This is a genomic window from Pedobacter sp. (genome assembly GCF_041662865.1).
GTDB lineage: Bacteria > Bacteroidota > Bacteroidia > Sphingobacteriales > Sphingobacteriaceae > Pedobacter.
On the sequence record NZ_JBAZRL010000004.1, the window covers coordinates 40,189 to 97,859 of the forward strand.

A 57,671-nucleotide genomic window follows, 5' to 3' on the forward strand; every position below is an offset into this window, starting at 1 on the left:
TTGAGTGTTAAATTTACTTTTTCACGTTGTTTATATGTTTTTTGATCTGTGCTGATGGATATTTTTTCTGAATCATCATAATGTGCAAAGAATATTCGTTCTGCTAAGGGCCTATTTAAACTATCTATAAGTGTAATTGTTGCTAAGCCTTTAGGAATATCATCTAGTGGGATTTTAGCAATCATATTGTTAGAAACCATATTAAATGGAGTGTTTAAGAAACTGGTTCTGAAATTGTGAATCAGAATAGTAAATTTTTTAAATCCATTACTTTTTAGATTTATTCTTAACGTATCTTTAACAATAGCATCCTTGATTGTTAATGTTAAACCCTGCTCAATAGAACTAGGCAAATGGTATACTGTGTCAATAAGACCTGAATGCACTAGTTTAACCATGTAATTATCACCTTTTTCTGGTGTTAAGGTAAATTTTCCAATGCCATACTACTGGTTTCAATGGTATCAATTATTTTTTGATTTTTATATAGAAGTGCTTTCAATGCTAATGGCATTTGCTGTTGATCTTTAACTTCCCAACCGATACTAGATGTTAAACCAGCAACCAAATTTCCGCCTTCTGGGTAAAATTTAACAATTGCTTTGTTTTTAATTTGAGGCAAAGCTAAATTAATAAAGCTGCTATCTTTTTCGGATTTTAACTTCACATAAATATTCGGATCTGCTAAATTAGCTTGTGGTGTTAAGGTAATTAAAGATTGTCCAGATGCATCTGTAAGCGTATTCTTCAGAACATTGCCATATTTATAACTTACCTGAAGTGGTTTAGGTAAAAAGCGATCGTCTTTTGTGGTGGCTGCAATTAAAACTTTATACGATTTACTTTCAGAATTAACTGCTTCTGCAAGTTTAATATTGGCTTTAAAAGCAGGATCAATGCTAGATTTAATTGTAATGTTTTGAAAGAATATTGCCTCTGGTAATCCATTTATTAATTTATCTGTGTATGCTAAAAATCGATAATTACCTGTTGGGATAGTATCGGGTAATGTTAAACTTCCAAATGATAATCCGTTATCAATCAAAAATTTATCTTCAAGTACTATTGCACTATCTGCATCTCTAATTAAAGCAACAGATAACATTTTATGTTTAATTGCTGCTGTTTTTGCTTCTTTGATTAAATAAGCAGTGAAGTAAGAGGTCTCATTATTTGAGTATACATTTTTATCAAAGTGCACAAAAAGATTACTAGTTGGATTTGCTAAAGCATACCATGACATTTTTTGTTCTAATGAATTTTGCGCAAATGTAGTTTGCAAACCAAAGCAAAAAAGAAAGACCAGAATATGGAAGCGCATTTGCTAAAGTTAACTTCTAACATTTAAATTTTCAAAAGTAAAAATTGGCGCATAAAAAAATCGGTTTCGTTTCCGAAAACCGATTTTCAATGAATTATAACGCTACTAGTATCCGAACAATTGTTCTAAAGTCAACGTAGTTACAGCTCCAAATTTCTGCATATCTTCCATTTTCACTTTTTTGTCTGAAGCAACAATTAAGTAAGTATATGGCTTGTTAGCTACTTTCTGAGTATGAAAATCTTTAATACTTGCAAAATTGATAGGTTTCAATTCTTTATATAAGTCCATTCTTGAATCATAATCGTAACCTAATTTTTTATCTGCAAAATAAGAATAGAAAATACCGTCTTTGGTAATGCGAGCAGTTTCTAATCCATTTAATACATTCGCTTTTGCTCCATCAAATGATTTATCACTTTGTGGTAAAATATTTAATAACTCATTCATTCCGTTAACTGCATCAGTCATTTTGTCTGCTTGACTACCAACATAAGCAATCATGCTATATTGTTTATCTGCTTTATCTGGCGAAACATATTGAGCAAAAGTTGAATAGGCTAAAGCTTTAGATTCTCTGATAGTTTGGAAAACGATTGAACCCATTCCTCCACCAAAATAACTATTAAATACTTCGATGTTTGCAGCATCAGTCTTATTATACAATCCAGTATTTCTTAACCAACGAATTTCCGATTGCACCATGTCATAATTTGCAAAGTATACTTGATTTGCATTTTGAGTAGCATAGGTATAAACTTTAGCTGGTGCTGCAGGAGTGAACTCTTTAGGCATTAAATGAACCTTTTTAATATCAGCTGTGAAAGCAGTTAAATCTTTAGGCCCATAATAGGTAATTACATGTTCGTAATTAGTTAAGTTATGAATAAGAGAAATCAAATCCTCAGCTTTAATATCATTAACCTCGGCATTAGTTAGTACATTATTAAATGGATTTAAACTGCCATATTGTGCATATGAAGTCAATGCATTCATAATTTGGCCTTTGTTCAACTTATTGTTTTCGCGACTTTTTAAGATGGTACTTTTAAGATTTGATAATGCTTTTTCATCAGCTTTTACATTTGCTAAAATGTGCTCAACCAAACTTACTGCTTTATCAAAATTTTCTTGCAAACCACTAATGTTTATTGTTGTAACTTCTGTCCCAACACTTACATTATAAGTACAAGCAATGTTATAAAATGCTTTACTCAATTCTTCAGATGTATATTTATCAGTGCCTAAAAAAGTTAAATAAGTAGAAGCATACGGCAACAATTTATAATTATTAGCGCCAATATTAATTCTATAACTCATTCTAAAAATAGCATTATCATTGTTTTTTGTCGTTAAAACTTCTGCTAAGCCAACTTTACCAAAAACGATATCCTTTTTGTAATCTAAAAATTTAGGTGCAATTGGTTTTACAGGTGCATCTAAAATACTTTTTACAAATGGCGATGTTAAATTTGCATTAGCATTAATAGGGGTAATTGCTGGTTTTTCTACTTTAATTACATTTTTATCTTCTCCTTTGTGTTTAAATCCAATTACGTAATTGTCTTTAAAGAAAGTATTAGCAAAGGCAACTAATTGTGCTTTAGTAATTTTAGCAGTCGCTTCTATCTCACCAAGGCTTTTATTCCATTCAGTGCCTCTGTTTAAAATAAATTCGTTCGATAAATTTTCTGCTCTATTGTTGTTGCTATCAAAAGCTTGTAGGAAACCTAATTTTTGATTTGCTACGATAGATTTTAATAATTCATCATCAAATTTACCTTGTTTTAAAAGTTCAACTTGCTCTAATAATAATTTAGAGGCCTGTTCTAAAGTTTGTCCTTGTCTTGGTGTTGCTGATAAATTGAACACGCCATAATCTTTCATTTGTTGATAGCTTGCGCTAGATCTCAACGTTTTTTGTTGCTTGTTTAAGTTAATGTCAATTAAACCAGCTTTACCATTAAATAAAACACTTTTGGCCAAATTTAAAAGTAAGCTCGATTGAGAATTTTCAGGGAAACCACGGTAATAAATTTCTACAGCTTCTGCACTAGGACCATAAACATCTACCTGTTGTATTTTTGTTAATGGCTTTTCTGGAGCAGGATTGTATAGTGTAATTGGTTTGGCAACCATATAACTAAAAGTCTTATCAATCTTTTTAATCATTTCATCAGGATTAAAATCTCCTGTAAAAATGGCTGCCATGTTGTTAGGCACGTAATATTTATTGTAGTAATTTCTTATTTCTATTAATGATGGATTTTTTAGATGTTCTATTGTACCAATGGTAGTTTGTTGACCATAGTTGTGAGTTGGGAATACCAATTCCATCATTGCCTCATCTAATTTATTACCATCGTTATCTAAACCACGGTTTTTCTCTTCATAAACAGCTTCTAATTCTGTATGGAAAATACGGAAAATAGGTTTACGGAAACGTTCACCTTGTAAAGCCAAAAATTTATCAACAGAATTAGAAGGGAAATCTTCATTGTAAACAGTTTCTTCGTACCAAGTATGTGCATTTGAAGAACTACCACCAATACCAGCAATCATTTTATCATACTCATTAGCAATAGAAAAATTAGAGGCTTCGCCTGAAGTTTTATCTATTTCCTTGTATATTTCTTTACGTTGAGCTGGATCAGTTGTCTTGTTGTATTTTTCATACAACGCATCAATTTTATCCAAATAAGGTTTTTCTTTTGCCCAATTTGCAGTTCCGAATTTATCAGTTCCTTTAAATAAAAGGTGCTCTAAATAATGCGCTAAACCTGTTGCATTTTTAGGATCGGTATTGCTACCCGCTCTCACACTCATTCTAAACTGAATGTTCGGCTCTTTTGTGTTTGGCGATAAAATTACAGTTAACCCATTTTTTAACGTGTAAAAACGCGTTTTAGATGGGTCGTTAGTTACATATTTGTAGGTGTAACCTCCAGATGCGGCTGTTTTCCATTGGTAAGTGGATTGCGCCATTAAGTTTTGACCTGTTATCAATAAACAGACAAGTAAGAGTAGTTTTATTTTCATAATGAATAAGTTATAATTCAAATATAAGCGGATAGCCTATACTTTTCATAAAAATAAACGAAAATTAATATTATCAGTTAGCTGATTTAAGCTTCCAATAATTTCTCGTATTTTTACAGTATGAAGAACGACACCAAAAAACCTACTATTTTAGTTGTTAACGATGATGGAATAACTGCTCCAGGCATTAAAAGCTTAATTGAAGTAATGCAAGAAATTGGGCATGTGGTAGTTGTAGCGCCTGATGGGCCTCAATCTGGAATGGGCCATGCCATCACCATTGGTAAACCTTTACGTTTCGATAAGGTAGATTTATACCCTGGAGTCGAGATGTACAAATGCTCTGGTACACCTGTAGATTGTGTTAAACTCGCTGTAAATAAAGTCTTTAAAGGTAAAAAGCCTGATTTATGTGTTTCGGGAATTAATCATGGACTGAACAATTCTATCAACGTTATTTATTCTGGAACAATGTCTGCTGCAGTGGAGGGGGCTATAGAAAAAATACCGTCTATTGGATTTTCTTTGGATGATTTCGCTCAAGAAGCCGACTTTAGTCACTGCAAAAAGTTCATTAAGACTATTGCCCTGAAAGTGCTAAATAATGGATTGCCAGAAGCGACTTTGCTTAATGTAAATTTCCCGAAAGGAGCAAATTTAAAAGGAATTAAAATATGCAGACAAGCAAATGCTAAATGGGCCGAAGATTTTGAAGAACGAACTGACCCTTATAAACGTCCTTACTATTGGTTAACTGGTGTTTTTGAAAACTACGATAAAGGCGAAGATACCGATGTTTGGGCTTTAGATCATGGTTTTGTGTCGGTTGTGCCTGTACAATTTGATTTAACCGCTCATCATGCTATTCCAATTTTAAATAGTTGGGGATTTACTGATACTAATGTCTCAAAATCTACAGTTAATAAACTGCTGGTCCAGACGGAAAAAGTTTAGGTTAATATCATGAATATAAGAATTAACGCTATAAAAAATACAGTTTGGAATGGCGTTGCAATTGGATTTATTACTCCAATAGTACCTGGTGTTTTAGTTTGGTTTTTAATGCAGCGTATTACAGTTTTACATCATGCCGACTTATTGCTAATTGGTTGCGTAGCGATTAATGCTTTTTTAATGAACTATTTTTTCAAGTTGAATAAAGATAACATTGGAAGAGGCATTTTAAGCATTACATTTTTATGGGCTTTTGCCTTCTTTTTCTATAAAGTTTAATACTGGATATTCAAAAATGAAATATTACCTCGTAGCTGGAGAAGCATCTGGAGATTTGCATGGTGCTAATTTAATGAAAGCACTAAAAAATGAAGATCAAAATGCAAGTTTTAGATTCTTTGGCGGCGATAAAATGCAAGCTGAAGGAGGTGAGTTAGTAAAACATTATGCTGAAATGGCATTTATGGGTTTTACGGAAGTAGTTCTCAATTTAAGAACCATTTTTAGAAATCTGAAAGTATGTAAAGAAGATATATTGGCTTATCAACCAGATGCCTTAATCCTGATAGATTTTCCAGGATTTAACCTTAAAATTGCTGAATTTGCTAAAGAACATGGCATTAAGGTTTGTTATTATATTTCTCCAAAAGTTTGGGCTTGGAATCAAAAGCGAGTATTGAAAATCAAAAAAGTAGTAGATCAATTATTTTGTATTTTACCATTTGAAGTAGATTTTTATCGAAAATGGGGGATGGAAGTTAATTATGTAGGTAACCCATTATTAGATGAAATTGCCCAATTTTCGCCAGACTTAGATTTTAGGAAAAATCAGAAGCTAAGCGATCAAAAGATTATTGCATTATTGCCAGGAAGTAGAAAACAAGAAATTGAACGCTTGCTTCCTGATATGTTAAATGTAACAGCTAATTTTCCTAACTACCAATTTGTTGTGGCTGCGGCTCCAACTTTTACATCAGCGTATTATCAACAATTTATAGGCGATAAAAATGTAAAACTTGTATTTTCACAAACCTATAATTTACTTCATTATGCAGAAGCTGCCTTGGTAGCATCAGGAACAGCTACTTTAGAAACTGCACTTTTTAAAGTGCCACAAGTTGTATTATATAGAGGGGGCGCTATTTCTGTGGGTATTGCCCGCTTAGTTATAAAAATTAGATTTATTTCATTGGTAAATTTAATTATGGATAAAAAAGTGATTACAGAACTCATACAGGAAGATTGTACAACAAAAAAAATCACTGCAGAACTAAGCTCAATTTTAAATGGCAGAGGAAGAGAAGTAATGATAAATGATTACGATTTACTATCCAAAAAAATGGGAACTGCTGGTGCATCTGAACGAACGGCAAAACTTATTGTTGGTTTTCTACGATAAAAATTATCGTTTTAAGAGAATTATTCTTCAATCAACTAAAATTTTAGGAATTTTTAAGAAAACACTTGTATAGTTTAATTGGAATAGATATTATTGCGTCCAAAAAAACATAGAAATGAAAAAAATCTTATTAATTCTCACAATCATTAGTTTAAGTTTTGCAGCGAAAGCTCAGTTTGAAGGTTCAAAACAAATTTTCGAAAGCCCCAAGTTAAAGTCAGAAATTGCTCAACACAAAATAGTCGCAATCTTACCATTCGACACCAAAATATCTTACAAAAAACAACCAAAAAACTTTAGTGCGGAAGCTAATAAAGAACAAGAAAAAACAATGTCTAAATCTATTCAATCTAGCATGTATACCTTCCTGTTAAGAAAAGGGAAAGATTATTCTGTAGAATTCCAAGATGTAGATAGAACAAATATTTTGTTAAAAAAAGCTGGTATGACAGATAAGTTAGATGAGTTTACTAAAGATGAGATCGCAAAGGCTTTAGGAGTTGATGCAATTTTAGGCGGCCGTTTTGAAACTGAGCAAACTAAATCAGAAGCTGGAGCAATTGCATCTGCTGTGTTGTTTGGAGGTCTTGGTGGTAAAACTGGAACGGGAACTTTAACTCTTACGCTAAATAATGGAGTTAGTGGAGATTTATTATGGCGCTTTTTTAAAACTATGGATGATGGTATCACTACATCGACTGATAATTTAGTAGAACGTATGATGCGTAAAGTTTCCAGAAATTTCCCTTACACAAAATAAGTTAGCTTAAAACGATATTGTATCAGAGAATTATAGTGAGATTGAAAATATTTAATTAGTAGTTTTACTAATTACTTAAGAAGGTAAATCAAATTATGAAAGCACTCTCTATAAAAGATATTGCACTAAAGGCCAATGTATCTATTACAACGGTTTCTTTTATTATTAATGGCAAGGCTAAAGAGAAATCAATTAGTGATGCAGTTATAAAAAAAGTTCAACAAATTATTATAGATAGTGGCTATAAACCAAATCAGATTGCCCGTAGTTTAAGAACGGGCAATTCTAACATTATAGGTTTAATTATTGAGGATATTTCTAATTCCTTTTTCTCTAGGATAGCTAGATTAATTGAAGATAAAGCTTACAAAAAGGGATATAAAATTATTTATTCAAGTACAGAGAATAATGTAGAAAAGGCGCAAGAGTTGATCAATCTGTTCAAATCTAGAAAGGTAGATGCCTATATTATTTCTCCAATAAAAGGTATTGAAGAAGATATTCAACTATTGTTAAATGAGCATAAGCCTGTTATTTTATTTGATAGAAATTTACCAGAATTGAATACCAATTATGTAGGTGCAAATCACTTTGTAGCATCTTACCAAGGCGTAGAAAGCTTTATTAAGCAAGGGAAAAAAAATATAGCGCTCGTTACAATTGATATTGATGTGCAACAAATTATTGAACGTTATGAGGGCTATAAAAAAGCATTAATTGATTACGCAATTCCTGTTGATGAAGAATTAGTACTTAAAATTCCTTTCAATCAACCTGAAATAGATACTATTAAACAGATTAAACATCTCTTCAAAGCAAAAAAAATAGACGCTGTATTATTTGCTACAAATTACCTCGCGATAAGCGGATTGAAGGTGCTGAAACAAATCAATAAGAAAATTGATGATCAATTTGCAGTAATTGGATATGACGATCATGAAGCTTTCGAATTACACACGCCGAGTGTATCTACTATTCAACAACCGTTGGAAGAAATTGCCGAAACAATTATTAAGTTAATTCTGAATCAACTCTCATCTAAGACTAAATTACCAGACCAACAAATCATTATTCCTGCAAAATTAATTTTAAGAAATTAAACCTTTTTCACGAATAAATTTGACTAAATATTTTGTGGCAAAAACATTTCTAGCGAATAAATAAGCTCATATTTTACCTTTTAGAATAGGCTATTTATAGCGTAAATCCACTGGTTTAAGTAACAAAAAAGTTACGTTAACAATTGTCGTACACAATTTTTAATCTTTATTATTGTGTTAATAAAACGTTTTAGTAATAGAAATTCCGATGAGGAATTATTTTTTAAACCCATTAGTAAAACGTTTTAGTTAAGAGTAACCAAAACTGTATGAAAAAATTTACCCTATTGGTAGTTAACTGCCTAATTTGTCTTGTACAATTAAAAGCGCAAGATAAAGCACCTGCTTATCCACTTATTAATCACGATACTTATTTCAGTATTTGGTCCTTTGGTAATAAACTAAATGAATCTGTAACTAAACACTGGACAGGAAAAGAGCAGTCTTTATTAGGAGTATTGAAAGTTGATGGTAAATTTTATCGATTCTTAGGTGCAGAAACTAAAAATTACAAAACTATTCTCGCGGCAGCGGATGAAGAGACTTATAGTGTAAACTATTCTTTTAACCCTTCAGTTACCGAAAACTGGATGAACGCTAATTACAATGATGAAAATTGGTCAAAGAGCGTTGCCCCGTTTGGTGATGATCAAACTGCAAAAACCAAATGGAATACTGATGAAATTTATTTTAGAAGGAAATTCTCAGTTCAAAATTTATCATCAGGTAAAAAATATTTAAAGCTTAACCACGATGATAATGTTATTGTTTATCTAAATGGTAAAACGATTTACCAAAAGCAAGCATGGGTACATGAATACATTTATATACCAATAGAAAATGGACTTTTAAGGTCCGGCGAAAACATTTTAGCCATCAATTGCAAAAATACAGCAGGTGGTAGACATTTAGATGCAGGTATAGTAGAAGAAATTCCAGAAAGCACGAAAATACTTTCGGCAGTTCAAACAAATGTTAAAATAGAAGCTACTACTACCAAGTATAATTTTACATGTGGTAAAGTTGATTTAGAAGTAACTTTTACTTCTCCACTTTTATTAAATGATATTAATTTAACGGCAAGACCAATTAGCTATATCAGCTATGCTGTAAAATCTAAAGATGCTAAAGCACATAAAGTTGATTTATATTTTAGTGCGTCGACAAATATTGCGGTAAATACAGCTAACCAACCTGTATCTGCATGGCAAAGTAAATCTTTAGGACTTGCTATACAAAAAGCAGGAACTGTTGAGCAACCAATGCTTAAAAAAAGTGGGGATGATGTTAGAATTGATTGGGGCTATATGTATGTAGCTGTTCCAGAAAATTTTAAAGCAACCCAATTTATTGCTGAGCAAAATGAAAGCTTAAGTGATTTTGTCGGTCAAAAATATCCTCAACCCAAAGAACGATTAAATACATCCAAACTTAGTTTAACAAGTGTAATTCCGTTTGGGAATATTATTTCCTCAGTCGAAAAATACATGTTATTAGGCTATGACGATGTTAAATCGGTAGAGTATTTCGGAACACAATTATTGCCAATTTGGAAAAAATCTGATAATCAAAATCTGGAATCACAACTTGCAAAGGCAAATCAGGAATATGTTAGTATAAAATTGAAATGCGATCAGTTTAATAAAAAACTATATGCCGATGCACTGAAAGCTGGAGGAAAATCATACGCAGATTTGTGCAAATTAGCTTATCGTCAAAGTGTTTCTGCTCATAAAATTGTGTATGCACCCAATGGGGATATTTTATTTCTATCCAAAGAAAATTTCAGCAATGGTTCTATAAACACAGTTGATATCACTTATCCATCAGCGCCACAATATTTATTATATAATCCAACATTACTTAAAGGAATGCTAAATGGGATTTTTTACTATTCGGAAAGTGGAAAATGGAAAAAACCTTTCCCAGCACATGATTTAGGAACTTACCCTTTAGCAAATGGACAAACTTACGGAGAGGATATGCCTGTAGAAGAGGCTGGAAATGTCATCATTTTAACTGCAGCAATTGCTAAAGTTGAAGGTAATGCGTCTTATGCTCAAAAACATTGGGATGTATTAACGACTTGGAGTGAGTATTTATTAAAAGAAGGCTTTGATCCAGCTAACCAATTATGCACAGACGATTTTGCTGGTCATTTAGCAAGAAATTCAAATTTATCAGTTAAAGCAATTGTTGCATTAGGCGCATATGCTCAATTAGCAAATGATCTTGGGAAAAAAGAAGAAGCTAAAAAAGTTAAAGATGCTGCTTTAGCAATGGCAAAAAAATGGATGCAATTAGCTGACGATGGTGATCACTACGCATTAACTTTTAACGACAAAAACACATGGAGCCAAAAATATAACCTGGTTTGGGATAAATTATTGAAACTGAATTTATTTCCCAAAGAAGTTTATAAAAAAGAGATCGACTATTATTTAACTAAGCAAAATGCATTTGGTCTACCATTAGATAGTCGTAAAACCTACACTAAATCTGACTGGATTATGTGGACTGCAACATTAGCAGATAATCAAACAGATTTTCAAAAATTCATTAATCCAATTTATCGATTTGCCACAGAAACTGAAAGTAGAGTTCCACTAAGTGACTGGCATGAAACGACCAACGGAAAAATGGTTGGTTTTCAAGCTAGGAGCGTGGTAGGTGGCTACTTTATAAAAGTATTAGCAGATCAATGGAATTCAAAAAAATAGCCTATGAAAAAACAGAAAATTAAGGACTAACCACCCAAAAATTAATTAAAAAGCAACCAACTATAAACTCTAAACTATGAACAAAAAATTTACTCGGCTCATTAAGCGCAAGCTTATGACAAAAAATAATGCGATTAAAATGAGCGCATTATCCATGGCAATTTGCTTATCATTAAATGCATCTGCAGATGCTATACATGTTAATTCATTTGTGCCAACAAAAAACAAAATTTCAAATCCAAAAGCAGATATCGTTGTAAGAGGTATCGTAAAGGATGAAAATGGGACTGGCATTCCAGGAGCAGGTGTAAAGGTGAAAGGCACTTTAACTACTGTAGCGACTGATATCAACGGCAGTTTTTCAATTACAGTTCCTTCTGAATCTTCTGTACTTATAATTACATATGTAGGTTATGAAACACAAGAAGTTACCGTCGGTACTCAAAAAACAATTTCAGTACAGCTTAAGCAAAGCAGTAGCAATTTAGAAGAAGTTGCAGTTGTTGGTTTTGGTACACAGCGTAAAGTATCCTTAATTGGAGCTCAATCTACTATTAGTGCGAAAGAATTGAAGCAACCAGTAGCGAGTATAACACAATCATTGGCAGGTAGAATTGCTGGTGTTGTTGGTGTGCAAAGAAGCGGTGAGCCTGGTAGAAGTGCAGCAGATATTTGGATTCGCGGTATTGCAACTTTTGGCGGTGGTACCAGTTCTCCACTAATTTTGGTTGATGGTGTCGCTAGAAGTATAAGTAATATTGACCCAGAAGATATAGAGTCTTTCACAGTGTTAAAAGATGCATCTGGAACAGCGGTGTATGGTGTTAGAGGTGCGAATGGTGTAGTAATTGTTAAAACCAAAACTGGTAAAGTAGGCAAACCAAGTATTTTCTTCGATTACAATGAAGGAGTAAGCACATTTACCAAAAAACCAGAAATGCTAGATGGTGTTACCTATATGAACTTAGCTAATGAAGCTTTAGTTGGTAGAGGTCAAGCGCCGAAATATGCACAAGATTATATTAACAATACAGCTGCTGGTACAGATCCATTAGTTTATCCAAATGTAAACTGGTTTGATGAATTATTTAATAAATACAGTCACAACAGAAGAGCAAATTTAAATGCAAGTGGCGGTGTAGATAATGCTCAATATTATGTTTCATTGGCATATTATAATGAAAGTGGTTTCTTAAAAACAGACGATTTAGCACAGTATAATTCTAAACTTGATTATAAGAGATACAACTTTACCAGTAATTTAAATTTAAAATTAACCAATACAACTAAACTAGATTTAGGTTTACAAGGGTTTGCATCTAATGGAAACTATCCAGGCGAAACTACAGAAAGTATTTTCGGATCAGCTTTAGATGTGTCTTCTGTAGAGTATCCAAAAATTTATCCTAATGGCTCTGTTCCTGGTAAAAGTTCTAATGGTGGTTTCCGTAACCCCTATGCAGATTTAACTAGAAGAGGTTACCGAACTGAATTTGCAACTCAATTATATTCAAATTTAAGGGTAACGCAAAGTTTAGAAGATTTGGTAAAAGGCTTAAATGCTACAGCAATGGTTGCATTTGATGCCAACAATTCAAATAGTATCAAAAGATCAAAAAGAGAGAGTACCTATTTTATTCAGAACGTATCTGGAACTACCTCTCCATATAAACCAGATGGATCTTTAAACTTAGTACAAACTTATACTAGTCCTGGTAATTACTTGAGTTTTGAACCAGCAAGAGGTGGTAATCGAAATTTTTATACTGAAGCTGCTTTAAATTACGATAGAGTTTTTGGTAAACACCGTGTTGGAGGATTAATACTTGGTTACACACAAGATTACACCAATCCATTTGCTGGTGATTTTACTTCATCAATTCCAGAAAGACAGGTTGGTTTAGCTGCTCGCGCTACCTATTCTTATGATGATCGTTATTTTGCTGAGGTAAACTTTGGTTACAACGGTTCTGAGTTATTTGCCCCATCAAATAGATATGGTTCATTCCCTGCTTTTGGTGTTGGATGGATTCCATCGAATGAAAAATTCTGGGAGCCTATTAAAAATACCATTTCGTTCTTGAAGTTTAGATATTCAGATGGTAAAACAGGTATCGGAAGTATTAACGGAAGAAGGTTTGCTTATTTAACATTGGTGGCAGATAATGCGACGGGTTATCAATTGGGTAAAAATTTCTCAAATACTGGTGGTATCAATGTTACTGATTATGGAATTGATATTATATGGGCGGAATCTAGAAAACAAGATTTGGGTGTAGAGATTAGAACCTTAAAAGATAATCTATATTTAATATTCGATTTATTTAAAGAGCAACGTACAGGTATTTTCTTACAACGTCAATCAATTCCAGGGTATGTAGGTTTAACAAATTCGCCTTACGGTAACTTAGGTGAGGTAGATAATCGTGGTTTTGATGCAACATTAGAATATAATTTTAAAGTTGGTAAAGTAGATATCGGTCTTCGAGGAACGTATACCTATAATAGAGATAAATTAATAAATGATGATCGCCCTGCGCAACCTTATCCTTGGATGAGTCATATTGGAGATAATATTCTTTCTCGTTACGGCTATGTAGCTCAAAAACTGTTCGATAGCCAAGCAGAAATTGATGCAAGTGCAACGCCTGGTTCAAAAGCAAGCATTAAACCTGGCGATATTAAATATGCCGATTTAAATGGGGATGGATTAATCAATGATTATGATAAAACTAGAATTGGTAGAGGAGATGTGCCTAATAATGTATACGGATTTGGCTTTACTGCATCTTACAAAGGTTTTGCTATTAGTACCTTATTTCAAGGCGTGGGCAATGCCGATATTATGCTAGGTGGTTCAGGTATATTTCCATTTAATGGGGGCGGTGGTTTAAGTAATGCATATGCTATTGCAACCGATAGATGGACACCAGAAAATCCTAGACAAGATGCATTTTATCCGCGTTTAGCTTATGGCGAAGCAGATAATACTAATAATACGTTAGAAAGCTCGTGGTGGGTTAAGGATGTAAATTTCTTGAGATTAAAAAGTGCTCAAATTAGCTACAACTTGCCAACAACATTTGCTAATAAATTATACCTGAAAAATGCAGCTATTTATTTAATTGGCTCAAATCTTTTAACATTTAGCAAATGGGATCTATGGGATCCAGAATTAAATACTGGTGGTAGAGCTAATGGATCAAGATATCCTTTGTCAGCTACTTTGTCTTTAGGCCTAAATGTTAAATTCTAATTCATACAATCATGAAAAAATATATTTATATCACACTTGTAGCTAGTTTAACACTAATTACATCTTGTAAAAAAGGTTTTCTTGATCAAGTACCTAACGATAGGTTAACACTTGAAGAGACTTTTACAAATAGAGCAACAGCAGAAAAATTTCTAAATAACGTGTATAGTCGTATTCCAGATGAATATGATCAAAGAAATCCGAATACAGGAAGAAATGCAGGTATTTGGACCAGTGCTTCTGATGAAGCAGAATACGTTTGGGGTTTTAACCAAGGTAACAATGTAAACATTGGAAGCTGGGACGCAAACACTGGATTTGTAAACGATTATTGGAATAATTTTTACAGAGGTATCCGCTCTGCTAGTTTCTTTATGGCAAATATTGATAAAGTTACGCAAGACATTACTCCTCAACTAGCTGTTCAATATAAAAATGAAGCAAGAGCGTTAAGAGCCATGTATTATTTTTATTTGGTACGTATGTATGGCCCAGTTGTACTACTAGGTGATAATGTAATTGAAGCAGATGCACCTTCTGAAAGTGTTCGTTTAGCTCGTAGTAGTTTTGATGAATGTATTACATATATCGCATCTGAATTGGAAGCGGCTGCAGCAAATTTGCCAACAACACCATCTAGTGATACCCAAGTAGGAAGAATTACAAAAGGAATGGCTTTAGCTTATCGTATGCAAGCTTATCTTTTAGCGGCAAGTCCTCTTTACAATGGAAATGCAGATTTAGCAACGCTAAAAAATAAAGATGGAAAACAATTAATTAGTCAAACTTACGATGCTTCTAAATGGAAAAGAGCATCAGATGCTTATAAAGCCTACATTGCTCAGTTTATTCCAGGAACTTATGATTTATATAGAAAAACAACTGGCGGAGCTTTAAACCCATATTTATCTTGTCGCGATGTATTTTTAGACAATTTCAATAACGAAATTATCATGTTTCGTGTAGAGTCTGCAATTGGTTCTAGGCAATATGAGTTAACTCCATATCACAGCGGTAAAAATTCAGAAACTAGAGGCTCTGGTGGTTTAGCTATAACACAAAATCAAGTAGATGCTTATTTCATGGCAAATGGCCGTAGTATCGATGATCCATTATCTGGATATGTAACTTCAGGTTTTACAAATTATCAGCCAGTTGGCGCACCAGCAGCAACAAGTACGTATAATCAATGGGTAAATCGTGAGCCACGTTTTTATGTTAATGTTACCTATCATAACAGTATTTGGTTAAATACAAATTTTGGAAACATCATTACCGAACTGAATAATAATGGTAATTCTGGTAAAGCAACTGGTGGTAATGACTACTCTGTTACTGGGTATATTGTTAGAAAATTCATGGGTCTTGGTAACTGGAATATTGGAAACCGACCAGTAATTTTATATCGCGTAGCTAATGTGTTTTTAGATTATGTAGAGGCGTTAAATGAATCTACTCCAGGTGATCCTGATATTGTAAAATATTTAAATCTAATTCGTGAAAGAGCGGGTATTCCTCTTTATGGACCAGGTGTGGATCAAATTCCTATACCTGCAGATCAAGCAGCAATGCGTATTGCCATTAGAAAAGAACGTCGTGTTGAGCTCTCTTTCGAAAACGTAAGGTATTTTGATACCAGAAGATGGAAAATTGCTGAAACCACAGACAATGGTCCAATCTACGGATTAAGTATAACCAAAAACTTACCAGATTTCTTAACCGTAATTCCTTTCGAAACGAGAGTATTTACTAAGAGACATTATTTATTCCCAATTCCATCAAAAGATGTAAATGCTGACGATTTAATGGTTCAAAATCCAGGCTGGTAATAAATTTATTTAAGGATAGTTTGTGTGTTACCTAGCACATAAACTATTCTTTATCCTACAAAAATCTATGAAAAACATATCTCTTTTTATATCAAAATCCAATCCTTATGAAATTCAGATTCTTCTATATTTTTTGTCTATTTAGCTTTTCCGAATTTTCAACTTTTGGACAAAAGAAAGATTTTGTAAATAAAGAAAAAACTTCTTTTCAGGCTTCAGCTCCTTGGAGTGCAAATTACGATGTACGTGCTGATATTGCAATGGTTTATGGGATTAATGATGATGGCGGAAAATTTGAAGAACGTGTAAAAAGCTATCGCGATAAAGGGTATGAAGTTCAATTTATGACTGGAATTGCATGGGGCCAATACAAAGATTACTTTTTAGGTGAATGGGATGGCAAAAATCATTTAGATGAAGGTCAAGTAATGCGCAATGGCGAAACCATTTGGCATGGACAAAATGTACCTTATATTGTTCCTTCGGCAAATTTTTTAACCTACATGAAAACTCATGTAAAACGAGCAATTGATGCCGGAGTAACAGCAATTTATTTAGAAGAGCCAGAGTTTTGGGCTAGGGCAGGATATAGTGAAGCATTTAAAAAAGAATGGCAAAATTACTATGGTTTTCCATGGATGGCTCAACACGAATCGCCTGAAGCAACTTATTTATCCTCAAAATTAAAATACCAACTTTATTTTAATGCCTTGAAAGATGTTTTTACCTACATCAAAACCTATAGCGAAAGCAGAGGAAAACGAGTTAGATGCTATGTGCCAACGCATTCATTAATCAATTATTCTTCTTGGCAAATTGTTAGTCCAGAAGCGAGTTTGGCAAACTTAGAAGGCATGGATGGTTACATCGCACAGGTGTGGACAGGTACTTCGAGAGAGCCTATTTTTTACAATGGCGTAAAGAAAGAACGTGTTTTTGAGAATGCATTTTTAGAATATGGTTCTATGGTTTCTATGACTGCGCCTACAGGTAGAAAACTATTCTTTTTAACAGATCCAATAGAAGATAGGGCAAGATCATGGGATGATTATAAAATTAATTATCAGGCAACTTTTACTGCGCAATTATTATATCCAATGGTTAATAATTATGAGGTAATGCCTTGGCCAAATCGAATTTACAATGGCAAGTTTAATGTAGAAGGAAAAAGAGAAAAACAACCAATTTCTCCAGCTTATGCTACACAAATGCAAGTAATGGTTAATTCGCTAAATCAAATGCCATTATCTGCCAATAAATTAAATGGCTCAAAAGGTATTGGTGTTTTGTTGTCCAATTCTATGATGTTTCAGCGTTTTCCAACCCATGCAGGTTATGATGATCCTCAGTTATCTAATTTTTACGGCATGGCAATTCCATTATTAAAAAGAGGAGTGCCTGTAGAAACAGTTCATATAGAAAACTTAGCTAATAAAAATACACTAAAAGACATCAAAGTATTAATTATGAGTTATGCTAATATGAAACCTTTAGCTGCAAGTTTTCATGAAGAACTAGCTAAGTGGGTAAAAAATGGCGGTGTACTTTTATATTATGGAAAAGATACTGATCCTTTTCAAAATGTAAAAGAATGGTGGAATACAAATGGAAATACTTTTAAAGCGCCATCTGCACATTTATTTCAATTGTTAGGACTTAAAGAAAGTGAAGGGAAACAAGAATATCCAATAGGAAAAGGAAAAGTCTATTTGGTTAGAAAAGACCCTAAAGAATTAATTATGCAAGCTAATGGCGATGTTGATTTTCTTACCAATGTAAAATCGGCTTATGAAAATGATGCGAATGCAGGTAAATTAATCTTTAAAAACAACTTTGTTTTACAACGTGGACCATTTACTATTGCTGCGGTTTTAAATGAAACTGAACAAACAGAGCCCTTAATTTTAAATGGTTTATTTATCGATTTATTTAATCCAGAACTGCCAATTGTAAAACAAAAAACAGTAAATATTGGTACACAAGCTTATCTTTTTGATATATCGAAAATCACTACTAAAAATACACCACAAGTTTTGACTGCAGCAGGTAGGTTAGAGGGCCAAGCCACAACCATTACAAAAAATTCGTATTCATTTCTTATTAAAAGTCCGTCAAATACAATTAATGCAATGCGGATTTTATTGCCTCAAAAACCAAAGGCGATAAGTGTAAATGTTAACGGTAAAGAATTATCGCTTTTAAAAAATGAATGGGATGAAAATTCAAAAACTTTACTGTTAGGTTTTGATAATTATAGCGAAGGAGTAAAGGTTAAAATCGCTTGGTAATACACACACAAACACACAAATAAATGAAATCTAAATTATTTACCCTATTGCTATGTTGCATAGTAAATCAATTATTTGCACAACAAAAGGACTTGGTGCATTACGTAAATACCTTGCAGGGTACAAATTCAAAACACGAATTAACTAGAGGAAACACTTATCCTACCACTGCTTTACCTTTTGGAATGCACACTTGGACACCTCAAACGGGGAAGAATGGTGATGGTTGGAAATATCAATTCTTTAAAGATAAAATCAGAGGCTTTCAACAGGCGCACCAATGCAGTTCGTGGACTAGAGATTATGCAGTATTTTCTTTAATGCCAATGACTGATAAATTGGTAGTCAATGAAAATGAACGCGAAGCGAAGTTCAGTCATGCGAACGAAATCGCCAAACCAAATTATTATAAAGTTAAGTTCGATAATCAAATTATAACCGAAATTTCACCAACTGAACGTGGTGCACATTTACGGTTTTCTTACCCAAAAGGTAAAAAGAGCTATTTGGTTTTAGATGGTTACACAGGAACGAGTGGTGTGCAAATTTTTCCAAAGGAAAACAAAATAACAGGTTGGGTAAATAATGGAGAGGGTTTTAAACGTGGTTGGAAAAGCTTTTTTGTCATCAAATTCGATCAACCTATTAAAGCTTTTGGAACTTGGGAAAATAAGAAAAATACAATTAATACAGATTCTGTTTCAGCCGAAGGCTTAGGAAAAGGAGCGTATATAGAGTTTAAAGCAGGTGTAAAAGTGCAAGCTAAAGTTGCATCATCTTATATCAGTTTAGAGCAAGCAGAACTGAATTTACAAACAGAGTTAGGCATAGACAAAACCTTAGAACATACAAAAGCAATTGCTGCTTCGGTATGGAATAAATCTCTAGGAAAAATTTTAGTAGAAGGTGGCTCTGAAGCCGATATCGAGACTTTTTATTCTTGTTTTTTTAGAGCAAGTTTATTTTCTCGTAAGTTTTACGAAATAGATAAAAACGGTCAACCATACTATTTTAGTCCGTACGATGGTAAAGTTCATCAAGGGTATATGTTTACCGATACAGGTTTTTGGGACACATTTAGAGCCCAATTTCCACTCAATACCTTAATGCATCCAGAAATGCAGGGTAGATATATGCAGGCTATGTTAGCTGCCTATAAACAATGCGGTTGGTTACCTTCTTGGTCTTTTCCAAGTGAGGGCGGAAGTATGATTGGTAATCATGCTATTTCCTTACTGGCGGATGCTTGGGTAAAAGGGATTAGAACTTTCGATCCGAAGGAAGCCTTAAGAGCATACTTCCACGAAGCTACAAATAAAGGGCCTTGGGGTCCAGCAAATGGAAGAGATGGCTGGAAAGAATATTACCAATTAGGTTATGTTCCTTATCCAAAATATAGAGAAGCTACAGCGAAAACATTAGAATATGCTTATGATGATTTTTGCGGATATCTACTAGCAAAAATGACCAACAACAACTTTTATGTAGATATTTTTGCTCGTCAAATGTATAATTATAAAAATGTTTATGACCCTTCAACCCGTTTTATGAGAGGAAAAGATGTTGATGGAAAATGGTCTCCAAATTTTGATCCGATTGAATGGGGAGGGCCGTTTACTGAAGGAAATGCTTGGCATTGGCAGTGGTCTGTTTTTCAAGACGTTAAAGGATTGATCAATTTAATGGGAGGTAATGAAAATTTTACCAGCAAATTAGACTCTGTTTTTACTGAACCCAATAGGGTAAATGTAGGTACTTACAGAGGAATGATTCATGAAATGACCGAAATGGTAATTGCAAATATGGGTCAATATGCACATGGAAATCAACCGATACAACACATGGTTTATTTGTATAATTATGCCAATCAGCCTTGGAAAGCCCAATTTCATGCTCGTAATGTAATGAGCAAACTATATAATGCTACAGAAAATGGTTACCCTGGTGATGAAGATCAAGGGCAAACTTCCTCATGGTATGTATTAAGCGCTTTAGGTTTTTATAGTGTAACTCCAGGCACTGGAGAATATGTGTTAGGAAGTCCGATTTTTAAAAAAATTACACTTAATTTAGAGGGCGGAAAAAAGTTTGTAATTGATGCTCCAACCAATGATGCCACGCATGTTTATATTAAATCAGCGACTTTAAATGGCAAACCCTATTCCCATAACTTTATTACACATTCCGACCTAATAAATGGTGGTATTTTAAAATTAGAAATGGATACTAAACCTGCTTTAACCAGAGGGTTAGCTCCAGATGATGCGCCTTTTTCGCTTACAAGGTAAAAGGATTTAGTAAAGATTAACATGAGTAGAAATATAAAATTCGAAGAATAATGGAAAAACCTACTGTTTTAGGTGTAGATATAGGTGGCTCGCATATTACGGCCGCGTTGGTGGATTTAGAAAAAAGAGCGCTAATTCAGAATTCTATTAGACGTAATGCGGTTAACTCTCAACAAAATAAAGAAGAACTGTTAAATGCCTGGTGCGAAGTAATTAATGATGCATTTGGTACTGTTCCTAAAAGCGAAAGAAATATTGGCATTGCTATGCCAGGTCCTTTTGATTACGAAAATGGAATTTCCTTAATTAAAGATCAAGATAAATTTAAGTCGTTATATCTCATAAATATCAAAGAAGAATTGGCCAAGCGTTTACAAATGGAGCCATCTAACATCAAATTTATAAATGATGCTGCTGCTTTTATGCAGGGCGAAGTTTTTAACGGAGCTGCTAAAGGGTATACCAATGCACTTGGCTTAACCTTAGGGACAGGGTTAGGCTCGGCGGTTTCTATAAATGGTATTGCAAAAGATGCAGCATTATGGGATTCGAAGTTTTTAGGTGGCATAGCCGAAGATTATTTATCTACCAGATGGTTTGTTAACAAATACTTTAGCTTAACAGGAAAAAAATTGGCTGGCGTTAAAGAATTAGCAGCCATTGCGAATATTGACCCGTACGCTAAACAAATATTTAATGAGTTTGGTCGTGCTCTTGGTCATTTTTTAGCTGATATCATCAAAGAAAAAAAGGCAGAAGTTGTGGTGTTAGGCGGGAATATTTCGCAAGCCTTTAATTTATTTGCTCCTCATTTAATAAGCAATTTAAAAGCTTTTCACTTAGATACAGAAATTAAACTAACAAGATTAAATGAACATGCAGCTTTAATTGGAGCTGCTAGCTGTTGGGATTTAGTAGCTAAGTAACAATTAACATAAAACAATCTATCTAAAAATCTAATTATGAAAAGAAGAAGGTTTATACAAAATACAGGATTATTAGGCGCAGGGGTACTTGCATCTAAATTCTCTTTTGCAGTTGCTCCCGAAGATTTCCCAGTAGTAAGAGTTGCAGTAGCAAAACGTCATTTTACAAGTGTTGCAGTTGATAAAGCTATTAAAACTTTCCAAGCTAATGTGGCCGATAAAGAATTGGGCTGGTTGTTCGAGAACTGTTTTCCAAATACATTGGATACCACCGTTACCCATACCATTAAAAACGGCAAGCCAGATACTTATGTAATTACTGGAGATATTGATGCCATGTGGATGAGAGATAGTTCAGCACAAGTTTGGCCGTACTTGCAATTTGTGAATGAAGAACAAAAAATAAAAGATCTTATTGCAGGTGTAATTAATCGCCAAACGCAATATATTTTAAAAGATCCGTATGCCAATGCTTTTTACAATGACGAAAACAAAGTAGGCGAATGGAAGAGCGATAAAACCGCCATGAAACCAGGTGTTCATGAACGCAAATGGGAAATTGATTCACTATGCTATCCCATTCGTTTAGCTTATAACTATTGGAAAAAAACAGGCGATAAAGCTCCTTTTAATGCAGACTGGAAAAAAGCAATTGAAACTACATTAAAGACTTTTGTAGAACAGCAACGTAAAGAGAACAAAGGACCATATCGCTTTCAACGCGAAAGTTTATATCCAACCGATACACTTTCTATGAGCGGGTATGGATTTCCAGTAAAACCAGTAGGTTTAATCTGCTCTTCTTTCCGTCCGAGTGATGATGCAACAGTTTATCCATTTTTAATTCCATCTAACTTTTTTGCAGTAAGTAGTTTAAAACATGCAGCTGAAATGGTTACCGCATTACACAACGATAAAGTTTTGGCAGATAGATTATCAGCTTTAGCAAATGAAGTTGATGCAGCCCTAAAAAAATATGCTGTTAAAGATCATCCCGAGTTCGGTAAAATGTTTGCCTTTGAAGTTGATGGTTTTGGAAGTGCATATTTAATGGACGATAGCAATGTGCCAAGTTTATTATCTATGCCATATTTAGGTGCCATAAACGTGGATGATCCAATTTATAAAAACACTAGAAAATTTATTTTATCTAATAACAATCCTTACTTTTTTAAAGGTACAGCTGCCGAAGGTGTTGGTGGACCACATGTTGGTCCAGATATGATTTGGCCAATGGCGATAACTATGCGAGGTTTAACCTCTGTTAGCGATACTGAAATTAAAAATTGTATCGCCATGCTTAAAAGTACGCATGCTGGTAAAGGGTTTATGCATGAAAGTTTCCATAAAGATGATCCAAAAAACTTTACACGTAGTTGGTTTGCTTGGGCAAATACACTATTCGGCGAGTTTTTATGGAAAGTATACAATGAAAAACCTCATTTATTAAAATAGAAAATAATCAAAATACTAACTCCTATATGTAATGAATAAATTCCTGTTACTAATATGCGTACTTGTTTTTGCCGTTAGTTTTGCGCAAGCTCAAGAAACTTTTAAAGAAAAGGGCTATACCTTAATCTTTAAAAATAATTATGCAAACCTTGATCCAGCATTAAAAAAGCGAATGGTAGAAACTTTCTTCGAAGTTTATCCAAAACTCGCTAAAGATTTCAATACTAAAACCGATAAAGAAGTGGTATTTTATATAGATACTGCTTATAAAGGTGTTGCCGCAACTGGTGGAGGTAGAATTGTCTACAATCCAGAGTGGTTCGTGAAACATCCAGGCGATATTGATGTAGTAACTCACGAAGTGATGCATATTGTGCAAAACTATGGTGATAATGATGGCCCAGGTTGGTTAACAGAAGGAATTGCAGATTACGTTCGCTTTAAATATGGCGTAGATAATCCAGGTGCAAAATGGACTTTAACACCTTTTAAGCCAGAACATAGTTATAAAAATGCATACAGAATTACTGCCAGATTTTTAAATTGGTTAGAACTAAATGGAAATAAAGGAATTGTAGTGAAACTTGATTCCGCAATGAGAAACAACACCTATAAAGATACGTTGTGGAAAGATTTAACAGGTAAAACTGTAGACGAACTTTGGGCTGCTTATGTTGCAAATTCAGGTTCATAATTAAATAAAATATTCTCTATCTCAATACATATCAAATGATTAAGAAACTATTAACAACCGCTTTAATTTTTACTGCTTTAGGTGTATCTGCGCAAACTGTTGGCAAAATTACCGACCCTGTTGAATGGATAAATCCGTTAATGGGAACGCAATCTAAACCAGATCTTTCAAATGGAAATACTTATCCGGCTATTGCTGTCCCATGGGGAATGAATTTTTGGACCCCGCAAACTGGTAAAATGGGTAATGGTTGGGCATATCAATATGACCAGGATAAAATTCGTGGATTTAAGCAGACGCATCAACCATCCCCTTGGATGAATGATTATGGTCAATTTGCGATTATGCCAGTGACTGGAAAATTAAAGTTCAATGAAGATGATAGAGCGAGTTGGTTTACGCATAAAGCAGAAATCTCGAAACCTTATTATTACAGCGTTTATCTGGCAGATGCCAATGTAACTACAGAAATTACACCAACAGAAAGAGCTGCACAATTTCGTTTTACTTATCCTAAAAGTGATAGTTCTTTTGTAGTGGTAGATGCGTTGAATAAAGGTTCTTACATTAAAATTATTCCGCAAGAGCGAAAAATTATTGGTTATACGACTAAATATGCTCGTGGCCCATTGCCAAGTAACTTTAAAAACTACTTCGTAATATATTTTGATAAAGCATTTACACTAGCCAAAACCTGGTCGGGTAATAAATTAAATAATCAAGATTTAGAATTACAAAGCGATCATACTGGTGCAATTATTGGTTTTAAAACTACCAATGGCGAAAAGGTAAACGTTAAAGTTGCTTCCTCTTTTATCAGTTTTGAACAAGCAGAAATTAGCTTAAAAAGGGAATTGGCTAACGATAGTTTCGATGTAACGAAAGCAAAAGCAAAAGCAATTTGGAACAAAACCTTAAGCAGAATTTCTGTAGAAGGAGGAACGGTTGATCAAACTCGTACGTTCTATTCATCATTTTATAGAACACTGTTCTTCCCTAATAAACTATATGAGATGGATGCGAACAACAAAATTGTGCATTGGAGCCCATATAATGGAAAAACGTTACCAGGTTATATGTTTGCTGGAACAGGCTTTTGGGATACTTTTAGAGCATTATATCCATTCTTAAACTTAGTTTATCCTTCTATCAACAAAGAAATGCAGCAAGGATTAATTAACGATTATAAAGAGGGTGGATGGTTGCCAGAATGGAGTAGCCCTGGTTATGCAAATATTATGATTGGTAATAACTCTGCTTCTGTGGTAGCGGATGCCTACATTAAAGGGATGCGTGGTTACGATATTGAAACGTTATGGGAAGCACTTAAACATGGAGCTAATAATGAGGGACCAATGGAAGCAGTAGGTCGTTCGGGTGTTAAATATTACAATGAACTAGGTTATGTACCTTTTGATGTTAAGGTAGACGAAAATGCTGCGAAAACCTTAGAATATGCATACGATGATTTTGCGATTTATCAATTAGGTAAAGCGTTAGGCAAACCAGCAAGTGAAATAGATATTTATGCAAAACGAAGCATGAATTATAAGAATTTATTTGACCCAGCTTCTGGTTTAATGCGTGGTAAAAATGCCGATGGAACTTTCCAATCGCCATTTAGTCCGTTTAAGTGGGGTGGAGCATTTACCGAAGGTAACAGCTGGCATTATACTTGGTCAGTTTTCCAAGATGTAGCTGGTTTAGCAAAGCTGATGGGTGGAAACTCAAAATTTGTAGAGAAACTAGATTCTGTTTTCTCTATGCCTCCAGTATTTGATGAAAGTGCTTACGGTGGTGTAATTCATGAAATTCGCGAAATGCAAATCGCAAATATGGGTCAGTATGCGCATGGAAATCAACCCATACAGCACATGATTTATTTGTACAATTATGGTGGTGCACCTTGGAAAGCTCAATATTGGGTTCGCGAAGCAATGAACAGATTATATAAAGCTACACCAGATGGTTATTGCGGCGATGAGGATAATGGTCAAACTTCTGCTTGGTATGTTTTCTCAGCAATGGGATTTTATCCTGTTACACCTGCGGTAGATCAATATGTAATTGGGGCTCCTTTGTTTAAAAAAGTAACATTAAACCTAGAAAACGGTAAAACGGTAGTGATCAATGCTCCAGCTAATAGCGATAGCAACAGATATATACAGACATTGAAAGTAAATGGCGCTAATTATAATCAAAATTGGTTGAGCCATTCGGCTTTGCAAAAAGGAGCAGTTTTAGATTTTGGTATGTCATCAACTCCAAATAAAAAGAGAGGAACGAGTGAAAGTGCTTTCCCTTATTCTTTTTCTACCGCGAAGAAATAACATTGAAAGAATTTTTAGCCACAGATTAGCAGATTTTGGATGTTTAAAATCCTATTTTAATCTGCTAATCTGCGGCTAAGATTTTAACGTATTGTCATCCTGAGCTTGTCGAAGGATCTAGATAAAGTTCTCTGAGAAGCTTAGCCAATGATGCATAAAGAAATCTGTTAATCTGTGGCTAAACAACTAATCTAAGAACTAATTAAGTTCGTTTTTAGTGCAAATTCATATAGCGCCACAGTAGAATCAGATAATTCTAATTTGCGCATGATATTTTTTCGATGCGTGTGCACTGTAAATTCTGAAAGATATAATCGCTCTGCAATATCTTTTGTACGAAGATTTTGACAAACCAAGCGAATAATTTCTACTTCTCTTTTGGTCAGTTTATACTTCTTGAGGAAATCATCAAAATAAGAAAATTGAGTATCTGGACTTTCTTTTTCATCAAAACTTGGGAAAACCTCTTTTCCGTCTAATACTTTTAACATAGTATCGGCTAAGTTTTGTAGATCATCAGATTTTACCATATAAGCACTTGCGCCTCTATGTTTGCTATCTTTCACCAATTCAAATGAGTGGTAATTTGTAAGTACAATAATTTTAGCTTTAATTTTTTTGTCTTTTAATTCATTTAAAGCTTTAAGCCCATCAAGGCCTGGCATATTTAAATCTAAAAGAATAATATCTGCATCAGCTAATAGCGAAGAGTTTAAAAGTTCTAACCCATTATTTACCATAGCAATAATTTCAAATCGCTCATCATTACTAAAATGAGCTTTTATGCCTTGTAAAACTACAGGATGGTCATCTGCTAATATCAATTGGATTTTCATAAGTATACAGCTTTTGGTATGGGTAGTTCAATTAAGGCAAAGGTGCCAGCATTTGGCTCCCCTTTTATCTCTAGTTTTCCTGATAAATAAGCAATATTAGTTTGTAATAACTTCATTCCAACACCGTCGGCTTCAGTATTTTCAGTGTTAATTCCTTTTCCATTATCTTCAATGTAAATGGTTATTGCATTATCTAGCTCAATGATTTGTACAAATAAATGAGTGGCTTGCGCATGTTTAATAGCATTATTTAATATCTCTTGAATAATACGATATGCACTAAGTGTAAAGTTTTTCGGCCAATTTTTGGTGTCGTCTAGTCCTTCAATTACATGTTCTACACTTAAACTATTTGCAGCTTTAATGTTAGTGAGGAGGTCTAAAATAGCTGCTTTAAATCCATATTTTTCGAGCGCAAAAGGCATTAAAGCATGACTAATATTTCGTACGGTTTCACTAATATCATTCATTAAATTTTTAGTAACAGTCAATTTATTTTCAGCATCACTGCCAGATGCAAATACATTCTCCTGTAAGGTATTAATATTCAGTTTCGCAATAGATAACATAGCGCCAACCTCATCATGTAGTCGCCCTGCTATTCTTTTCTTTTCTTCTTCTTGGGCATCGGTGAGGGTATTCATGATATCAATTCGATGCTGTTTTTTTAAATCACTTACTGTTGCATCATGTAAAAATTTGGCTTGCTTTTTACGCTGAGCTAAAATATAAGCAATGCCACCAAATAATAAAACAGCTATGGTGGCTCCGATGATGATTAATAAATTCCGCTGTTTTTGTTGTTTAAGCTCTAATTCTTGTACTTGTTTTTGTTTTTTAGTCAGCTCTAATTCTTTCTCTTTTTCATTTACTTTGTATTTAGTTTGGAGCTCATGTGTAATTTTAGACAAACTCATGTGATACAATGTATCTTTCAAATGCATTTCCTGCTCTAAGTTTTTGATCAATGTATCTTGACTAACGGTAGTATATTGAGCGAAGTTTTTTAAAGCATTTGCATAAATAAATCGTGTAGCTGGAGGCATTGAATATTTTTTTATCATCCCTTCTGCTTTTTTAAAGTAAAACGAAGCAGAATCATTTTTCCCTTCTCGAGCATATAAACTAGCAAGTCCAGTCAAAATTTCAACATCCATATTCGGATTAGGTTGTTTGTCCATTTTTAGCTTTAAAGCTTTGAAATAATTTGCTTTAGCCAATTTGTGATTCTCTTTAGCATCGAAATATCTACTTTCTGCCAGCTGATATTGCTTACGAGAGTGTAAACTATTTTGATCCATGCCAAACTTTTTATGATCAGCATAATAGCTATCCAGATTGCTGTAATTCTTTAATAAAAATGACAGATTGATCATTTTATTGATGCTATTTCCTTTTTGTTGAGTAGTAGCATTGGGTAAATTGAACGTCTTTTCAGCATAAATGAACGCATTCTTATAATCGCCATTTTTCTCATAGTTTCTTGATAAAATCTCAAAAAACAAAGCGGTGCGGTCTGTCATGGCGTTATTCAAATCTGGAATAAGATCTTTTAGAATAGTAAAAGCTTCATCATCTTTGTGCATGCTTAAAAGCACATTAGCATAGGCAAATCGTGTATCTTTTAAGAGTGCCAGATTATTGCTTTCTTTAGCTAATTTGAGCGCCAAATCGTAACTAGATTTTACCTTTTCGTCATTTCCAGCTTTCAAATCTAAATTGACCCTATTTCTTAAATTCAGTACTCGAGGAATAATAAACTGGGTTTTATCTTTTGTAAATGCCTCCAATTTATCATTGTATACCATTGATTTTTCAATGTCACCAATCCGTGTATAAACCCGTGTTAAATCAGATAATACATTTACAACAGCCCTTTCTGGTAACTGCCCCAAAAAAGCTTCTGCTTGTTTAATGTACTTTATTGCATTTTCTTGATTGCCCAAACCTAACTCTGCAAGTGCTGTAACAGATAGTAAACTAACGGTAAGCTCATCTCGCTTTGCTTCTTGTGTATAGTGTAATGATTCTTCTAGTAAATTTTTTAAATCATCAGAGTAAATCATTTTTGGGTTTCGGCAGTAACGAACCAACTGATTCACTTTATCAATTGATACCGGCATCAATTTTATCTCTGAAATATCTTTTTGTGGAGGAGGACTACCGGGATTTTGTGCAGACAAAATAGTGCTCATGAGAATGAACATCAGCACTAGTGAGAATTGGAGGGCTGTAACTTTTGAGTGCATAATTTACACCTAAAATAGTAATAAATAGCAAAAATGATACATGTTCAAACAAGAATTAAAATAAATCATTTGCATTTTCTTTTAATACAGGAATTCCTGTAAATAAATTTGCGAGCACTAAACTTTTAATTACTTTTGCCATCCACACGGGGGATTAGTTCTCCCGATAGCTATCGGATGGCTAGCTAAAATATTAAAGGGGGATTAGCTCATTTGGCTAGAGCGCTTCGCTGGCAGTGAAGAGGTGATCGGTTCGAATCCGATATTCTCCACCAATATCCGTAAAGTATCTGATAATCAACGATTTAGTGGATTATCAGATACCTACTCAGCCAAAAGTCAGCCAAATTCGGAAAACCCCGAAATTAGGCCAAAAACAGCGGTGGGCAATCCGCTATTCTCCACCAATACCTGTAATACATCTGATAATCAACGTTTTAGTAGATTATCAGATGTTAACTCAGCCAAAAATCAGCCACAATTCTTATCTTTGGATCACATGGCAACTCCAGAAATACCTTACACCATTCCAAAACTGGTCAAAGGAAAACGGGTCACCACCGTTCCAAAGGGTAGCACATGGGCAAAGGAAGAGGCCAAACAGAACTGGTATGTGGAATTCTTTTTCCATAATGCGGAAACAGATAAAATGGAACGGTTCAGGCCGACCAAAAACCTGAACAGGCTAAAAGATCCAAAGGACAAGCTAAAGCAGTTCACCAAGTTATGTGATGCCTATAAAATTGCCTTAGAGGGCGGATGGAGCCCAATCGATGAAAAGGCAAACGATAGATTAAAAAGGCAAGTATCTTCTCTAACTTTGGAAGCTGCCAAGATCCTTTTCGAAGAATACCATATTGGAAAAGGAACAAGAAAAAAATCCCGCCAGTCCTATCTTTCAAAGTTGAATCAATTCATTGCCTACTACGGGCAGGATAAAAAGGTAAGTGAGATTTCCGACTATGAGATCACTGAATTCCTGAACTTTATGGAAAAGGATGCCAAATGGACTGGAGTAACCTACAACAGTTCAAGGATAATTCTTAACAACTATTTCAAATATTTGAAGGTCAATAAATATATCTCAGAGAATCCTGTAACGGATATTGAGACCAGAACAAAGATAGCAACCGAATCGCATCAGATATTTTCTGATGAAGATTTTAAGACAATTATGAAATGGCTGAACGAGCATGATCACTACTGCCTTTTCTTTGTAAAAATGATATATTATACCTGTATAAGGCCAAAGGAATTGCGCTATCTTCAGCTTAAACATATTAACCTTGAACAAGGAGTAATTACGGTGCCAGCAAGCATTGCTAAGAATAAAAAGTCTTTGCCCATCAGTATCGATGCAAGCCTGCGCAAAGAGTTGAAAGACCTCAAGCTTAGTTTGTATCCTGAAACCGACTATTTGCTAGGTTCAACAGCTACCATAATTGGAGATAAAAGGATTGGCGAGAATACACCCTATAATAGGTTCCAGAAATGTCTAAAGGCAACAAAGCTGGATAAGAAAAACTATACACTATATTCTTTCAAGCACTTTTCAAACGTAAAGAAATTTAAGGCGGGTTGGACTTTAGCGGAAATCTGTTCGGCTAACAGGCACGGAAGCCTGGTGGAAACAGAAACGTATCTGAAGGATCTTTTGAAATTCGTAAAGAACGACAAGGTCATTCCAAAAATATAAGGCTTTTTATCTTCTGCGTTTCCTTGGTATTCCGAGTAATATTTCAGCAAGGAATTTATCGGTCAGGTTTTTATCTTTTTCAAGGGCATCTTTTGGGAAGTGTAGGGAGTGTATTTCCGAAATTTTTCTAGATATATCAGAGACATGAAGAAATTTTTGGCTCAGGTTATCAATCTTATTGTTCAATTCAACAACAATTTCCAATAGACGACCGATAAAAAATTCCTTTGGGATATCCCCTTTTTCAATCTTTTCTAGCAGATTCGAGATATTTTGTTCTTCCTTTTCCTGTACAAAATTTGACGCTTTTATTTTTCCTTTCTCCATCGTCTACGTTTTATCTTAAGCAATGATAGTTTTTATTGTTTATCCGCTAAAGGTCAAGTAGCGGTATGCCAAATTGGTTTTTTATAAAATATTATGGCATTATGCTCCTGCTGTCTTATGGACAGCACCGTATGCTATAATTAAGCTGCTCAAAAACTTCGACTTATACCGATAGCTATTTTATTTTAGAATAAAAATTCTCAGGGATATACCAGACTGAACCTATACTGCTAATCCCATCTTCCCAAATTTGCTGTCACTTAAATTCTAATATGAAAAGCACAGCACCACCAATACTAATTCCCTTGTTTATCAGCACTGCTTCGGGCTCCTCGCAGTGTCCTTTTCCTTTCAAAGAAAAGGAGCAAGCGGAAGTTAGGCAGAGCCTTACTTTATGCCCCTACGCTACTGCTACGGGGTTTAAAGAATTCTCCGGGAATTCTTTGGCCTTTTGGAACGGCTTTAAACTTCGAAAATCGAATTCCCATCGGAATTCCGGCAAGCAATAATCGGCTATGGAACAGGAAAATGTAAATACCGTAAAGTATCCGGCATCGATAGATATTAAATTCGCTAAAGTCGCCTCAACACTGGCATTGACCAAACGCGAATTGTTCATTAAAATGGTGGAATACTTCTACCGCACCAAAAAAGATCCCGGCGATATAAACGATGAGTTGCTAAAAACCGCACTGGCAAAAAGCCATAAAGCTTATACCAGTTTCATCAAGACGCAGGAGCAGCTTCTGCTGATCCCCATGAAAGAAAGCATGGACAAGATGATCTCCAATCAGAAAGACATTGTAAAGTATTTCAATGAGCAGGTAGTAAACGCCAATAAAAGCATCCTGAAAGGCCAGCAGGAACAAATAACAAGGTTACAGGAAACCGAAAAACTGTTCGTCGAGGCAATAGAAAATAAGGAAAAATTAAAGGCAAGCTTTCTGCAAATACTGAACGGATACATCAGAAACCGCGAAGAACTAGGTGCCTTCAAAACAAGGGAACGGGAAGAACTGGCCGAGACTGCAAGAAAGCGGGTCGTCAATCTATAAGACATGTACATCAATATTACCGACAGCGAAAAAGGAAACAATAAAGGAAGCAGTGGACAGCTGGTGCATTATCTGGATAAGGAAAACAGACTATATAAGTCCGAGGAGGTGACATTATGGTTTAATGGAACGACAAACGATCTTCAATCCTACGAGGTAAAAAACAAACTGGATAATAACACTGCCAAGTTATGCAGGGATGATGCAAAATTCTTCCTGATCAACATCAGCCCCAGTCAAAAAGAAATCGGCCACCTGAAGGAACTTTACGGAGAAGATGGCGCAAGGGAAAAGCTTAAAGAATACGCCGTTAAGATCATGGATGAATATGCCAGAAACTTTAAAAAGGATAACATCAAATCAAATACTGACCTGTTATGGTTCGGCAAACTGGAAAATCACCGCTACTATTCCTACAAAGATAAAGAGGTTAAAAACGGGCAGGTCAAGCGGGGAACGGTCAAGCCTGGCGAGCAGATGCACATTCAGATCATTGTGAGCCGTAAGGACATCACCAATAAAATCAGGTTAAGCCCGATGAACAAGTCTAGGGGCAGGAATGCAGAGCATTCCAAGAAGTTGGGACAGTTTGATCGGGTCGCTTTTAAGAATTCAGGTGAATATGTATTCGACCAACAATTCGACTTCCAACGGCCAGTGAGTGAAACTTTCAATTATGCCAACGCCAATGCTAAAGGAAGTCTGAAGGAAAGGATGGAAATGCGGGCATCAATCAATCAGCTCAAAACACCGCAAATTGAAAAGCTTGTAGAGCCTAAACAGGAAATACCGCACAGTTATCTGAAACTGCCCGAGCCAACAAATTATTTAGGACTGCTACTAGAAAAGCAAGATACAGAGCCGCTTGGCAAAGGATTAACCAAGAAAAAGAAACGCAGGAAAAGCAGATCGCAAGAGAACGAACAAGGATTAAGTATATAAACTAAATATTATGAATACAGGAGAAGACATTCAGGGACTAAGGAAAATCGTCGATTTCACAAGGTTGATCAGCATTTTCATATTGGCCATCCATTTTTACCTATGCTGTTACCTTGCATTCAAGCAATGGAATTTGACAGCAGAGATCACCGACCGTTTGATCGGCAATATTTCAAAGACAGGATTGTTTAAGGGCATCTGGGTGCCCAAGTTGTCCGCACTGCTTTTACTGGCCATCTCTCTTATCGCAGTCAAAGGGAAAAAAGACGAGAAGATCCAGAAGAATGCCATACTAGCTTACCTGCTTACCGGATTATTGCTTTATTTCATCAGTGCATTGTGTTTCTATCTGTATGCCCCGCCCCAACTGATCGCCCTATTATATATAGGTATCACATCCATCGGGTATATGTTGATCCTGACAGGTGGTGGCTTGCTAAGCAGGCTCATCAAGAACGGTTTGAAGAAAGATGTTTTCAACTTGGAAAATGAAACTTTTCCGCAGGAAGAACGGCAGCTTGAAAATGAGTATTCGATTAACCTGCCCGCCAAGTACAGATTGAAAGATAAGGTCAGGGATAGTTGGATTAACGTCATCAATCCCTTCAGGGGAATTCTGGTTGCAGGTACTCCGGGCGCAGGTAAGACCTATTTCGTAATACGTCACATCATTGACCAGCATATCAAGAAGGGCTTTTCCATGTTCATCTATGATTTCAAGTTTGACGATCTTTCCAAGATTGCCTACAATAAACTGCTGAAATATCATACGAATTATAAGGTTAAGCCAAAGTTTTATACCATTGATCTGGAAAATCCCAAACACCGTTGCAACCCGCTTTCCCCTGAAGGAATGGAAGATATTACCGATGCGGCAGAAGCATCTAGGACGATTATGCTCGGCCTTAACAGGGACTGGATCAAAAAACAAGGGGATTTTTTTATCGAGAGTGCCTGCAATTTTGTTACCGCTGTCATCTGGTATCTGAGAAGATATCAGGACGGAAAGTATTGTACACTGCCCCATGTGATTGAACTGATGCAGTTTGATTATGATCCACTTTTTGCGGTGTTAAAAGAGGAAGAGGAAATCAGGCCATTGATCAATCCCTTTATTTCGGCCCTGCAACGTAAAGCGATGCCACAACTGGAGGGACAAATTGCATCCGCTAAAATCGGTTTAGCTAGGTTATCTTCCCCAGGGTTATATTATGTGCTGAGCGGAAACGATTTTACGCTCGACCTGAACAATCCGAAAGAGCCAAAGATCATTTGCGTAGGCAATAACCCGCAGAAATTGCAGGTATATGGCGCCGTATTGTCCTTGTATATTTCAAGGGTAATCAAACTGGTCAACCGAAAAGGCCAGTTAAAAAGTAGCCTGATCTTCGATGAATTCCCGACCATATTTTTCAATAATATGGATAGCCTGATTGCTACGGCACGCAGTAATAAAGTTTCTACCACGATAGCAGTGCAGTCTACAGAGCAATTGAAAAAGGATTATGGCGCAGAACAGGCGGATGTGATCACAGGCATAGTGGGCAATATCATCAGTGGCCAGGTTACGGGCGACACAGCGAAAAAACTAAGCGAAGGCTTCGGGAAAATCGTACAGGATAAGGAAAGCAAAAGTATTTCAAGCAGCGATGTTTCCATTTCAAAATCAACAGCAATGGATTATGCCATACCGGCATCAAAGATAGCCGCGCTTTCTTCAGGCGAATTTGTAGGTATTGTAGCGGATAATCCTGATCAAAAGATCAATCTGAAAATGTTCCATTCAGAAATACAAAACGACCATGATGCCATTGCAGAGGAAGAGGCGGCCTATAAGCCTATTCCCGAACTGGAAGCTATAACTTATAACGACATTATGGAAAACTATGCTTCGGTCAAGGCGGACATTGATCAGTTGGTAAAAGAAGAACTAAAGAAAATTGAGGCCAAAAATCCAACGAAAGTGGAGCAAAAAGATGGAGACAATACAGAGGGCGACGAGCCAATGGAACAACAGGCTATCGTGATGTAAACTTGAAATACTAAAAATATTAGTATAGATTTGTGTGTGGCTCATCATGAACACCCTTTCAGGCAAAATCAGTTTAATAAACCTACTGCCAAGATCATCCCGATCAAATCACAGTGGAGGAACAATTATGTTGATGCCATTCCGTTATTACAGGCTAAACTGCTAAATCATGTCAGGCTCACCGAGCGGGTAAGGGAAAATATCGGATTTCGCGCACGGTTGATCGAGGTAACGGAAACAGAAATCATTGTCAGGCTGGATGAATTTGTGGAAGCCTATAAGTTGAAATTTATCGCTCCGGATTTTCAGCGGTATTGCTTACATTTTATACTTTTTATAGAACCTGTTTTAGCTGACTTTTTAAAGGAGATTGACTTTGTTGCACATGTCTTTAAGTTCAGGTTTCATCAGGATGACAAGATTTTTGAACAGGAGAAAAAGGTAATCGCCCGTAGCTAATGTAATTGATAGTCAGGGGTGATTTCTTTATTTTATCTTAACATTTGCGTATCTTAGCTTTCGGGGAGCACGCAAATGTCGGTATATCATACATACGATGAAGAGCAACTGATCGCGTTTTTGCGGACGGGAGATCATGTCGCGTTTACTCAAATCTATAATACCTATTGGGATAAGCTGTTTTACATTGCCGCAAAGAAACTTTCAGATGAAGCCGAAGCTGAAGAGGCTGTTCAGGATATTTTCTTAAAACTCTGGGACAACAGGGAGAAGCTTCACATTCAGGAAAATTTTGAGAAATACCTTGTTAGTGCGGTACATTACCAGATCATCAACCGCAGGCAGAAAGCCTTACGAAGGGCGATCATTGAACAGAAAATTGGAGCGGCTACTGATGAGGAAGTCAAGCTTAGCCAGATGCCAGACCTCAGTATGGAATATTTCGAGGAATTGCAGGCGCGTTTGGACAAAGTGGTGTTAAGTTTACCTGCGAAGTGCCAGCTTGTTTTTAAAATGAGCAGAAACGAAGAATACACCAATAAAAAGATTGCTGCTGAATTGGATATTTCGGAAAAGGCCGTCGAAAAGCACGTGACGCACGCTTTGAAGGTATTAAAGAAAAATCTGGGGCCAACGACCGTACTGATCCTTTTGGGTCATGAACTCCTTAAATAGCTTTGCGCTAAAGACTGTGTTAAAAAATTATTAAAAAAATATTACCTCATGGTAGGGTTTCACTGCTCATGATTGGACTATGTTATAAATAGCCCAACAATGGATCAAAAGCAGATTGACATACTCACCCAAAAAATTGCGGATAAGACCATCAGCGATGCCGAACTGAAACAGTATTACGACTGGCTGGCCAGTGATGACCAGCTGCCCTTGCAGATTTCAGGCGCTGAAAATAGGGAGGAACTTCAAAACCGCATCTTTTCAAATATTGCAGAGAAGGCTGGTTTTACTTCTGCCAGAACTAAAACCGTTAAACTATGGCCTCGCATTGTAGCAGCTGCGGCAATTGCGGTGGTGATCTTTGGGGCGGGTCTATGGTATTTTGGCGATAAAAGAATAGATACTGAACAGCAGATACTTGCTGAGAAAATAATTCCAGGCGGCAACAAGGCAATCTTGACCTTGGCAAATGGAGAGAAAATCAGTCTGACAGATGCCGTAAATGGTCAACTTGCTCTACAGTCGGGTATGAAGATTACCAAAACAGCTGACGGGCAACTGGTTTATGAGGTAGCTAAAGATGGTTCGTCAGCAATAGGCATCCCACAATACAATACCATCGAAGTTCCGGTAGGTGGTCAGTGGCAGGCTGTGCTGTCCGATGGCTCCCGCGTTTGGCTTAATGCCTTATCTAGCATTACATTCCCTACCAGCTTTACCGGAAAGGAACGGAAAGTAGAAATCAAAGGGGAAGCGTACTTGGAAATTGCACATAACAAGGCTAAGCCTTTTAAAGTATCAAGTTTAGGTCAGACCATTGAAGTATTGGGAACGCATTTTAACGTAATGGCGTATCCTGACGAAAAGGTGATCAAAACGACATTGTTAGAAGGCTCGGTTAAGATCTCTAAGGAAAACAGGTCTGCTTTGCTTAAACCAGGCGAGCAGGCACAGGCTACAAATGGAAATATAAAGGTGACCGATGAGGTGGACATCGAGGATGTGGTGGCCTGGAAAAACGGTTATTTCAAATTTGATGAAAATTTGGAGTCCATTATGAGCAAAGTGGGCAGATGGTATGATGTTGAGGTTGTATATAATTACAAGCCTGATGCGAATTTGCAGTTTGCGGGGAAAGTGTCCCGATCTAAAAATATATCCGCCCTATTGAAAATCATTGAGTTTAACGGAGACGTTCATTTTAAGATTGAAGGGAGGAGGGTCGTCGTCATGAGGTAAGCTTTACTAAAAACGGCAACCTGTAAAAAAGCCAGAGATGGTTCGAAGCATCTCTGACCAAAAATGCGGGTTTGCCAATGCCGATAAGATCGGATAAAATATCTATTCAACTAAACATTTTAAGACCAAACCCAACAATTCAAATTTATGAATTTAAACTTACATTATAGGTATGGAGGCAACCGCCATGCCCTATATAAATTCCTGCTGGTTATGAAACTAATTGTCATTTTAATCACCACAGCTATCATGCAGGTCAGCGCCAGTTCTTTTGCGCAGAAAATTACGCTGAACAAGAACAGTGCGCCCTTATCACAGATCATCAACGAAATCAGAGTGCAAAGCGGTTATGATTTCTTTTATAACAAGACCCTACTTAAGTCTGCCAAGCCTGTTACGATCAAAGTACAAAATGCTTCGATCGAAGAGGTATTAGAAATTTGCTTCAAGAATCAGCCGCTGGAATTTCAGATCGAGGAAAAGACGGTGATGATTAAAGAAAAGGAGAAGTCCGCCGTTGACAAAATTGTCGCCCGATTTCGACAAATTGATGTTCGAGGTAAAGTCGTGGATGAGAAAGGGGCCCCGCTTGTTGGTGCCTCGGTGACCGTTAAGGGGACTGGCCAGGCTACGAGAACGGACGAAAAAGGTGAGTTTTTCCTCGTTAATGTTAATGAAAAAACCGTGCTGGTGATTTCCTATCTAGGTTATGTGCTTAAGGAAGTTCTTGCTGCAAAAGACCTGGGAACAATTTCCATGATCGTTTTCTCTGGAAATCTTGAAGAAGTAAGTATTATAAATACGGGTTTTCAAAATCTGCCAAAAGAACGGGCTACCGGCTCCTTTGTACTTGTCGATAATTCGTTACTCAATAAACGGGTCAGTACAAATATTTTAGAACGGCTCGAAGGCAATGTACCTGGCTTGATTTTCAATAAAAATACACCAAACAGCATTAATGGAAACAATGATATCAATGTCCGGGGGCACAGTACGCTTTTTGCTAATGATCAACCGTTAATTGTAGTAGATAATTTTCCTTATGAAGGCAGCATTTCGAACATCAACCCCAATGATGTGGAAAGTATAACTGTTTTAAAGGATGCAGCGGCCTCAAGCATATGGGGGGTACGTTCAGGAAATGGAGTTATTGTAATTACCACAAAGAAAGGAAAAAAAGGTCAGCCGTTAAATATTGAATTCAATAGTAATTTGACCATCGGAGATAAACCGGATTTACATTATAAGCCACTCGAAAGCATCACCTCAAGTGATCGCGTAGATATTCAACAGATGTTATACGAAAGGGGTTTTTATGCAAATGATCTCAATAACTCGAATTTTCCAGTAATACCCCAGGCAGTTAGCATTCTGGACAATATCAAGAAAGGCAGGATTACAAATCAAGAAGGTCAAAAACTACTGAATAGCATGAAAGGAGTTGATATCAGAAATGATCTTGATAGATATTTCTATCAAAAAAGTGTAAGCCAACAATATGCCTTCAATTTCAATGGTGGCAGTGAACAGAGCGACTATTATCTTTCGTTGGGCTATGATAACAATAGGCCCGAAAAATCAGGCTTCGTGAATAACCGGCTCAATCTGACTTCAAATTTAAATTTTTATTTAACCGATAAACTGACTCTTTCGGCGAATATAAACTTCACCCAGACAAAGAATCAGACAAATAGTGTTCTAAGTGATCTAGCGAGACTTCAGGATTCGGGCACCTTGCCTATCTACACCGACCTGGTTGACGATCAAACCGGTCAATCAAACATAGTAATAAGGGATTTTAACCCAAGTTATCTAGATGCTCTAGGTCAGGGATTTGAGGATTGGAGATATAGGCCATATGACGAGCTAGGGTTGGCCGACGATAAATCGACACAGTTGCATAATAAGATTAATTTGGGAGCGTCCTATAGAATTTTACAAGGACTAAACGTTTCGCTGAAGTATCAGCATGAGAAAAGTGCCCTTACCAATGATAGCTACAAGAGCCCGGAAACATACTATACAAGGGATCTCGTTAACCGCTTTTTTAACCCACAAAGCAGTTCGCCTCACCCAGTGCCCCTGGAAGGCGGTATTCTAAATACCCGTATCAACGAGTTGAGAACAAATAGGGGAAGACTACAGGGGGATTTTAATAATAACTGGAGCAATATACACAACCTAACTGCGATTGCAGGTGTGGAAATAAGTGAGTCTGTCTCAGAAAATCGCGCTAATACTACTTATGGTTATGACAAAAATACCCTAACTTCCTATAATGTGAACTTGACTACAGCGTATCCGACAAATCCATCTGGTGCATTGCTCATTCCAACCATAAATGGTTTTGGAAGATACAACGACCGTTATATTTCTTATTTCAGCAATGCTAGCTACGCTTTATACGACAGGTATATAGTTACCATCAGCGGAAGAATAGATAAGTCGAACCTGTTCGGGGTTAAAACCAATCAAAAAGCAGCTCCATTATATTCCGTGGGGTTGGCGTGGGATATGTCTAAGGAAGATTTTTACCATGTCAGCTGGTTGCCTTACAGCAAGATTCGGATTACTTATGGCTATAATGGAAATATTGATAAGAGTGCATCTGCATATCCTGCTTTCTTCACCTTTACCGATCCGTTTTATTATGGCAATCCTGCAGCTGTGATACAAAGACCCGGCAATGATCAGCTAAGATGGGAAAAAGTCAGGATGATCAATGTGGGTTATGACTTTTCAGCCGTTAAAAACAGGATAAGTGGAAGCATTGAGTTTTATTTTAAAAAAGGTGTCGATCTATTTGGCAACTCATTATTAGCTGGATCCACCGGTTATTCCCTTTTTTACGGCAACACAGCTAATACAAGTACAAAAGGTTTTGACATTAACCTGAATTCTTTAAACCTGAATTCAAGGGGTTTTACCTGGTCTTCTAATTTTCAGCTGAGCAGGGCTATGGATATCGTAACGGCCTACAATATTCAGGAATCTGCAACATCTTATATAAATGGCATACGTTCAAGTATAATTCAGCCGTTGGTTGGTAAACCGTTATTTGCTGTTTATAGTTATCGCTGGGCGGGCCTGTCACATGATACAGGAGACCCACAAGGCTATTTAAACGGAGCGGTAAGTAAAGACTGGACGTCCATTATTACGAATACGGGGATTAATGACATGGTATACAACGGGCCGGCAAGGCCAACGGAATTCGGCTCGCTGAGAAATAGTTTCACATACAAAAACCTGTCATTATCTCTAAACCTGCTATATAAGTTTGGATATTATTATCGAAGAACCTCATTAAGCTATGCCGGCCTGTATGTTGGCAGTGGGCATTCCGACTATTATCGCAGATGGCAACAACCGGGAGACGAGCAATCTACCAACGTACCTTCTGTGCAATTGCCGCCGGTAACAACCAACAGGGAAAATTTCTACCTCAATTCAGAAGCATTGATAGAAAAGGGCGACCACGTCAGGTTACAGGATATCACCCTGCAGTATGATATCAACTTCAATAAAACCAACAACCTTAAAACCGGACTAAAGAAAATTCAGATCTACGGATATACAAACAATGTTGGGATTTTATGGAGGGCTAATAAAAGCGGGATAGATCCGGACGTATATACGAGCGGCTTTCCTGCTGCAAGAATCTTTTCGTTGGGAGCAAAAGTTAAATTTTAACATGTAAAAAGAAATGAAAAATACATTAACAATAATCATATTTCTGGTAGTAGCTGCCCTATCGTTTAATTGTAAAAAGGAAGATGAATTCCTTGATGAAAAACCAGATCAATCGCTGATCTTGCCGGCCTCATTAGAAGATTACGAAAAGCTGCTCAACAACACTGGGGTTTTTAACAATGGAACCATTCCAAACCAGGGTACGATTTCCTCAGATGAATTTTACGTAACAGATGCTGTATTCAATTCGCTTTCATCGAATGCAGGCCGAAATTTATATAAATGGACCAAGGACATTGATGAGGGAACAAGTAGCGGTGATAATATTTGGAATGCCGCATATAAACAAGTCTATTATTGCAATATTATTCTAGATGGCATTCCAAAACTAACCATCGCACCTTCACAGCAAGCAAAGTTCAATAATCTAAAAGGAATGGCGCTTTTTTTTCGATCATGGGCGTTTTATCATTTGGTCCAAACCTACGGTATGCCTTATGATGAAATTACATCGAAGACTGACCTGGGGATTCCATTGCGATTAACGGCTGATATCAATTTGAAATCGACCCGGGCCACGGTAGAGCAATGCTATGCCCAGATCATTTCGGATCTGGAAATTTCCCTAACATTGCTTCAGGAACGAAATGATCATAAAACCCTACCATCGGGGTTGGCAGCACTTGGCTTTTTGGCAAGGGTCAACTTAGCATTGAGGCATTATGATAAGGCCTTTGATTACGCCGACCGATTTCTAGCCAAAAATAGCGTTCTCACAGATTACAATATCTTCTCGGCATCTCGTACTTCTTCTATTCATACGGCATTTATCGATGAGGATATTTTCAATGTTACTATCAATACTGGGTTAACAGTTGCTAATAGGACAACTGCAAGAATTGATCCGGCCTTTGTTGCAACCTATAATGATAATGATCTTAGGAAGCGGCTATATTTTAGGACAAGCAACAACGAAATCTTTTTTAAAGGCAGCTACAATTATATGGGGCAGCATTATGTAGGTATTGCAACGGATGAAGTCTATCTTATCAGATCCGAATGTTTTGCGCGCAAAGGCAATGCTATAGCTGCGTTGGGGGACCTGAATACTCTATTAATGGCAAGGTGGAAATCAGGGGTCGCATACCCGCCAATAGTTGCACAGAATTCGCAGGAAGCCCTTGCCAAGATTTTGGTGGAACGAAGAAAGGAATTGCTGTTCAGGGGGCTCAGGTGGACTGATCTGCGCAGGTTCAATAAAGAAAATGGGTTTGAGACTACGTTGACTAGGACTGTAAATGGTGAAACCTATAGTCTTCCCCCAAACGACCAGAGGTATGCGATTCCCCTACCGGTGTCAGAAATACAATTAAGTGGGCTCGAGCAAAATAAAAGATAATCGAAAAAATATGAAAATAACTAATTATACATACATAGTCCTAATAATACTTTTTCTTTTTAGGACAGAAGTCAGCTTAGGTAAAGATTCTGATAGCGTCAGCGTGGTTGCCACTAGAGCAGTGATCACGGGTAAGACTTCAAATATCCCAAATGGTGGGGTGGTACAAATAACCCTGATAGATTATGGTATTGACGACGCAAGAATCAATAAAAAGATTTTCACTACTATAAAGGATAATCAGTACCAGTTTATAATCGACAGCCTAACACATCCCCTATATCTTGTATTCAATTTTAGGGAGGCAAGTGACTTAAATTATGTCCACTTTATCCTTTCGCCAAACGATGAAATCAATATAGACCAATCAAGTGATGCAAGCAAATTCTCAGGGACTAATTCGTCAATTTATGATTGTATCATAGAAATGACAAGAGAAGGTAAAGAAAAATTTAATAATTATGGGTGGTCAGACAGAAACAATAAGCCATTAATAGAAGAATTTAAATTTACTGATGAGCAGCTAAAATATAATCTTGAAAAGCTTAAGAGCTATGAGGAAAAAATGCCACAGAGTATATATTCCTTGTTAAAAACAGACCTTATTTATGGTGCTGCAAATTATAAGTATTCCCTGCTCAATTTAAAGAAAACTACAGCGCAGCAAATCGGTTACGACCCAGGACTTCTGTTAATGAAGGGCAGACCATCCGTTATTGGTGGCAATTTGTATTCTTATGTCTTCCCTTATTATGTGACCAGCAAGTATACGTATGATTACTGTACTGCCATAAACGAAAAATTTGATCCGACCAAATGCATTGACTACGTGTATGAAAATTTTCATGGTATATTAAAAGAACAACTGGGTACTTATCTCATAATCAAGAATATTAAGATGAGTAATATGACCGCCCCTCAAAATTATGCTCTATCGGCATTTTCGAATCAAATCTTCAAAGACATTATTGTTAAGGCAACAGCGAACAGGGTTGAAGGCAGGGAAGCTATTGACTTTTCCCTACCTGATAAAGATGGTAGAAACCATTCGTTATCTGAATACAGGGGGAATATTGTTGTTTTGGATTTTTGGTTTACCGGATGTGGGGCTTGCAAGGAGCTGGCACCAAAATTAGCATATGTTGCCGAAAAACTAAAAAGGGAAAAGGTAGTTTTTTTAAGTATTTCGGTTGATAAATCGAAAGCGACGTGGCTAAAAAGTGTAAAGGCAGGCGAATACACTTTCAAGGGTTGCATTGAATTGTATACTGATGGTATGGCACAAAGCCATCCAGAGCTTTCAAAGTATAAAATATTGGGTTTTCCTACACTAATTCTCATAAATCAGGCCGGGAAAATAATGAATAATCCGATTAGCCCTCGCGATGATGGTGGAGCGGATATGCTTAAATTGATTTATGCTGAATTAAATAAAAGAGGAGTAAGGCAATAGTAAAGCTGCGTGATGTTTCAGGTTGCCTATCGCCCTTATTTTTACCATGCAATCGTGATATTGACTACGAGTTTATGATAAACAGCAAGCCACTCGAACAGGATTTCCCTTATTTCTTCATTCAATGTGAGGGAAAAGGGAAATTGGTGCGGATACCGAAGGATGAGATCCTGTATGTGGAGAGTGCACTGAACTACCTGCGCATCCATTTGATGGGAAAGACCTATATTACTTATCTGACGATAGGCGAGATCGGAGAGGTACTGCCGGAGAAGCAGTTTCTGCGGGTGCACAAGTCCTTTGTGGTCAATATAGAAAAGATCGTTGGGGTGGAGGGGAATATGGTGTACCTGGGCAACAATGTTACCGTGGCGCTTGGACCGAACTACCGCCAGTCTTTTTTTGATACGTTGGAGCCTTTGCTGGTCAGGAGCAAACGTAGAGGTTAAAACAAAAATTTGTAATATGTTCAAAACAATAAAGCTAGGAAAACTAGCTTTATTGTTTTAGGTTCTTTTTTAACAACCCCTTGTTGGACAGTTCACAGATGGAAGTGATGTAACAGTAGTTGTTGTTGGATCATGTGTACCGCCTGAAAGCTGGTCGAATTGATTGGCTGGGCGATTTGCATTAAAAGAAAATACTACCTTTTTGCGCAGTGTGTTTTGTTTTGTAGTTTTCATGTTTTTTAAATTTTGAGTTGGTGATTTCTATGATTAAAGATAACTTCTAGTGTTCCTATTCTTTAGTTATTTACACCAAAACCTTTTTTCAGTAGATGTAAAGTTCATCCACGGGTGCCGTTTTCATGGCTGCTTGCCTCTGAAGTTCTTTCAGAGCAAAATAGTACATGACCATTTCATGTATCCGCTGGTCCTGGTTGAACAAACGGTTCACTTGCATGTGGATCAGATCGCCCATTATCTGCTCTTTTCTTGCATCGGTACATCTTTCCAAAATATTTATGAAATGGTCTTTAAGCTGGTTGAACGCGGATTGCTGCTGCGCATTGGGAATAAAAGCTTTGGTTTCTTTGAACAGCTTATATTCTCTGTTTAGCTTTTTGAAACCTTGTGCATCGAGCTGATGTTCCTTGATGAAACTGTTCGAAAATCTTTCGATCAGCTGTTTGATTCCGATATTGTTCAATATGCCCGAAGCTTTGATTTCATTAAGGAGCGCTATGCAGAGCTGGTATTTTTCGGTAGCTGATGGCTGCGCTTCCAAAAGCAGTAGTACGTATTTGCTGTCCAAGCAGAAATGTGTTTCGATTGTTTCCATGAGGTCCTTTCCATATCGTTCGAGTTCCCTTTTATAGGTTTTGAATTGTAGGTCTGAAACCATGCCATGCTGCAGAAGTGGTTGTAACAGCACTGAAAGACTGGAAGTCAAACGGTAAGCGTCTCTAAGGTCTCTAAGAAGAATTCTCAAACGAATATGTTCGCCATTTTCATTATAGCGGATAAAAAAGCATTTTTCAATCAACTGATGGTGAACCTTTAAAAAAGGGCGGATATATTCAACGAGTAGCTGATCACCCCGACGGGGGTGGCAATAAATCTCGTAGTAGAGCCATTCACTTCCTGGGAGATAAAAACCTGGTACTTCCACCTTTTCCTTAAAGTTTGCACACGATGCAATTCCCTTATATACATTTTCCTGATGACAAAGGTTCAGGATGAACTCGCCGATATAGGGATTGCCATTCTCATCAAATATATTAGGCTCTCTTGGTAAAATTGCCTCGTCGAGGTACAAGTTCTTTTGTTTTTCCAACAAGCCTATCAACACTTCCATATCGAGATCTGTTTGGGTGTCGAAACATAGTGTCATATCAGAATCCCCATTTTTTACGTGCCTTGGCATATTCAGTTTGGCGAAATACTGCCTTAAGCCTTCTGGTGAAAATATATTCATTTCCTGGAGTCGGTTGTATTCCAACTTCCACCTAGCTGGTGAAAGGACTATGTTTTTATACTGCAGCCTTGGATAAAAATTAAGATCAGAAAAGATATTCTTCAGTTTTAGCGGGATGTTTGGAGGAATATTCTGCAATTGCAGATCACAAAGCAAGCGGAATAAAGGGAGATCTGATCTTGTATAGTTATAAGCTGTGCTCATCCTTGGAATGAGCCTCCTATCCAATTTTTTTGAACGAAGTACAACCTGGTTATTTTGGATGGATAAATAAATATCATTTAAGGTCAAAGGATCTGCTGAAGTATCGTAGTTTAAGATGCTCAGTTGATAATCGTAGATAAGCTGTCTCCTGTTCACATTGTCGAGTCTGTCTTGAATAAGATAGGCAATGTCAAAAAACAATACGTCGGGATTGGCGTGTTGTTCGCTGTTTGCTACATTTCTTGCGCATTCAAGGACTGTTGGATTATCCAACGTAAACCGTCCAGTTAATATATTAATTGTACTACCGCCAGTCATTTCTAAGGAAATTAGTTCATCAGCAACAGTTATCAGCACACCACAAGAATTAGTCATAATGGGTCCTTTTTCAGGGATTTTGAGTTGTTTTTCGTCTAGGAAAATGGTTTGCCCAGGGCTTATAGCCATCTTCATCTTGCGATCAAGCGAGGCTTTGAATTCATTAAAGAACCCAAACTCTTCACTGTTCTTCTTACGGAATCCAACAATGAAGTCCTTAGTCCCGGAGTCCCGCTCCATGTCCCCATAGCCAACACCTATTTCCGGGTCAATGACCTGCATTAACGGTATTTCACGCTGATCAAATTTTTTCTGGAATTTCGCGGTAAATTTTTGAAGTTCTATATTCCTGTCTCTTGGGTCTGGACTTTTAATTAAAGGTAACAGGGATATGATATGTCTACATAGACCTCGATCGAGATCACCTTTAATTGATTCTCTTTCAGTCAGGTGATATGCATCACTATTGTTCAGAGCTAAATGGCCAATCCGCTGAAAATAATCAAGGCCGATGATATTTGGATCCCTTTCAGTAATGAGCAGTTGTATGCCGATCATGTCCTCAATTAGCGAAAGGATTTCGGCTTTTTCATGCCCAGATGCTATTAAGTTTTCGCATAAGTCATTTATGGGTATTGGTTTTTCGCAGGCTTTTAATATTTCAATAACGTCGACATTTTTCTCAAGGTCAGTAAGTTCAGATAGTCCTTCATTGCAGCTGAGATACCTAATCGAGTCGATGGTTAGATAATAACTGCTATTAGCAAAAAGGTGAAGGTTTTGATCGATCACGTCTTGGAAGATATATTCGAGCTTGTCTTTTTCTGGCCAGTCGACAAATGCATGTAGCGCCTGCTTGTTCTTTATGATGAGTTTGTTAGTCGAAGGATCTTCTTTCTCGATGATGCCGAAACCAGCAAATGTGCCGTACGGTGTAGCCCGATATTTAGCCCGGTTAAAGTATTTCCATACGGTGTGTTTTAGCTTTTGGGGCATTGTATCTAATTGATCTATCTCGATGTCCTTGATCTGCTGGTAAAAATCAGTAGACGAAATAGCGATTGATTGTTTGAGCTCTCCCCAGCAATCTTTCAGTTCGCTTTGGTAGGAAAACTGTGGAACGCGGTAGATTACCGTTGGATGGATATTAAGTTTGATCATGATTCTAGTGTTTATCTCATTTAAAAATAACAGAAGATGTTCATCAATCTTAGCATGTTAGACGAACGCCCATTTTTGATACATATAGGGTAGTATTGCGTAGACCAAATCATTGCTTTCATCTATTGAAAAGTGTTATTGGTGTAATTTAGGGTACTAACTTGTTTTTGTTGCTTAAATTTAGAATTTGACTTCCTTTGCAAGGGATGATTGCTTAATTAATGCTTAATGAAACGGGAAATAGCAAAACGACTAAAGCTAATAGCCACAGAAATGGAAGAGGCATCGTTGCAAGCAATGCCTATGGGCCTGCTAGGAGGTAAGCTTGGTATAGCTTTGTTTTTTATGGAGTACTCCAGGTTTAGGGGTTCTGATGAGTATTTAGAGAAAGGTGTCGGGCTCATTGAACAGGTCTTCAGCGAAACTGCTTTTGAAATCGATAATTTTAGCTTTTATTATGGAATGTCAGGCCTAGGCTGGTTAATGGAATATTGCAATGAACAGGGTTTTCTGGAAGCCGATACTAGCGAAATATTCAAGCAGAATGAAGAGATGCTCTACAAGAGGATGGTTTTTGAGCTTTCGCGTGGTCATTATGATTTCCTTGTGGGCGGTCTTGGGATCTTTCTTTATTTTTTAGCGAAACCTGAAAGTGAAAAAGTAAATGCTTGGCTCACTCATGGAGTGGATCTACTGGAGGATTTGAGTATCAAGGAAGGCAACCTGATAAGTTGGCCGGATTGTGATTTTATAAACCTTCAGCAGATTCAGGGACAGCGAAATTTGGGGCTTTCACACGGGGTTCCTTCTATTTTAGTCGTTTTATGTAAGGCTTATCACAGTGGAATTGATCCAAAAAGAACGCATCGACTAATCAGCATGACTACCGATTATCTGCTTTCGTTGTCTAATGGTGATTTTGAAGATGGCGCTATTTTTCCAAGTTTCCATATTCCTGGAACCGAGCCTGAAAGGAATTCCAGGTTGGGCTGGTGTTATGGGGACCTGGGCGTTTGCCTTTCGTTACATGCTGCGAATATGATTTTAAAGGATAGGGAACTCGATAATGTGATCAAAAGGATTTTGGCCCACGCTGCTAAAAGGCGCGATCAGATAAAAGATAAAGTAAATGACAGCGCTCTGTGCCATGGATCTGCTGGTATTGGGCATATTTTTAACAAGTTTGCCATCGCATATTCAGACCCGACCTTAAAAGAGAGTGCGGATTATTGGTTCGGATTGAGTTTGGAACAGTCTTGTGGAAATAGGATTGAGTTACTGGAGGGACTGCCAGGGGTAGGTTTGGCATATATAAGTTACCTTAAGCCCGAGCTTGCCAGTTGGGAACAAGTTCTGTTGATGGCTTAGGCTGTCTTAGGGTATAATTCTCTTGCTATTACTCTAATATGGAGCATAAACGATCATTCGGTTTTTTACAATTGATAATGAATGGCAAATACGGTTCTACATCATTTTTTTGTTTGCTGTGTTTGGATATGGTTTGGGTTGTGCATTTTTTGTTGATAACTTAGTGTGATGATCGGTTTGCTCAGGCCCTATTGGGGCAAAATTGTTTTGCTACTTTTACTGGCCCTTTTGGGAAATGCATTGAGCTTGCTGCTGCCCAAACTGATCGGAAAGGTAATAGATGGATATTCCCATCAATCTTTCGATATGGACAGAGCGATGTGGCAGTTTGCGGGCATTACCTTCTTGGTTTTTTCATTTGGCTACCTGCAGGGGCTTTTGCAGATCTATACTTCAGAAAAAGTTTCGCTGGACCTTAGGACCAAACTGGCTGTTAAGATTTCTAAACAAGGGGTGGGCTTTATTGCCGAACATACGGCCGCAAAACTATTGACCAACCTTACCAGCGATGTGGAGGCCGTTAAGGCTTTTGTTTCACAGGCCATTGTTTCCATCATCTCATCGGTGGTGATCATTTTTGGTTCAGCAATTTTGCTGTTCGGGATCGATTGGCAGCTCGGTCTGATCGTTATTTGTATCACTTCAACCATTGGGGTCACTTTCTACCTAGTGCTTAAAAAAGTGAAAGCCAAGTACAAGGTAAGCCGGGAGGTGATAGACCGTTTGAACAAGATCATTTCGGAGAGCATTTTAGGCGCTTTCTTGGTACGGGTTGTAAATTCACAGCATTTGGAGTACGACAAGTTTTTGGTGGCCAGTGTAAAAGGCAGGGATTTAGGGTTGTCTATCCTTAGGCTTTTTGCTTGGCTTATTCCCATCATTACCTTTACCGCTAGTATGGCTGCACTTGTGATTTTGGTTTATGGCGGGCACTTAGTCATCATAGGCCGCATGAGCATAGGCGAATTGGCCGCATTTAACAGTTACTTGGCAATGCTTATTTTTCCCATTATTATAATTGGGTTTATGAGCAACGTGATTGTGCAGGCCACCGTTTCTTATGAGCGGGTGCAAAAGGCACTAAACTGGCCAGATGAACTGCATTCAGGTACTTTAGATGTAGCACTTACCGGCAAGTTGAGCGTGACTCATATCAATTTAGCTTATGGCGATAAAAAAGTACTTAAAAACATCAGTTTTGATGTTTCGCTAGGCTCAAAGGTAGCGATAGTTGGACCTACTGTTGCGGGTAAAACTACCTTATTGTCATTATTAGCGGGCATGGTTAATGCAAATTCGGGAGACATTAGCTACGATGGACATCCATTGGCCGAGCTTAGCCAAGATTCTTTTTATCGCCAGTTGGCATTTGTATTCCAGGATAGTGTGATGTTCAACATGAGCCTGCGAGAAAATATTGCTTTTTCCAAAGAAGTGACCGATGCTGCCTTGGTCAAAGCCATTGAAAGTAGCGAGCTGTCTGATTTTGTGGATTCGCTTCCTAATGGACTAGAAACCGACGTTTCAGAACGCGGGTTAAATTTATCGGGCGGACAGAAACAACGGATCATGTTGGCTAGGGCATTGGCTATTGGTCCAAAGATTTTGTTGCTGGATGATTTTACTGCCAGGGTAGACCAACAAACCGAGCAAAGGATTTTAGCAAACATTAATGCAAATTACCCTGGGATTACCCTAATTTCTGTTGCGCAGAAAATCGCGGCAGTAGCAGATTACGATCAGATTATCTTAATGATGGAAGGCGAGCTGTTGGATAAGGGAACTCATTTAGAACTCATGGAAAAAAGCCCAGAATACGTACAATTGTTTAATTCGCAACGTAGCACCAATAGCGATGAATTATAATCTAAACGTAGAGCCAAAAACCACAAAGAGATCTATTTTTGCAGAACTGAAAGAATTGACCAAAGTAGCTGGCAATGAAAGAAAAAACTTGGTGTATGCGCTGTTGTTAATGCTGCTCAATACCTTTATCAATCTCTTAGGCCCATTTATTATCGGTTATACCATTGATCATTATATCGCAACCAAGCAATTTGATGGGGTATTGTTAGTTGCAGGGCTATTACTGATGTTGTATACCATCGTTTTTAACGGAAGTTATTGGCAAACTATCTTAATGGGCGGTGCTGCCCAACGGATTTTATTTAGCATGAAAAATGCCGTATTCAAAAAGATCCAGCAATTTCCTGTTGCTTTTTTTAACCAGAACAAAGCAGGCGACCTGATCTCAAGGGTGAATAGCGACACCGAACGGTTGAACCAATTTTTTTCGCAAGCCCTTTTACAATTTGTGAGCAGCTTATTTACGCTCCTAGCTGCCGGAACATTTATGTTGGGCCTGAATTTTAAGCTGGGTGTAGTTACCGTATTGCCTGCGATGGTGATCTGGCTTTTTGTCAACCGGATTTCGCCCTGGGTGCGGAAAAAAAATGCCGCCAACCTTAAAAGTACGGGTATGCTGAGTGGCGAAATACAGGAAAGCTTGGAGAATTTTAAAGTGGTGGTTGCTTTTAACCGCAGAGATTATTTTAGAAGACGTTTTGATACAACCAACGGGCAGAACTACAAAACAGCAATAGGCGCTGGTGTGGCGAATACTGTGTTTATGCCCGTATTTAGCTTGTTTGCTAATGTTGCCCAACTGTTAGTGTTAATTTATGGCATCTATCTCATCAAGAACAACAGCTTAACCATAGGTTTGCTCATTAGTTTTATTGCCTATGCCAACAATTTTTACAACCCCATTAGGCAACTAGCAACACTATGGACAAGCTTCCAAACGGCACTAGCCGCATGGGACAGGATCTCGAATCTATTGAGCCTAGAAAGCAACTTAACAATTTTACCAGATACCTTAACCCAGACAGCACCAGGCTTGCTAGCGTTCAGCAATGTACATTTTAGCTATCCAAACGCTAAAGAAGTTTTGCATGGGATTTCTTTTTCGCTTGATGCTGGTAAACGCTATGCATTTGTTGGTCCTACAGGTGGAGGCAAAACCACGACGGCGTCGTTGATGGCTAGGTTGTACGATCCATCTGCCGGAACGATATTTTTTAAGGGAAAAGACATCAGGACCTATTCAGATGCCGAAAGGGCAGCGCAGATTGGTTTTATTCTGCAAGAGCCCTTATTGTTTTCAGGAACGGTGATGGAAAACATTTTATACGGAAATGAAGCCTACAACCTATTGGAGACCGAAAGTGTACTCAAGATGATTGAAGAAATGGGACTTACAGAGCTACTCTCGGTTTTTGACCAGGGCCTTGCTACTGAAGTTAGTGCCGGTGGTTTACAGATGAGTTTGGGGCAAAAACAGCTGATCGCTTTTATGCGTGCCTTTTTGCGCAAACCATCATTATTAATATTAGATGAGGCGACGGCGAATGTTGATACCGTAACCGAACAATTGTTAGAAAAGATCTTATTACGCCTGCCCTCCTTTACCACTTTGGTGATCATTGCCCACCGTTTGAATACCATCGAAAATGCCGACGAAATCTTTTTTGTGAATGCTGGGCAGGTAGAAAGGGCCGGCTCTTTCAGCGACGCGGTAGAGAAGCTGATGAAGGAAAAGCGGGGGAGCTGAGGAAAGGATCATATTTCCAATGGCCTATTTATGTCTATCAAATGAGCTTTCTTGCATAACAGTTGCCTGCTCGGTGGTTGTCATTACCTATTTTAGCATTCGAGAAACTAAACAAAAGGAATTAGGTTAAAATAGTTAATGATTTAGGGGTGTCTGCCGGATAGCAAGGCCCCTTTTTTGGTTAAAAAAATTTTTTGAAAAAACGCCCCTTAATTCCCCGGTAGGAGTATTAAGGGGCAGTAACTTGGCTTCATCAAATATGAATTTTATGAAAATAGATTTTGAAAATGCCAGCTTTAAGGATTTTGAGAACATCCCCGGACTTGATCCTTACGCTTGGGCAGATTTATGGAGCGAGTATGTAGATTACAAAACTTTACGGGGGCAAATGAACTACAGGTTCGAAGTACAAAGTGGTTGTGGACCTGTGGTCAAACTAAGGGTGCCAGGAATTGAACGGCAGGATTTTGTGAGCTTGGTGAGTAACGATTACTTGGGTTTTACGCAGCACCCCAAGATCAAAGAGGCCGCAATAGCAGGAATTGAAAAGTATGGTTCCGGTGCGGGAGCCTCTCCTGCTATTGGTGGCCACTATGATTTTCACGCTGAACTGGAAATGAAAATTGCTAGGTTCTTTAAACGGGATGCTGCCATTACTTTTACTACTGGCTACACGGCAAATAGCGCATCTATCCAAGCCTTGCTAAAAAAGGAAGACCTGGCCATATTGGATATGGCGGTACATGCCAGTGTGCAGGAAGGCTGCCTTTTAACCAATACCAAGAGTTTTCCGCACAATGACATGGAGGCACTGGAACGAATCCTGAAAAACTCAAAGGATACCTACCGCACACGTATGGTGATCATTGATGGGGTTTACTCGCAAGACGGAGACTTAGCGCCTTTGGATAGGATTGTTGAATTGTGCAAGCATTATGGCGCCTACCTGATGCTGGACGATGCGCATGGAACGGGCGTGATCGGAAAGACAGGACGCGGGGTGATCGAGCTTTACGATCTGTATAAAGAGGTAGACATCATTACCGGAACATTTAGCAAGACTTTTGCCCACATCGGCGGTTACGTGGTGGCAAGTCCGAACCTGATCAGCTTTTTAAAATTCCAGTCACGTCAGCACATCTTTTCTGCTACGGCAACACCGGCATCAATATGTATCAGCCGGGCAATCGACCTGATCGATGAAGAACCGCAGTGGATGGATAAACTGCATGAAAATATGAACTATTTAAAACAAGGCTTTATGTCATTGGGACTGAAGACAACCGATACGAAATCGGCAATTGTTCCGGTACTGGTGGGAAATATCAACCAGAATGCAGAGATATGCCACCTGTTGTTACAGGCCGGAATTTATGCCAACCAGATCAATTATCCGGCAGTATCCCGTAAAGATGCGAGGATTCGGATGTCGGTAATGGCAACCCATGAATTCAGTCAACTGGATAAGGTACTGAATGCCTGGGAATGGGTCATCCAGAAAACCGGACTGGTCAAAAAATAAGATCGTTTTATCATGGCAACCCCTAAAAAAGAAGTCAAGATCAGGGACAGTGAAGTCAGCAAGCGAAAGATGCTGGATGCGGTTGGCGAAATCGTGCGGACTTCGGGTGTTCACGAACTAAAGGTCAACCGGATCGCTCAGGTAGCTGAGGTTGATAAGGGGTTAATCCGGTATCATTTTAAGGGATTGAATAACCTGCTTCGGACTTACATTGATGAAAAGGACTACTGGCCGCCATTTTTTGAACGGTATAAAATTGACGAAAGCGCTGATCAGACCGAGATTAAAGAAATGTTCATTGCGCTGATGCACGAAAACCTAAAGCAGTTCTATGATAACAAGGAAATGCAAAAGATCATTCTCTGGCAGATTACCAAATCCAGTCCACTACTGAGGAACATTTCCGAGGCAAGGGAAGATGAGGGCGAAAAGCTGTTCAAGCTAACTGATGAGACTTTTTTAAAATCGGGTGTGAGCTTTAAAGCCATCATTGCCATTTTACTCGGCGGCACATATTTCGCGGTACTGCAAGCCCATTCTATTAAGAGCAGGGTTTGCGGGATTGACCTCAACTGGGAGCATGACTTCAAGATATTCCATCGGACAATAGGGCAGATCATTTCCTGGGCGTATGAAAAGGCAAACGAAGAAAATAAATCATCCACTATACCTATGAATTACGAATTGGAAACCCTTGAGCATCTTATTTCCGAAATTCTTCGGCGGGAGGAAAAAGCGGGTGAAACTGAACATTTGCCTGACTTGTCCCTGCAGACCGAAGCGGAGAAAGTCGAAAGGATGTTATCACAACATCTGTTGACGCTGACCAATGAAACGCAGATCATTACTTTTCTGCAAGTCTATTTAGGACGGCTGATTAAGCTTTGTAATAAACTCTACGAAAGTGAAGTTGATGCGAATCCAAATGCGGAAGTGATCTTGCAGCTTATTGAGGCGTTGCGCAGTCCTGTTTCACAATATGTCCCAGAAACCATCATATTGCCAGACCTGTTCCGAGATAAGGAAAGCAAAAAGTTTAAATACCATTGGGCATTTGTACTGAAGCCTTTACAGGAAAATGGTATTGATCAAAAGCTTATCGACATCATGTACATCCCGGTGAAGCAGTTTTCGAGTTCAAAGGAACATATGCGCTGGTGTGATTTCAAATTCCTGAAACGGTACCTAGGTGTATTGGAAGAACTGACCTCAGGTAAGTTTACATTGGAAATGTTGCTGGATACGCTTGTTGGGCTTGGTTATAACTACAGCCGCTTTACTGCCTATTATACCAGTGGTTTAAAGACGCGGATGGCGACATTTGATTACGGCCATATCAGAAGAATGCTTAAAGCGGAACAGGCGAGGCTCTCACAAATCAGTATTTATACCAAACGGGACTTTGATCCCCGTAAACTCCCGGTACTGGAAGAACTGGGCAAATGGATAGATGCGGAACTGATCATGCATGAGGACAGGAGGAGCGGAACCAATCCATTTAAACTGGTCAGTAAATTGAAAGCGGTTCAATTGGCATTCTGGAAAAAGCTGGAATACGATCATGGGATTTATGAGGAAGATAACCTGGATATATTTTCTGAAAAGATCACTTATAATTATTCGACCAAGATTCAGGAAGAGTTGTCGGCACCGAGTATGAAAAGTAAGTTCTATCCCAAGGACGGGGCCATATACAGGGCAATTGAGAAGATCCTGGTTGCTATGCTCGAAGATGTAAGAAAATTTCTCTGATAGCAGGGTTAGTTTAGTTGATAGGTCATGATAGCGGATGCTATCGTGGCCTTTTTTATTTTATGGGGTCCACATAATATCCAAGGCTCCTTTCTTCTAAGAACGAAACGTACTCATGGATAAGATGCACTGAAAAGCCTGGAAGTTTGGCCAGTTCTCTTGTGTGATGTTTTGTGACATCGCCGAGGGTGTGAAAACCTAATATCTCCACTACGCCGCAGAATTCTTCGCTCATTCCTAGCGTTGCTATCGGCTGATTTAAGGTGGGTTCTTGGTACTTTTTCATTGATACGCTTCTGTTCTGCTATCCCGTGACAGAGGTTATAAAACGATACAGCGCGGGATACGAACTAAATCACGTCTTGGAGGCCCGACGAAGAGCCCTTTGACACAAGATAAGCCGCACCCGCGCTATAGCGCAGGCGATGAGCCTATTTTCCTTGTGTCTTTTAAATTTCGTCGGTTTCCAAGACAAGTAAATAGCTATCGCTATACAATATTTTAACTATCACAAATATACAATTTCCCCTTTGCAATACACGAATCTACGCTGGGTGTATGTGCGGTGTATCTACTTGACCCGTATTATAAAGTCGGTTTCCTTTGCTTCTTATGGACTCTAAATCAATTCTGACATGCCTATGAATACATGATACCTATTTCCGGCTGAAGTGAAAAGTTGTCGCCAGTGAACAGGCAGGCCGGGCTAACTTATTAATCTACCTACTATGATACAAGAACTGAGCAGCCGATTGCTGAAACAGCTTGAAGCTGAACTGGAGGAAATTTCCTTTCAGGTCACAGACCCCCTGACCAAACTAACTACTGCCTTAAAACCCATCAGACAGGCACTCAAAAAGCTGAAGAGCTATCTTGATGACCATCCTTTTTCGTCAGAAGCTGAGGAGATCAAATTCTTCAAGTACATCAAGCCGGACTTTTATTGCTGGCAGATCTATTTTTCGGAACTCTATACCATTGAAACAAATATCCCGTTTGCGGACGCCGAAGCCCAAAGGCTCAACTTCGAAAACGAGCTGATCTATGTCGAGCGGTTCTTTAAGCAGTACCCTTTCCATTACCAATATTATAAGCTTAATGCCAATGAACTGGACAATCTGTATTTCGTAAGGGGAGTGGAGAACAGTGGGGTACTGATGCCAAATGTCCCCGACCTTGATCCTAACTTTTCTACCAGCAGTGACTACCTTTTTTCCAAGATGAAGGCTTTTGAAATGCTGCGGGAATGGCTGAACGAACGGATCATTTACCTCAAGAAAAATCCACTCTCAACTTATCAGGCAAATTCCGATACAGAAGAGATGCGCTGGACAGGTGACAGCATCAACCTTGCGGAACTGGCATTCGGCATCCACCGTTCCGGTCAGCTTAACAACGGAAC

General features: G+C 37.5%; 40 protein-coding genes and 1 tRNA gene (1 of these 41 running past the window's edge). 32 read left to right on the plus strand and 9 right to left on the minus strand.

The annotated features are described in order from the left end of the window. From WC622_RS02395 to WC622_RS02405, 3 genes are all read right to left on the minus strand, one after another. Nucleotides 1-398 (minus strand): hypothetical protein (locus tag WC622_RS02395; RefSeq protein ID WP_372816915.1); only part of this gene is annotated, 398 nt, incomplete at its 3' end. Between the two features lie 23 nt (nucleotides 399-421). Next, nucleotides 422-1,321, minus strand: a complete 900-nt coding sequence (locus WC622_RS02400) for a hypothetical protein (RefSeq protein WP_372816917.1) — start codon at nucleotides 1,319-1,321, stop codon at nucleotides 422-424. 105 nt (nucleotides 1,322-1,426) lie between these two features. Then, a complete protein-coding gene (locus tag WC622_RS02405; RefSeq protein ID WP_372816918.1) occupies nucleotides 1,427-4,360 on the minus strand; it encodes an insulinase family protein in 2,934 nt (977 codons plus the stop codon). Between the two features lie 120 nt (nucleotides 4,361-4,480). Between WC622_RS02405 and surE the strand changes: the two genes are divergently transcribed. The 14 genes from surE (at nucleotide 4,481) to WC622_RS02475 (ending at nucleotide 26,359) form a co-directional block, all read left to right on the plus strand. Then, entirely contained in the window at nucleotides 4,481-5,314 is an 834-nt protein-coding gene (gene surE / locus WC622_RS02410) for a 5'/3'-nucleotidase SurE (protein ID WP_372816920.1), read from the plus strand. Nucleotides 5,315-5,323: 9 nt separating this feature from the next. After that, a complete protein-coding gene (locus WC622_RS02415; RefSeq protein WP_372816922.1) occupies nucleotides 5,324-5,593 on the plus strand; it encodes a stationary phase survival protein SurE in 270 nt (89 codons plus the stop codon). A 16-nt stretch (nucleotides 5,594-5,609) separates the two neighbouring features. Then, nucleotides 5,610-6,713 carry a lipid-A-disaccharide synthase gene (gene lpxB / locus WC622_RS02420; protein ID WP_372816924.1) on the plus strand — a complete coding sequence of 368 codons (1,104 nt, stop codon included), beginning with the start codon at nucleotides 5,610-5,612 and terminating at the stop codon, nucleotides 6,711-6,713. A gap of 115 nt (nucleotides 6,714-6,828) precedes the next feature. Next, nucleotides 6,829-7,473, plus strand: a complete 645-nt coding sequence (locus tag WC622_RS02425; RefSeq protein ID WP_372816925.1) for a hypothetical protein — start codon at nucleotides 6,829-6,831, stop codon at nucleotides 7,471-7,473. A gap of 95 nt (nucleotides 7,474-7,568) precedes the next feature. After that, nucleotides 7,569-8,573, plus strand: coding sequence for a LacI family DNA-binding transcriptional regulator (locus tag WC622_RS02430; RefSeq protein ID WP_372816927.1), 1,005 nt, complete (start codon nucleotides 7,569-7,571; stop codon nucleotides 8,571-8,573). 269 nt (nucleotides 8,574-8,842) lie between these two features. Then, nucleotides 8,843-11,293: a glutaminase domain-containing protein gene (locus WC622_RS02435; protein WP_372816929.1), complete on the plus strand. Its 2,451-nt coding sequence runs from the start codon at nucleotides 8,843-8,845 to the stop codon at nucleotides 11,291-11,293. A gap of 115 nt (nucleotides 11,294-11,408) precedes the next feature. After that, nucleotides 11,409-14,549 carry a SusC/RagA family TonB-linked outer membrane protein gene (locus WC622_RS02440; protein WP_372816931.1) on the plus strand — a complete coding sequence of 1,047 codons (3,141 nt, stop codon included), beginning with the start codon at nucleotides 11,409-11,411 and terminating at the stop codon, nucleotides 14,547-14,549. Nucleotides 14,550-14,560: 11 nt separating this feature from the next. Next, entirely contained in the window at nucleotides 14,561-16,378 is a 1,818-nt protein-coding gene (locus tag WC622_RS02445) for a RagB/SusD family nutrient uptake outer membrane protein (protein ID WP_372816933.1), read from the plus strand. A gap of 107 nt (nucleotides 16,379-16,485) precedes the next feature. Then, nucleotides 16,486-18,666 carry a hypothetical protein gene (locus WC622_RS02450; RefSeq protein WP_372816935.1) on the plus strand — a complete coding sequence of 727 codons (2,181 nt, stop codon included), beginning with the start codon at nucleotides 16,486-16,488 and terminating at the stop codon, nucleotides 18,664-18,666. Nucleotides 18,667-18,689: 23 nt separating this feature from the next. Further along, the gene (locus WC622_RS02455) at nucleotides 18,690-20,954 is read left to right on the plus strand and encodes a GH92 family glycosyl hydrolase (RefSeq protein WP_372816936.1); all 2,265 of its coding nucleotides are present in this window, start codon (nucleotides 18,690-18,692) and stop codon (nucleotides 20,952-20,954) included. A gap of 50 nt (nucleotides 20,955-21,004) precedes the next feature. Next, entirely contained in the window at nucleotides 21,005-21,880 is an 876-nt protein-coding gene (locus WC622_RS02460) for an ROK family protein (protein ID WP_372816938.1), read from the plus strand. Nucleotides 21,881-21,916: 36 nt separating this feature from the next. Continuing rightward, the gene (locus WC622_RS02465) at nucleotides 21,917-23,335 is read left to right on the plus strand and encodes a glycoside hydrolase family 125 protein (protein ID WP_372816940.1); all 1,419 of its coding nucleotides are present in this window, start codon (nucleotides 21,917-21,919) and stop codon (nucleotides 23,333-23,335) included. A gap of 31 nt (nucleotides 23,336-23,366) precedes the next feature. Continuing rightward, nucleotides 23,367-24,029: a basic secretory protein-like protein gene (locus tag WC622_RS02470; RefSeq protein WP_372816942.1), complete on the plus strand. Its 663-nt coding sequence runs from the start codon at nucleotides 23,367-23,369 to the stop codon at nucleotides 24,027-24,029. Nucleotides 24,030-24,064: 35 nt separating this feature from the next. Continuing rightward, nucleotides 24,065-26,359, plus strand: a complete 2,295-nt coding sequence (locus tag WC622_RS02475) for a GH92 family glycosyl hydrolase (RefSeq protein WP_372816944.1) — start codon at nucleotides 24,065-24,067, stop codon at nucleotides 26,357-26,359. Nucleotides 26,360-26,550: 191 nt separating this feature from the next. Here WC622_RS02475 and WC622_RS02480 read toward each other — a convergent pair whose 3' ends face one another. Beyond that, the gene (locus tag WC622_RS02480) at nucleotides 26,551-27,195 is read right to left on the minus strand and encodes a response regulator (RefSeq protein WP_372816946.1); all 645 of its coding nucleotides are present in this window, start codon (nucleotides 27,193-27,195) and stop codon (nucleotides 26,551-26,553) included. Further along, a complete protein-coding gene (locus tag WC622_RS02485) occupies nucleotides 27,192-29,390 on the minus strand; it encodes a sensor histidine kinase (RefSeq protein ID WP_372816948.1) in 2,199 nt (732 codons plus the stop codon). Before WC622_RS02485 ends, WC622_RS02480 begins: the two co-directional genes overlap by 4 nt. A 252-nt stretch (nucleotides 29,391-29,642) precedes the next feature. Between WC622_RS02485 and WC622_RS02490 the strand changes: the two genes are divergently transcribed. Together WC622_RS02490 and WC622_RS02495 are read left to right on the plus strand one after the other, a co-directional pair. After that, nucleotides 29,643-29,719 (plus strand) — tRNA-Ala (locus tag WC622_RS02490). Between the two features lie 224 nt (nucleotides 29,720-29,943). Beyond that, the gene (locus WC622_RS02495) at nucleotides 29,944-31,140 is read left to right on the plus strand and encodes a tyrosine-type recombinase/integrase (RefSeq protein ID WP_372816950.1); all 1,197 of its coding nucleotides are present in this window, start codon (nucleotides 29,944-29,946) and stop codon (nucleotides 31,138-31,140) included. 6 nt (nucleotides 31,141-31,146) lie between these two features. On the opposite strand, the gene WC622_RS02500 is transcribed toward WC622_RS02495, so the two are convergent. Beyond that, complete coding sequence (locus WC622_RS02500) at nucleotides 31,147-31,467, minus strand: hypothetical protein (RefSeq protein WP_372816952.1); 321 nt, start codon at nucleotides 31,465-31,467, stop codon at nucleotides 31,147-31,149. 515 nt (nucleotides 31,468-31,982) lie between these two features. Between WC622_RS02500 and WC622_RS02505 the strand changes: the two genes are divergently transcribed. From WC622_RS02505 to WC622_RS02550, 10 genes are all read left to right on the plus strand, one after another. Next, nucleotides 31,983-32,522, plus strand: a complete 540-nt coding sequence (locus WC622_RS02505) for a BfmA/BtgA family mobilization protein (protein WP_372816954.1) — start codon at nucleotides 31,983-31,985, stop codon at nucleotides 32,520-32,522. Between the two features lie 3 nt (nucleotides 32,523-32,525). Next, the gene (locus tag WC622_RS02510; protein ID WP_372816956.1) at nucleotides 32,526-33,464 is read left to right on the plus strand and encodes a DUF5712 family protein; all 939 of its coding nucleotides are present in this window, start codon (nucleotides 32,526-32,528) and stop codon (nucleotides 33,462-33,464) included. A 10-nt stretch (nucleotides 33,465-33,474) separates the two neighbouring features. Then, a complete protein-coding gene (gene mobC, locus WC622_RS02515; RefSeq protein WP_372816958.1) occupies nucleotides 33,475-35,496 on the plus strand; it encodes a conjugal transfer protein MobC in 2,022 nt (673 codons plus the stop codon). A gap of 36 nt (nucleotides 35,497-35,532) precedes the next feature. Continuing rightward, on the plus strand, nucleotides 35,533-35,955 hold the full coding sequence (locus tag WC622_RS02520) for a hypothetical protein (RefSeq protein ID WP_372816960.1): 423 nt from the start codon (nucleotides 35,533-35,535) through the stop codon (nucleotides 35,953-35,955). A 75-nt stretch (nucleotides 35,956-36,030) separates the two neighbouring features. Next, entirely contained in the window at nucleotides 36,031-36,630 is a 600-nt protein-coding gene (locus tag WC622_RS02525) for an RNA polymerase sigma-70 factor (RefSeq protein WP_372816962.1), read from the plus strand. A 99-nt stretch (nucleotides 36,631-36,729) separates the two neighbouring features. Continuing rightward, nucleotides 36,730-37,869, plus strand: coding sequence for a FecR family protein (locus WC622_RS02530; RefSeq protein ID WP_372816964.1), 1,140 nt, complete (start codon nucleotides 36,730-36,732; stop codon nucleotides 37,867-37,869). 213 nt (nucleotides 37,870-38,082) lie between these two features. Beyond that, nucleotides 38,083-41,562, plus strand: a complete 3,480-nt coding sequence (locus WC622_RS02535; protein ID WP_372816966.1) for a SusC/RagA family TonB-linked outer membrane protein — start codon at nucleotides 38,083-38,085, stop codon at nucleotides 41,560-41,562. A gap of 13 nt (nucleotides 41,563-41,575) precedes the next feature. Then, on the plus strand, nucleotides 41,576-42,961 hold the full coding sequence (locus tag WC622_RS02540; protein ID WP_372816968.1) for a RagB/SusD family nutrient uptake outer membrane protein: 1,386 nt from the start codon (nucleotides 41,576-41,578) through the stop codon (nucleotides 42,959-42,961). Between the two features lie 10 nt (nucleotides 42,962-42,971). Then, nucleotides 42,972-44,414: a TlpA family protein disulfide reductase gene (locus WC622_RS02545; protein WP_372816970.1), complete on the plus strand. Its 1,443-nt coding sequence runs from the start codon at nucleotides 42,972-42,974 to the stop codon at nucleotides 44,412-44,414. Between the two features lie 74 nt (nucleotides 44,415-44,488). Continuing rightward, entirely contained in the window at nucleotides 44,489-44,863 is a 375-nt protein-coding gene (locus WC622_RS02550; RefSeq protein ID WP_372816972.1) for a LytR/AlgR family response regulator transcription factor, read from the plus strand. Between the two features lie 69 nt (nucleotides 44,864-44,932). Here WC622_RS02550 and WC622_RS02555 read toward each other — a convergent pair whose 3' ends face one another. Then, entirely contained in the window at nucleotides 44,933-45,097 is a 165-nt protein-coding gene (locus WC622_RS02555; RefSeq protein ID WP_372816974.1) for a hypothetical protein, read from the minus strand. 88 nt (nucleotides 45,098-45,185) lie between these two features. Then, nucleotides 45,186-48,014, minus strand: a complete 2,829-nt coding sequence (locus tag WC622_RS02560) for a thiopeptide-type bacteriocin biosynthesis protein (RefSeq protein WP_372816976.1) — start codon at nucleotides 48,012-48,014, stop codon at nucleotides 45,186-45,188. Nucleotides 48,015-48,242: 228 nt separating this feature from the next. Between WC622_RS02560 and WC622_RS02565 the strand changes: the two genes are divergently transcribed. From WC622_RS02565 to WC622_RS02585, 5 genes are all read left to right on the plus strand, one after another. Further along, nucleotides 48,243-49,382 carry a lanthionine synthetase C family protein gene (locus tag WC622_RS02565; RefSeq protein ID WP_372816978.1) on the plus strand — a complete coding sequence of 380 codons (1,140 nt, stop codon included), beginning with the start codon at nucleotides 48,243-48,245 and terminating at the stop codon, nucleotides 49,380-49,382. Nucleotides 49,383-49,550: 168 nt separating this feature from the next. Next, on the plus strand, nucleotides 49,551-51,248 hold the full coding sequence (locus tag WC622_RS02570) for an ABC transporter ATP-binding protein (RefSeq protein WP_372816980.1): 1,698 nt from the start codon (nucleotides 49,551-49,553) through the stop codon (nucleotides 51,246-51,248). Continuing rightward, nucleotides 51,238-52,995, plus strand: a complete 1,758-nt coding sequence (locus WC622_RS02575) for an ABC transporter ATP-binding protein (protein WP_372816982.1) — start codon at nucleotides 51,238-51,240, stop codon at nucleotides 52,993-52,995. The genes WC622_RS02570 and WC622_RS02575 overlap by 11 nt, the downstream gene beginning before the upstream one ends. Before the next feature lie 268 nt (nucleotides 52,996-53,263). Next, a complete protein-coding gene (locus WC622_RS02580; protein WP_372816984.1) occupies nucleotides 53,264-54,517 on the plus strand; it encodes an aminotransferase class I/II-fold pyridoxal phosphate-dependent enzyme in 1,254 nt (417 codons plus the stop codon). Nucleotides 54,518-54,529: 12 nt separating this feature from the next. Beyond that, nucleotides 54,530-56,269 carry a TetR/AcrR family transcriptional regulator gene (locus tag WC622_RS02585; protein WP_372816986.1) on the plus strand — a complete coding sequence of 580 codons (1,740 nt, stop codon included), beginning with the start codon at nucleotides 54,530-54,532 and terminating at the stop codon, nucleotides 56,267-56,269. Nucleotides 56,270-56,324: 55 nt separating this feature from the next. On the opposite strand, the gene WC622_RS02590 is transcribed toward WC622_RS02585, so the two are convergent. Beyond that, nucleotides 56,325-56,555 carry a hypothetical protein gene (locus WC622_RS02590; protein WP_372816988.1) on the minus strand — a complete coding sequence of 77 codons (231 nt, stop codon included), beginning with the start codon at nucleotides 56,553-56,555 and terminating at the stop codon, nucleotides 56,325-56,327. 442 nt (nucleotides 56,556-56,997) lie between these two features. Between WC622_RS02590 and WC622_RS02595 the strand changes: the two genes are divergently transcribed. Continuing rightward, on the plus strand, nucleotides 56,998-57,671 hold the 5' portion of the coding sequence (locus WC622_RS02595; protein ID WP_372816990.1) for an RteC domain-containing protein. It continues 199 nt past the right edge of the window; only the first 674 of its 873 coding nucleotides appear in the window; its start codon is at nucleotides 56,998-57,000; the stop codon falls past the right edge of the window.

What these genes read in the sequence shown, in the direction of transcription:
- WC622_RS02500 (WP_372816952.1), bottom strand. Translation starts at nt 31,467, where the DNA reads ATGGAGAAAGGAAAAATAAAAGCGTCAAATTTTGTACAGGAAAAGGAA.
- WC622_RS02425 (WP_372816925.1), top strand. Translation starts at nt 6,829, where the DNA reads ATGAAAAAAATCTTATTAATTCTCACAATCATTAGTTTAAGTTTTGCA.
- WC622_RS02550 (WP_372816972.1), top strand. Translation starts at nt 44,489, where the DNA reads ATGATAAACAGCAAGCCACTCGAACAGGATTTCCCTTATTTCTTCATT.
- WC622_RS02435 (WP_372816929.1), top strand. Translation starts at nt 8,843, where the DNA reads ATGAAAAAATTTACCCTATTGGTAGTTAACTGCCTAATTTGTCTTGTA.
- WC622_RS02465 (WP_372816940.1), top strand. Translation starts at nt 21,917, where the DNA reads ATGAAAAGAAGAAGGTTTATACAAAATACAGGATTATTAGGCGCAGGG.
- WC622_RS02455 (WP_372816936.1), top strand. Translation starts at nt 18,690, where the DNA reads ATGAAATCTAAATTATTTACCCTATTGCTATGTTGCATAGTAAATCAA.
- WC622_RS02460 (WP_372816938.1), top strand. Translation starts at nt 21,005, where the DNA reads ATGGAAAAACCTACTGTTTTAGGTGTAGATATAGGTGGCTCGCATATT.
- WC622_RS02560 (WP_372816976.1), bottom strand. Translation starts at nt 48,014, where the DNA reads ATGATCAAACTTAATATCCATCCAACGGTAATCTACCGCGTTCCACAG.
- WC622_RS02580 (WP_372816984.1), top strand. Translation starts at nt 53,264, where the DNA reads ATGAAAATAGATTTTGAAAATGCCAGCTTTAAGGATTTTGAGAACATC.
- WC622_RS02485 (WP_372816948.1), bottom strand. Translation starts at nt 29,390, where the DNA reads ATGAGCACTATTTTGTCTGCACAAAATCCCGGTAGTCCTCCTCCACAA.
- WC622_RS02510 (WP_372816956.1), top strand. Translation starts at nt 32,526, where the DNA reads ATGTACATCAATATTACCGACAGCGAAAAAGGAAACAATAAAGGAAGC.
- WC622_RS02480 (WP_372816946.1), bottom strand. Translation starts at nt 27,195, where the DNA reads ATGAAAATCCAATTGATATTAGCAGATGACCATCCTGTAGTTTTACAA.
- WC622_RS02575 (WP_372816982.1), top strand. Translation starts at nt 51,238, where the DNA reads ATGAATTATAATCTAAACGTAGAGCCAAAAACCACAAAGAGATCTATT.
- WC622_RS02585 (WP_372816986.1), top strand. Translation starts at nt 54,530, where the DNA reads ATGGCAACCCCTAAAAAAGAAGTCAAGATCAGGGACAGTGAAGTCAGC.
- WC622_RS02565 (WP_372816978.1), top strand. Translation starts at nt 48,243, where the DNA reads ATGAAACGGGAAATAGCAAAACGACTAAAGCTAATAGCCACAGAAATG.
- surE (WP_372816920.1), top strand. Translation starts at nt 4,481, where the DNA reads ATGAAGAACGACACCAAAAAACCTACTATTTTAGTTGTTAACGATGAT.
- WC622_RS02405 (WP_372816918.1), bottom strand. Translation starts at nt 4,360, where the DNA reads ATGAAAATAAAACTACTCTTACTTGTCTGTTTATTGATAACAGGTCAA.
- WC622_RS02445 (WP_372816933.1), top strand. Translation starts at nt 14,561, where the DNA reads ATGAAAAAATATATTTATATCACACTTGTAGCTAGTTTAACACTAATT.
- WC622_RS02475 (WP_372816944.1), top strand. Translation starts at nt 24,065, where the DNA reads ATGATTAAGAAACTATTAACAACCGCTTTAATTTTTACTGCTTTAGGT.
- WC622_RS02415 (WP_372816922.1), top strand. Translation starts at nt 5,324, where the DNA reads ATGAATATAAGAATTAACGCTATAAAAAATACAGTTTGGAATGGCGTT.
- WC622_RS02400 (WP_372816917.1), bottom strand. Translation starts at nt 1,321, where the DNA reads ATGCGCTTCCATATTCTGGTCTTTCTTTTTTGCTTTGGTTTGCAAACT.
- WC622_RS02505 (WP_372816954.1), top strand. Translation starts at nt 31,983, where the DNA reads ATGGAACAGGAAAATGTAAATACCGTAAAGTATCCGGCATCGATAGAT.
- WC622_RS02430 (WP_372816927.1), top strand. Translation starts at nt 7,569, where the DNA reads ATGAAAGCACTCTCTATAAAAGATATTGCACTAAAGGCCAATGTATCT.
- WC622_RS02590 (WP_372816988.1), bottom strand. Translation starts at nt 56,555, where the DNA reads ATGAAAAAGTACCAAGAACCCACCTTAAATCAGCCGATAGCAACGCTA.
- WC622_RS02450 (WP_372816935.1), top strand. Translation starts at nt 16,486, where the DNA reads ATGAAATTCAGATTCTTCTATATTTTTTGTCTATTTAGCTTTTCCGAA.
- WC622_RS02470 (WP_372816942.1), top strand. Translation starts at nt 23,367, where the DNA reads ATGAATAAATTCCTGTTACTAATATGCGTACTTGTTTTTGCCGTTAGT.
- mobC (WP_372816958.1), top strand. Translation starts at nt 33,475, where the DNA reads ATGAATACAGGAGAAGACATTCAGGGACTAAGGAAAATCGTCGATTTC.
- lpxB (WP_372816924.1), top strand. Translation starts at nt 5,610, where the DNA reads ATGAAATATTACCTCGTAGCTGGAGAAGCATCTGGAGATTTGCATGGT.
- WC622_RS02535 (WP_372816966.1), top strand. Translation starts at nt 38,083, where the DNA reads ATGAAACTAATTGTCATTTTAATCACCACAGCTATCATGCAGGTCAGC.
- WC622_RS02525 (WP_372816962.1), top strand. Translation starts at nt 36,031, where the DNA reads ATGTCGGTATATCATACATACGATGAAGAGCAACTGATCGCGTTTTTG.
- WC622_RS02540 (WP_372816968.1), top strand. Translation starts at nt 41,576, where the DNA reads ATGAAAAATACATTAACAATAATCATATTTCTGGTAGTAGCTGCCCTA.
- WC622_RS02530 (WP_372816964.1), top strand. Translation starts at nt 36,730, where the DNA reads ATGGATCAAAAGCAGATTGACATACTCACCCAAAAAATTGCGGATAAG.
- WC622_RS02555 (WP_372816974.1), bottom strand. Translation starts at nt 45,097, where the DNA reads ATGAAAACTACAAAACAAAACACACTGCGCAAAAAGGTAGTATTTTCT.
- WC622_RS02495 (WP_372816950.1), top strand. Translation starts at nt 29,944, where the DNA reads ATGGCAACTCCAGAAATACCTTACACCATTCCAAAACTGGTCAAAGGA.
- WC622_RS02570 (WP_372816980.1), top strand. Translation starts at nt 49,551, where the DNA reads ATGATCGGTTTGCTCAGGCCCTATTGGGGCAAAATTGTTTTGCTACTT.
- WC622_RS02440 (WP_372816931.1), top strand. Translation starts at nt 11,409, where the DNA reads ATGACAAAAAATAATGCGATTAAAATGAGCGCATTATCCATGGCAATT.
- WC622_RS02545 (WP_372816970.1), top strand. Translation starts at nt 42,972, where the DNA reads ATGAAAATAACTAATTATACATACATAGTCCTAATAATACTTTTTCTT.